Source organism: Pseudomonas sp. MG-9 (genome assembly GCF_018729515.1).
Classification (GTDB): Bacteria; Pseudomonadota; Gammaproteobacteria; order Pseudomonadales; family Pseudomonadaceae; genus Aquipseudomonas; species Aquipseudomonas serboccidentalis.
The window spans coordinates 1-56,899 of the sequence record NZ_JAHHZH010000006.1; the positions used below are offsets into that span (position 1 = coordinate 1).

Annotated in this window: 52 protein-coding genes and 1 pseudogene (1 of these 53 cut by a window edge); 17 read left to right on the forward strand and 36 right to left on the reverse strand. The window is 61.4% G+C overall.

The features are described from left to right. Positions 1–296: 296 nt before the first annotated feature. From KKQ10_RS16590 to KKQ10_RS16600, 3 genes are all read right to left on the reverse strand, one after another. Positions 297–533: a hypothetical protein gene (locus KKQ10_RS16590; protein ID WP_215501934.1), complete on the reverse strand. Its 237-nt coding sequence runs from the start codon at positions 531–533 to the stop codon at positions 297–299. Positions 534–891: 358 nt separating this feature from the next. Beyond that, entirely contained in the window at positions 892–3,960 is a 3,069-nt protein-coding gene (locus tag KKQ10_RS16595) for an efflux RND transporter permease subunit (RefSeq protein WP_215501709.1), read from the reverse strand. Between the two features lie 6 nt (positions 3,961–3,966). Next, a complete protein-coding gene (locus KKQ10_RS16600) occupies positions 3,967–5,067 on the reverse strand; it encodes an efflux RND transporter periplasmic adaptor subunit (RefSeq protein WP_127650749.1) in 1,101 nt (366 codons plus the stop codon). Between the two features lie 94 nt (positions 5,068–5,161). Between KKQ10_RS16600 and KKQ10_RS16605 the strand changes: the two genes are divergently transcribed. After that, positions 5,162–5,797 (forward strand): TetR/AcrR family transcriptional regulator, encoded by a 636-nt coding sequence (locus tag KKQ10_RS16605; protein ID WP_127650751.1) that lies wholly within the window; start codon positions 5,162–5,164, stop codon positions 5,795–5,797. 105 nt (positions 5,798–5,902) lie between these two features. Here the strand turns inward: KKQ10_RS16605 and KKQ10_RS16610 are convergent, their stop codons facing one another. Next, on the reverse strand, positions 5,903–6,685 hold the full coding sequence (locus KKQ10_RS16610; RefSeq protein ID WP_127650753.1) for a class I SAM-dependent methyltransferase: 783 nt from the start codon (positions 6,683–6,685) through the stop codon (positions 5,903–5,905). A gap of 93 nt (positions 6,686–6,778) precedes the next feature. Here KKQ10_RS16610 and KKQ10_RS16615 point away from each other — a divergent pair, with 93 nt between their 5' ends. Next, positions 6,779–7,399, forward strand: coding sequence for an energy transducer TonB (locus tag KKQ10_RS16615; RefSeq protein ID WP_108589700.1), 621 nt, complete (start codon positions 6,779–6,781; stop codon positions 7,397–7,399). A gap of 3 nt (positions 7,400–7,402) precedes the next feature. Here KKQ10_RS16615 and KKQ10_RS16620 read toward each other — a convergent pair whose 3' ends face one another. The 7 genes from KKQ10_RS16620 to ppc all read right to left on the reverse strand — a co-directional run bounded on the left by KKQ10_RS16620 (position 7,403) and on the right by ppc (position 14,694). Continuing rightward, the gene (locus KKQ10_RS16620; protein ID WP_215501710.1) at positions 7,403–8,095 is read right to left on the reverse strand and encodes an extensin-like domain-containing protein; all 693 of its coding nucleotides are present in this window, start codon (positions 8,093–8,095) and stop codon (positions 7,403–7,405) included. A gap of 2 nt (positions 8,096–8,097) precedes the next feature. Continuing rightward, positions 8,098–8,934 (reverse strand): isocitrate lyase/PEP mutase family protein, encoded by an 837-nt coding sequence (locus tag KKQ10_RS16625; protein WP_127650757.1) that lies wholly within the window; start codon positions 8,932–8,934, stop codon positions 8,098–8,100. A 33-nt stretch (positions 8,935–8,967) separates the two neighbouring features. Beyond that, positions 8,968–9,828 (reverse strand): DUF72 domain-containing protein, encoded by an 861-nt coding sequence (locus KKQ10_RS16630; RefSeq protein ID WP_215501711.1) that lies wholly within the window; start codon positions 9,826–9,828, stop codon positions 8,968–8,970. Next, the gene (locus KKQ10_RS16635; protein WP_003222071.1) at positions 9,828–10,136 is read right to left on the reverse strand and encodes a hypothetical protein; all 309 of its coding nucleotides are present in this window, start codon (positions 10,134–10,136) and stop codon (positions 9,828–9,830) included. Before KKQ10_RS16635 ends, KKQ10_RS16630 begins: the two co-directional genes overlap by 1 nt. Before the next feature lie 221 nt (positions 10,137–10,357). Next, positions 10,358–11,032, reverse strand: a complete 675-nt coding sequence (tsaB, locus tag KKQ10_RS16640; RefSeq protein WP_215501712.1) for a tRNA (adenosine(37)-N6)-threonylcarbamoyltransferase complex dimerization subunit type 1 TsaB — start codon at positions 11,030–11,032, stop codon at positions 10,358–10,360. Positions 11,033–11,125: 93 nt separating this feature from the next. After that, positions 11,126–11,773, reverse strand: coding sequence for an adenylate kinase (gene adk, locus KKQ10_RS16645; protein ID WP_127650765.1), 648 nt, complete (start codon positions 11,771–11,773; stop codon positions 11,126–11,128). A gap of 290 nt (positions 11,774–12,063) precedes the next feature. Beyond that, positions 12,064–14,694: a phosphoenolpyruvate carboxylase gene (gene ppc / locus KKQ10_RS16650; protein ID WP_215501713.1), complete on the reverse strand. Its 2,631-nt coding sequence runs from the start codon at positions 14,692–14,694 to the stop codon at positions 12,064–12,066. 212 nt (positions 14,695–14,906) lie between these two features. Between ppc and KKQ10_RS16655 the strand changes: the two genes are divergently transcribed. The 3 genes from KKQ10_RS16655 (at position 14,907) to lptF (ending at position 16,879) form a co-directional block, all read left to right on the forward strand. After that, a complete protein-coding gene (locus tag KKQ10_RS16655) occupies positions 14,907–15,251 on the forward strand; it encodes a hypothetical protein (RefSeq protein WP_003222064.1) in 345 nt (114 codons plus the stop codon). 378 nt (positions 15,252–15,629) lie between these two features. Next, a complete protein-coding gene (locus KKQ10_RS16660) occupies positions 15,630–16,034 on the forward strand; it encodes a DUF4398 domain-containing protein (RefSeq protein ID WP_007964219.1) in 405 nt (134 codons plus the stop codon). 56 nt (positions 16,035–16,090) lie between these two features. After that, positions 16,091–16,879, forward strand: coding sequence for a lipotoxin F family OmpA-related lipoprotein LptF (lptF, locus tag KKQ10_RS16665; protein ID WP_127650769.1), 789 nt, complete (start codon positions 16,091–16,093; stop codon positions 16,877–16,879). A gap of 156 nt (positions 16,880–17,035) precedes the next feature. Here the strand turns inward: lptF and KKQ10_RS16670 are convergent, their stop codons facing one another. The 15 genes from KKQ10_RS16670 to KKQ10_RS16740 form a co-directional block, all read right to left on the reverse strand. Continuing rightward, positions 17,036–17,365, reverse strand: a complete 330-nt coding sequence (locus KKQ10_RS16670) for a PA3694 family proteiin (RefSeq protein ID WP_127650771.1) — start codon at positions 17,363–17,365, stop codon at positions 17,036–17,038. After that, positions 17,362–18,267 (reverse strand): alpha/beta hydrolase, encoded by a 906-nt coding sequence (locus KKQ10_RS16675; protein WP_127650773.1) that lies wholly within the window; start codon positions 18,265–18,267, stop codon positions 17,362–17,364. Before KKQ10_RS16675 ends, KKQ10_RS16670 begins: the two co-directional genes overlap by 4 nt. Positions 18,268–18,419: 152 nt before the next feature. After that, positions 18,420–19,697 carry a flavohemoglobin expression-modulating QEGLA motif protein gene (locus KKQ10_RS16680; RefSeq protein WP_003222055.1) on the reverse strand — a complete coding sequence of 426 codons (1,278 nt, stop codon included), beginning with the start codon at positions 19,695–19,697 and terminating at the stop codon, positions 18,420–18,422. A 24-nt stretch (positions 19,698–19,721) separates the two neighbouring features. Continuing rightward, entirely contained in the window at positions 19,722–20,279 is a 558-nt protein-coding gene (locus KKQ10_RS16685; protein ID WP_127650775.1) for a hypothetical protein, read from the reverse strand. 149 nt (positions 20,280–20,428) lie between these two features. Next, entirely contained in the window at positions 20,429–21,142 is a 714-nt protein-coding gene (locus KKQ10_RS16690) for a TetR/AcrR family transcriptional regulator (RefSeq protein ID WP_007964212.1), read from the reverse strand. Positions 21,143–21,247: 105 nt separating this feature from the next. Then, complete coding sequence (gene lysS, locus KKQ10_RS16695) at positions 21,248–22,750, reverse strand: lysine--tRNA ligase (protein WP_127650777.1); 1,503 nt, start codon at positions 22,748–22,750, stop codon at positions 21,248–21,250. A gap of 113 nt (positions 22,751–22,863) precedes the next feature. Then, positions 22,864–23,959, reverse strand: a protein-coding gene (gene prfB / locus KKQ10_RS16700; protein WP_127650779.1) for a peptide chain release factor 2 whose coding sequence is annotated in 2 segments (ribosomal slippage) — positions 22,864–23,886 and positions 23,888–23,959 — 1,095 coding nt in all. Because the reading frame shifts where the segments join, the coding sequence is not laid out codon by codon here. 218 nt (positions 23,960–24,177) lie between these two features. Further along, positions 24,178–25,179 carry a response regulator gene (locus KKQ10_RS16705; protein ID WP_215501714.1) on the reverse strand — a complete coding sequence of 334 codons (1,002 nt, stop codon included), beginning with the start codon at positions 25,177–25,179 and terminating at the stop codon, positions 24,178–24,180. Positions 25,180–25,227: 48 nt separating this feature from the next. Further along, positions 25,228–26,238 carry a chemotaxis response regulator protein-glutamate methylesterase gene (locus KKQ10_RS16710; protein ID WP_215501715.1) on the reverse strand — a complete coding sequence of 337 codons (1,011 nt, stop codon included), beginning with the start codon at positions 26,236–26,238 and terminating at the stop codon, positions 25,228–25,230. Beyond that, positions 26,235–28,529, reverse strand: a complete 2,295-nt coding sequence (locus tag KKQ10_RS16715; RefSeq protein WP_215501716.1) for a hybrid sensor histidine kinase/response regulator — start codon at positions 28,527–28,529, stop codon at positions 26,235–26,237. Before KKQ10_RS16715 ends, KKQ10_RS16710 begins: the two co-directional genes overlap by 4 nt. Further along, the gene (locus KKQ10_RS16720) at positions 28,526–29,221 is read right to left on the reverse strand and encodes a chemotaxis protein CheW (protein ID WP_127650787.1); all 696 of its coding nucleotides are present in this window, start codon (positions 29,219–29,221) and stop codon (positions 28,526–28,528) included. Before KKQ10_RS16720 ends, KKQ10_RS16715 begins: the two co-directional genes overlap by 4 nt. Beyond that, a complete protein-coding gene (locus KKQ10_RS16725) occupies positions 29,218–30,492 on the reverse strand; it encodes a CheR family methyltransferase (protein ID WP_215501717.1) in 1,275 nt (424 codons plus the stop codon). Before KKQ10_RS16725 ends, KKQ10_RS16720 begins: the two co-directional genes overlap by 4 nt. Next, positions 30,489–31,007, reverse strand: coding sequence for a chemotaxis protein CheW (locus KKQ10_RS16730; RefSeq protein WP_215501718.1), 519 nt, complete (start codon positions 31,005–31,007; stop codon positions 30,489–30,491). Before KKQ10_RS16730 ends, KKQ10_RS16725 begins: the two co-directional genes overlap by 4 nt. Next, positions 31,007–32,629, reverse strand: coding sequence for a methyl-accepting chemotaxis protein (locus KKQ10_RS16735; protein WP_215501719.1), 1,623 nt, complete (start codon positions 32,627–32,629; stop codon positions 31,007–31,009). Before KKQ10_RS16735 ends, KKQ10_RS16730 begins: the two co-directional genes overlap by 1 nt. 370 nt (positions 32,630–32,999) lie before the next feature. Next, positions 33,000–33,722, reverse strand: a complete 723-nt coding sequence (locus KKQ10_RS16740) for a tellurite resistance TerB family protein (RefSeq protein ID WP_215501720.1) — start codon at positions 33,720–33,722, stop codon at positions 33,000–33,002. 177 nt (positions 33,723–33,899) lie between these two features. On the opposite strand from KKQ10_RS16740, the gene KKQ10_RS16745 reads away from it, so the two are divergent. The 8 genes from KKQ10_RS16745 to KKQ10_RS16780 all read left to right on the forward strand — a co-directional run bounded on the left by KKQ10_RS16745 (position 33,900) and on the right by KKQ10_RS16780 (position 43,922). Next, positions 33,900–34,814, forward strand: coding sequence for a LysR family transcriptional regulator (locus tag KKQ10_RS16745; RefSeq protein ID WP_007967749.1), 915 nt, complete (start codon positions 33,900–33,902; stop codon positions 34,812–34,814). A 100-nt stretch (positions 34,815–34,914) separates the two neighbouring features. After that, complete coding sequence (locus KKQ10_RS16750; protein ID WP_215501721.1) at positions 34,915–36,402, forward strand: gamma-aminobutyraldehyde dehydrogenase; 1,488 nt, start codon at positions 34,915–34,917, stop codon at positions 36,400–36,402. A gap of 112 nt (positions 36,403–36,514) precedes the next feature. Beyond that, positions 36,515–37,666 carry a putative ABC transporter substrate-binding protein YdcS gene (gene ydcS, locus KKQ10_RS16755; RefSeq protein WP_215501722.1) on the forward strand — a complete coding sequence of 384 codons (1,152 nt, stop codon included), beginning with the start codon at positions 36,515–36,517 and terminating at the stop codon, positions 37,664–37,666. A 168-nt stretch (positions 37,667–37,834) separates the two neighbouring features. Further along, positions 37,835–38,872 (forward strand): ABC transporter ATP-binding protein, encoded by a 1,038-nt coding sequence (locus KKQ10_RS16760; RefSeq protein ID WP_215501723.1) that lies wholly within the window; start codon positions 37,835–37,837, stop codon positions 38,870–38,872. 1 nt (position 38,873) lies between these two features. Further along, on the forward strand, positions 38,874–39,809 hold the full coding sequence (locus KKQ10_RS16765; RefSeq protein WP_045122310.1) for an ABC transporter permease: 936 nt from the start codon (positions 38,874–38,876) through the stop codon (positions 39,807–39,809). Further along, a complete protein-coding gene (locus KKQ10_RS16770; protein WP_127650803.1) occupies positions 39,799–40,626 on the forward strand; it encodes an ABC transporter permease in 828 nt (275 codons plus the stop codon). The genes KKQ10_RS16765 and KKQ10_RS16770 overlap by 11 nt, the downstream gene beginning before the upstream one ends. A gap of 161 nt (positions 40,627–40,787) precedes the next feature. After that, positions 40,788–42,212, forward strand: a complete 1,425-nt coding sequence (locus tag KKQ10_RS16775; protein WP_215501724.1) for a gamma-aminobutyraldehyde dehydrogenase — start codon at positions 40,788–40,790, stop codon at positions 42,210–42,212. Positions 42,213–42,437: 225 nt separating this feature from the next. After that, a complete protein-coding gene (locus KKQ10_RS16780) occupies positions 42,438–43,922 on the forward strand; it encodes an APC family permease (RefSeq protein WP_215501725.1) in 1,485 nt (494 codons plus the stop codon). 58 nt (positions 43,923–43,980) lie between these two features. On the opposite strand, the gene KKQ10_RS16785 is transcribed toward KKQ10_RS16780, so the two are convergent. Together KKQ10_RS16785 and KKQ10_RS16790 are read right to left on the reverse strand one after the other, a co-directional pair. Then, positions 43,981–44,538 carry a hypothetical protein gene (locus KKQ10_RS16785; RefSeq protein ID WP_215501726.1) on the reverse strand — a complete coding sequence of 186 codons (558 nt, stop codon included), beginning with the start codon at positions 44,536–44,538 and terminating at the stop codon, positions 43,981–43,983. Between the two features lie 5 nt (positions 44,539–44,543). Beyond that, on the reverse strand, positions 44,544–44,783 hold the full coding sequence (locus KKQ10_RS16790) for a phosphoribosyltransferase (protein ID WP_252191652.1): 240 nt from the start codon (positions 44,781–44,783) through the stop codon (positions 44,544–44,546). A 20-nt stretch (positions 44,784–44,803) separates the two neighbouring features. Here KKQ10_RS16790 and KKQ10_RS28440 point away from each other — a divergent pair. After that, a pseudogene (locus KKQ10_RS28440) lies at positions 44,804–44,938 on the forward strand (phage antirepressor protein); the annotation flags it as partial. Between the two features lie 111 nt (positions 44,939–45,049). Here the strand turns inward: KKQ10_RS28440 and KKQ10_RS16795 are convergent. Continuing rightward, positions 45,050–45,235 carry a hypothetical protein gene (locus KKQ10_RS16795; protein ID WP_127650809.1) on the reverse strand — a complete coding sequence of 62 codons (186 nt, stop codon included), beginning with the start codon at positions 45,233–45,235 and terminating at the stop codon, positions 45,050–45,052. 394 nt (positions 45,236–45,629) lie between these two features. On the opposite strand from KKQ10_RS16795, the gene KKQ10_RS16800 reads away from it, so the two are divergent. After that, positions 45,630–47,258 (forward strand): glucan biosynthesis protein D, encoded by a 1,629-nt coding sequence (locus KKQ10_RS16800; RefSeq protein WP_215501727.1) that lies wholly within the window; start codon positions 45,630–45,632, stop codon positions 47,256–47,258. Positions 47,259–47,464: 206 nt separating this feature from the next. On the opposite strand, the gene KKQ10_RS16805 is transcribed toward KKQ10_RS16800, so the two are convergent. The 3 genes from KKQ10_RS16805 to KKQ10_RS16815 form a co-directional block, all read right to left on the reverse strand. After that, entirely contained in the window at positions 47,465–48,571 is a 1,107-nt protein-coding gene (locus KKQ10_RS16805; protein ID WP_215501728.1) for an NADH:flavin oxidoreductase/NADH oxidase, read from the reverse strand. A gap of 332 nt (positions 48,572–48,903) precedes the next feature. After that, positions 48,904–50,613, reverse strand: a complete 1,710-nt coding sequence (recJ, locus tag KKQ10_RS16810; protein ID WP_215501729.1) for a single-stranded-DNA-specific exonuclease RecJ — start codon at positions 50,611–50,613, stop codon at positions 48,904–48,906. 54 nt (positions 50,614–50,667) lie between these two features. After that, positions 50,668–51,210, reverse strand: a complete 543-nt coding sequence (locus tag KKQ10_RS16815; RefSeq protein ID WP_003222001.1) for a YaeQ family protein — start codon at positions 51,208–51,210, stop codon at positions 50,668–50,670. A gap of 146 nt (positions 51,211–51,356) precedes the next feature. Here KKQ10_RS16815 and KKQ10_RS16820 point away from each other — a divergent pair, with 146 nt between their 5' ends. Together KKQ10_RS16820 and KKQ10_RS16825 are read left to right on the forward strand one after the other, a co-directional pair. Then, the gene (locus KKQ10_RS16820) at positions 51,357–52,556 is read left to right on the forward strand and encodes a CaiB/BaiF CoA transferase family protein (protein WP_215501730.1); all 1,200 of its coding nucleotides are present in this window, start codon (positions 51,357–51,359) and stop codon (positions 52,554–52,556) included. Continuing rightward, entirely contained in the window at positions 52,510–53,463 is a 954-nt protein-coding gene (locus KKQ10_RS16825) for a TIGR02285 family protein (RefSeq protein WP_215501731.1), read from the forward strand. The genes KKQ10_RS16820 and KKQ10_RS16825 overlap by 47 nt, the downstream gene beginning before the upstream one ends. Before the next feature lie 175 nt (positions 53,464–53,638). On the opposite strand, the gene KKQ10_RS16830 is transcribed toward KKQ10_RS16825, so the two are convergent. From KKQ10_RS16830 to thrC, 4 genes are all read right to left on the reverse strand, one after another. Next, on the reverse strand, positions 53,639–53,920 hold the full coding sequence (locus KKQ10_RS16830) for a DUF3509 domain-containing protein (protein WP_041063178.1): 282 nt from the start codon (positions 53,918–53,920) through the stop codon (positions 53,639–53,641). A gap of 163 nt (positions 53,921–54,083) precedes the next feature. Then, positions 54,084–54,491 (reverse strand): response regulator, encoded by a 408-nt coding sequence (locus KKQ10_RS16835; protein WP_215501732.1) that lies wholly within the window; start codon positions 54,489–54,491, stop codon positions 54,084–54,086. Between the two features lie 117 nt (positions 54,492–54,608). Then, positions 54,609–55,982 (reverse strand): transporter substrate-binding domain-containing protein, encoded by a 1,374-nt coding sequence (locus KKQ10_RS16840; RefSeq protein WP_215501733.1) that lies wholly within the window; start codon positions 55,980–55,982, stop codon positions 54,609–54,611. A gap of 119 nt (positions 55,983–56,101) precedes the next feature. After that, positions 56,102–56,899 carry the 3' portion of a threonine synthase gene (gene thrC, locus KKQ10_RS16845; RefSeq protein WP_127650825.1) on the reverse strand. It continues 612 nt past the right edge of the window, so the window shows 798 of its 1,410 coding nt (coding positions 613–1,410); its start codon lies beyond the right edge, outside the window; its stop codon occupies positions 56,102–56,104.

The following is a 56,899-nucleotide window of genomic DNA, read 5'->3' on the forward strand; positions in this document are numbered from 1 at the left end:
ATTGGGTGCATTCAGTGGAGACTGGTCGGCTGGCAGGCCGCCATCGCGAGCAGGCTCACTCCTACAGTGGGATTGGGTGCATTCAGTTGGAGACTGGTCGGCTGGCAGGCCGCCATCGCGAGCAGGCTCACTCCTACAGTGGGATTGGGTGCATTCAGTGGAGATTGGTCGGCTGGCAGGCCGCCATCGCGAGCAGGCTCACTCCTACAGTGGGATTGGGTGCATTCAGTGGAGATTGGTCGGCTGGCAGGCCGCCATCGCGAGCAGGCTCACTCCTACAGTGGGATTGGGTGCATTCAGTGGAGATTGGTCGGCTGGCAGGCCGCCATCGCGAGCAGGCTCACTCCTACAGTGGGATTGGGTGCATTCAGTTGGAGACTGGTCGGCTGGCAGGCCGCCATCGCGAGCAGGCCATTTCCCACAATGGGATTGGGTGTGGTCAGTTGGAGACTGGTCGGCTGGCAGGCCGCCATCGCGAGCAGGCTCACTCCTACAGAAAAGCAAAAGCCGACCGCATGCTCTTCACCACTCAACAGGATGAGCGTTAGCTCGGCTGCAGCTCTTGATCTGCCGGCCCCTTCGGCAGGCTGAGTGGAGGGGTTTATCCGGGGGTGGGAGCGCAGCGACCGTTTGGCGAAGCCAAACACATCGAGAGGAGGTGCAGCGAAGCAAACCGTAGACGATGCCCCCGGATGAATCCTGCAACGAAGGAACCCGAGCCACGGCGAGGGCCGAACGCCGGGGCCCAGACCTTTGGTTCCTTTGGGGCGTTTGCCAAAGGGACTCGCTGTAAGAGCGAAACCGCCAGCCGCAACCCCCGAAGCAACGGATATACACCCAAAACCCCAAGAACCTGGTCGGCCCAAAGGCCGCCAAGTCCAACAAAGCCAATCAACCCTCGCGACGAACCCGGAACCAAGCCGCATACAAAGCAGGCAAAAACAACAGCGTCAAAGCCGTAGCCACAATCAACCCCCCCATGATCGCCACCGCCATCGGCCCAAAAAATACACTCCGAGACAAAGGAATCATCGCCAGCACCGCCGCCAACGCCGTCAACACGATCGGCCGAAACCGCCGCACCGTCGCCTCGATAATCGCCTGCCAAGGCTTAAGCCCCGAAGCAATATCCTGCTCGATCTGATCAACCAGAATCACCGAGTTGCGCATGATCATCCCCGACAGCGCAATCGTCCCCAGCATCGCCACAAACCCGAACGGCTGGCGGAACACCATCAGAAACAACACCACCCCGATCAACCCCAGCGGCGCCGTCATAAACACCATCGCCGTGCGCGAGAAACTGCGCAATTGCACCATCAGCAACGTCAGCACCACCACGATGAACATCGGCACCCCGGCGTTCACCGACTTCTGCCCACGCTCCGAATCCTCCACCGTACCGCCCACATCCAGCAGATACCCGTCAGGCAATTCGGCACGGATCGGATCGAGCGTCGGCTGAATCTGCTGCACCAGCGTCGCCGGCTGCTCCTTGCCGTAAATGTCCGCCCGCACGGTCACCGTCGGCAGACGATTGCGGTGCCAGATGACCCCTTCCTCAAAGCCATATTCCAAGGTGGCAATCTGCGACAACGCCACGCTGCGACCGTTATCGGTCGGCACAGCCAGGCTCGGCAGCAACGACAACTCGGTGCGCTCGTGCACCGTGCCGCGCAGCAGAATCTCGATCAATTCGTTGTCTTCGCGGTACTGGCTGACGCTGGAACCGGTGAGCGAACTCTGCAGGAATTTCGCCAGGTTGGCGGTGCTCACACCCAACGCGCGGGCGCGATCCTGATCGATGTTCAGGTACACCACCTTGCTCGGCTCCTCCCAGTCCAGGTGCACGTTGACCACGTGCGGGTTCTCGCGCACCTTGGCCGCCACTTTGCGTGCCAGCGCGCGGACTTCCTCGATGTGCTCACCGGTAACGCGGAACTGCACCGGATAGCCAACCGGCGGGCCGTTTTCCAGACGCGTGACCCGCGAGCGCAAGGCCGGGAATTGCTCGTTCAGCGTGTCGATCAACCAACTGCGCAGGTTCTCGCGCTCTTCGATGTTTTTCGCCAGCACCACAAACTGGGCGAAGCTCGCCGCCGGCAGTTGTTGATCCAGCGGCAGGTAGAAACGCGGCGAACCGGTACCGACATACGCCACATAGTTGTCGATGCCGGCGTGGTCCTTGAGCATCGCTTCCAGGCGTTTGACCTCGGCCGTGGTGTTGGCCAGCGAGGCGCCTTCGGCCAGTTTCAGATCGACCATCAATTCCAGTCGATTGGAGGCCGGGAAGAACTGCTGCGGCACGAAACGAAACAGCATCACTGACGCGATGAACAGCCCCACCGTCAGCACGATCACGGTCTTGCGGTGCGCCACGCACCACTCCACCAGACGCCGCACCCGCTGATAGAACGGCGTGCCATACGGGTCCGCCTGCCCGTCAGTCGTGCCGTGTTTGGCGGCGTGAATCTTCGCCAGATCCGGCAGGAGTTTTTCCCCCAGATACGGCACGAACATCACCGCCGCCACCCACGAAGCGAGCAGCGCGATGGTCACCACCTGGAAGATCGAACGGGTGTATTCGCCGGTGCCGGACTGCGCCGTGGCGATCGGCAGAAAGCCCGCTGCAGTGATCAGCGTACCGGTGAGCATCGGGAATGCGGTGCTGGTCCAGGCGTAGCTCGCAGCCCGGATCCGGTCGAAGCCCTGCTCCATTTTGATCGCCATCATTTCCACGGCGATGATCGCATCGTCCACCAGCAACCCCAGCGCCAGCACCAGCGCGCCGAGGGAAATCTTGTGCAGGCCGATGCCGAGGTAATACATACAGGCGAAGGTCATCGCCAGCACCAGCGGAATGGTCAGCGCGACCACCATGCCGGTGCGCACACCGAGGGAGAAGAAGCTCACCAGCAACACGATCGCCAGCGCCTCGACCAACACCTGGACGAACTCGCCAACACCGGTTTTCACTGCTGCCGGTTGGTCGGACACCTTGCGCAATTGCATGCCGGCCGGGAGGCCTTTCTGCAAGCGCGAGAATTCGCCTTCCAGTGCCGTGCCCAGCACCAGAATGTCACCGCCGTCCTTCATTGCCACCGCAAGGCCGATGGCGTCTTCGCCCATGAAACGCATGCGCGGTGCCGGTGGATCATTGAAACCGCGATGTACATCGGCGACATCGGAGATGCGGAACGTCCGATCACCAACCCGGATCGGGAAGTTCTTGATCTCGTCGACGGTCTGAAAATTCCCCGAGACCCGCAGCTGTACACGCTCGCTGCCGGTTTCGAAGAAGCCGGCGGTAGACACCGCGTTCTGCTCTTCCAGCGCCTGCTGCACGGCCGCCAGTGGCAAGCCAAGGGTGGCGAGTTTGACGTTGGACAGCTCGACCCAGATCTTCTCGTCCTGCAAACCGAGTAGATCGACCTTGGCCACATCCTTCACCCGCTGCAGCTGGATCTGGATGCGGTCGGCGTAATCCTTGAGCACGGCGTAGTCGAAACCGTCGCCGCTCAGTGCGTAGATATTGCCGAACGTGGTGCCGAATTCATCGTTGAAAAATGGCCCCTGAATCCCCGGCGGCAAGGTCTGGCGAATGTCGCTGACCTTCTTGCGCACCTGATACCAGAGGTCGGGAATGTCCACTGAATGCATGGAGTCGCGAGCCATGAAGGTGACCTGCGACTCGCCCGGGCGGGAGAACGACACGATGCGTTCGTACTCACCGGTTTCCATGAGTTTCTTTTCGATGCGTTCGGTGACCTGACGCGAGACTTCCTGCGCGGTAGCCCCCGGCCAGCGGGTCTGGATCACCATGGCCTTGAAGGTAAACGGCGGGTCTTCGCTCTGGCCCAGCTTGGTGTAGGACAAGGCGCCGACGATGGCCAGTAAAAGCATCAGGAACAGGACGATCTGGCGATTACGCAGCGCCCATTCGGAAAGGTTGAAGCGCATCGGGACTTACTCCTTGTCCGCCAGATTGACCACACGGTTGGAGCGATCCACAGGACGCACCTGCTGCCCCTCGAGCAACACGTGAACACCGGCGGCGACCACCCAGTCGCTGGCGCTCAGGCCTTCGAGCACCGGCACGCTTTTCTCGCCGAACGGGCCGACGCGCACCGGGGTCTTTTTCAAGGTGTTGTTGGCGCTGACGACCCAGACGTAGGTCGCGCCGTTTTCCGCGGTCAGCGCCGAGAGCGGCACCGACAACGGCACCGCATCGGCCGACTGCACAAACACCCGCGCGCTCTGGCCCAGCTCGGCCGGTACTTTGCCGCTGGTGAACGAGATGCGCGCAGCGAAGGTACGGGATTTCGGATCGGCTGCCGGCGACAGCTCGCGAATCTGCCCGGCGAAACGCTGGTTCTGCTGAGTCCACAATTCAACGGTCACGGGCTGGCCGACCTTGAAACGGCCGAAGCTCTGCTCCGGCAAACTGATCGACACTTCGCGCTCGCCATCGGTGGCGAGGGTGAACACGGTTTGCCCGGCGGCAACCACCTGCCCGACTTCCACCGAACGCTTGGCCACCACGCCGTCCTGCGGCGCACGCAACACGGCGTAACTGGCCTGGTTGGTCGAGACGTTAAATTCGGCTTTGATCTGCTTGAGACGGGCTTCGCCGGAGCGGTAAAGGTTTTCCGCGTTGTCGTAGGCGGAACGGCTGACCATCTGCCGCTCCATCAAGGTCTTGTAGCGGTCACGCTCGGCGCGTACCAGATTCAGATTGGCTTCGGCGGCGGCGACCTGCGCGCGGGTCGCTTCGAGTTGCAGGCGCACGTCCTGCGGATCGAGCTCGGCGAGTGGCTGATCGGCCTTCACGCGCTGGCCTTCTTCGACCAGTCGTCGGCTGACTTTGCCGCCGATGCGGAACGCCAGATCGGGTTCGTAGCGCGCCCGAACCTCGCCCGGATAACTTTCCATCGCCTGCGCCGAAGGCACTGGCTGCACCACCATGGCCGGTCGAATGCTGACTTGCGCCGCCTCTTCCTGACCGCATGCGGACAATAAAAACGCCAGGCTGACTGGCACGGCAAAGGACAACGCATGGCGGAACATGGTGACGGACCTTTCGCTAATGGTGCTTGGAATATTTATACTGGCCGGTATGGTATTAATAGCAAACTCACCAGTCCAGTATTAAAAGCGAAGAATGTCGAACAATCTTGCAGCTCCAAACGGCCCGGGCCGTCCGAAGGATCCAGCCAAGCGCCGGGCGATCCTCAATGCGGCGAAAACCCTGTTTCTGAGTCACGGCTACGCCAACACCAGCATGGACGCGGTCGCCGCCGAGGCTGGCGTGTCGAAGTTGACGGTTTACAGCCACTTCAACGACAAGGAAACGCTGTTCTCCTCCGCCGTGATGGCCAAATGCGAAGAGCAATTACCGCCGCTGTTCTTCGAATTGCCCGCCGGCATCGCCGTGGAAAATGTGTTGCTGAACATTGCACGAGGCTTTCACCAACTGATCAACAGCGATGAGTCGGTGAATTTGCACCGCTTGATGATGGCGCTGGGGACGCAGGATCCGAAGCTGTCGCTGATCTTCTTCGAAGCCGGCCCCGAGCGCATGGTGCAAGGCATGGAGCGGCTGCTCAAACGCATCCACGAGACCGGCGCGTTGAACATCGACCAGCCACGTAATGCGGCCGAGCATTTCTTCTGCCTGATCAAGGGCGCGGGGAATTTTCGCTTGTTGTATGGCTGCGGTGAGCCGCTGAGCGAGGCAGCGGCAGAGAGTCATGTGCAGGAAGTGGTGGGGTTGTTCATGCGGGCGTATCGGCCCTGATTTTGCGGAGTATTGACTGCCCCCTTCGCGAGCAGGCCCACTCCTACAGTTGATCGCGGTACTTCTGTGGGAGCGAGCCTGCTCGCGAAGGGGGCGATTCGGGTCTCAGGGCTTGAGCGCTTTCTTCGGGTAGATGTCATACCGGCTCGACTTGCCATCCAGCGCATGGCTCGGCTTTGGCCCCTCGATGCACGGCGCCTTGCGCGGACGCTTGACCACCACGCGGTGCGTCGCCAGGGCCAACGCCGCTTCGAGCAGTGCCGGCGCATCCGGGTCATCCCCGACCAGCGGCCGGAACAGGCGCATCTCTTTCTTCACCAGCGCCGTCTTCTCGCGATGCGGAAACATCGGGTCGAGGTAGATCACCTGTGGCGGCTCGCCTTCCCAGTTGCGCATGACCTCGATCGAGTTGCCCTTGAGCAGTTTCATCCGCGCGACGATGGGTGCCACGTCGAAATCTTCCGCCGCCCGCGCCAGCCCGTCCTCCAGCAGCGCACCGATCAGCGGTTGGCGCTCGATCAGGCTCATCTCGCAGCCCAGGCTCGCCAGCACGAACGCGTCCTTGCCCAGCCCCGCCGTGGCGTCCAGCACCCGTGGGCGCACGCCCTGGGCGATGCCGACGGCCTTGGCGATCATCTGTCCACTGCCGCCACCGTACAACCGCCGGTGCGCCGCGCCACCCTCGACGAAATCCACCCGCACAGGCCCCGGTGCATCCGGGCCGAGTTGCTGCAGCTGTAAACCCTGCTCGCCCAGTTGCAAGGCGAACTCGCCGTCGGCCACCTGCATCGGCAGGCCCAGACGCTCGGCCCACTGCTCGGCCTGCGCTTCAAACGTCGGGCTCAAGGCCTGGACATGGATGCGGCAGGCCGCGGGTTGCTCAATCATGAAAACACGCTCAAAAAAGTTAAGGATCGGCAAAAGGTGGCCGATAAACCAATCAACGCGCATTTTGCCAGAGCTGAGCGTCAACCGAAAAAAATGTCAGGCATTCTTCCCACATCGATTGGCTACATCTCGCCCCATGGCGACTTTAGCCGTCATAACACTCAAGCACTGAGCGGCGTCAGTCACCTGTGGCAGGATTTCTTTGCCCAGGCCCTGGCCGAACAGACGAGTGATGTGGTGCCGGCCTGTGGCACGTTTCCACCGGTTGACCTGAACAGCCCTGAAGAGCCGACCCTGGGCAGCGAGCTGCACGCGCACATCGTCGAGCAGCGTCAGTGCGACGTGGTCGAGACCGAAGTGCGTCCGCCAGAGCCACTGTTCCTGCCGATCGCCGAGTTCGAAACCGATTTGCTGGACAAGCCGTTCCCACCGTTCCCGCCGGAAGAACTCAAGGCTCAGCAAGAGCAGCAGGATTTCGACAGCAGTTGGGTCCGCCCGATCGTGATCAACAATGGTCAGCCTGTGCCAGAGCCTGGCCCGGCACCACAGAAAAAGCCGCTGTACCTGCCGATTGCCGAATTCGACCTCGACCTGCTGCAAAAACCTTATCCACCGTTCCCGCCGGAAGAAATCGTCGAGCAGCAGAAGGCGCTGGACTTCGATAACGGCTGGGCTCGCCCGATCGTCCTGCAGAACCTGCGCCTCGCCGCCTGACCGTCAGCGACACACGCTCCAGCGCCCGACATCGACATGAAAATGGTTGCGATGGGCGGCGTTGTAATCCGGACTCAACACCACACTGAACACCTCGCAGGCGCCATCGCGCACTTGACGCAGAAACTGCGCGTCCTGATTGTGTTTCGGCCAGTCCCTGAGCACGCTGACGCTGCGCCCGTCCGCCAGACGAACACCGGCGATGTCCAGCGCATCGGCACTGGCATGCCGGCTGAGCGCCCCGCTCTCGCGGTTATAGACATTGCGGCAGGCAAAGCTGCCAAGGTGATCGACACGCGCCACAGGCTGGCCGTAAAGCGCTTGCGCGGCGGGTTGCAGGGTATGTCGTTCGAACATCGCGTAAGCCACCGCCAGCGGACAACTGGCAAGGAAGCTACTGCTCAGCGCCACCTCGCCGCCCTGCACACGCACGGCGCCGATCAGCGGGCACTTGGCGTCAGGGCTGTCGGCCTGGGGCGTGACGCGCAGGTCCGAGCGGCTCAGCGCTTGGGCGCATAACTCGGGATCAGTGCGCAAGCGCATCAGCTTGAAACCGGTCAGCCAGTTGGGCACAACTTTCACGTCCAATGGCGCCCACGGGTTCCACTGCGCCGGCACGTCCAGCCAGCCGCGCCAGACGCTGACCACGGCGCCCGCGATGATCAGCAGCAACGACAGCGCGATCCAGCGCCCCATGCTCAGCCTTTGAAGAACTGATTGGCCTTGGCGTACGGCATCGATTGCGCAGTGAAGCCGAAGGTGCCGCTGTGCTGGATTTCTTCAGCGGCGCGGAAAAACTCGCCGAACGCTGCCAGCGCCAATGCCGAACCGGTACTGATGCGCCGCACGCCCATTTCTTCCAGCTCCTGCACCGTCAGTTTCAAACCGCCGGACATCAATACATTGACCGGTTTCGGTGCCACCGCGCGCACCACCGCCAGCACTTCTTCGGCATTGCGCAAACCCGGGGCGTACAGCACATCGGCGCCCGCCTCGGCGAAAGCCTGCAAGCGGCGAATGGTGTCGTGAATATCGGGATTGCCGTGCAGGTAGTTTTCCGCGCGGGCGGTCAGGGTGAAGGGAAATGGCAGCGTGCGCACGGCAGCGACGGCGGCTTCGATGCGCGCCACGGCGTGTTCGAAGCAATAGATCGGCGCGTCGGCGCGGCCCGTGGCGTCCTCGATCGAACCACCCACCGCGCCCGCCTCGGCGGCGCGCAACAGGCTTTTGGCGCACTCGGCCGGATCATCGGCGAAACCGTTTTCCAGGTCCACCGCCACCGGCAGATCGGTCGCCGCGACAATCGCCCGAACATTGTCCAGGGTCTCATCGAGACTCAAGGCGCCGTCGGCCTTGCCTTGGGAAAACGCGTAGCCGGCACTGGTGGTCGCCAGCGCCTGATAGCCCAGACTGGCGAGCATTTTCGCCGAACCTGCATCCCATGGATTGGGCATGACGAAAATCCCCGGACGCTCATGCAGGGCTTTGAAGGCTTGGGCTTTGCGGGCTTGTTCGTTACGGGCTTGGGCATCCATCGGCAGGCTCCTGGGCAGGCATGAAAATGCGCCTCAGAGCAGGCCAAGTTGCTCGGCGGCGGGTTCTCTGTATAGCTCAGGCAGGGATGGCAGGCCAGGCAAACGTTGCATCAATTGTGCGTGGAAACGTTGCGCCAGCTTCGCCGCCATGATGTTGTCGGCGGTGTGCAGGAAGATGTACGGCGTGCGGCCCTCTTCGATCCACTCGGCGATTTTCGCCACCCACGGCACAAGGAACGGATCATTGGCCTCAAGCTCGGGATGGCCGATGAAACGCACCTGCGGGCACTGGGTGAATGCCGCCGGACGCGTCGGCACCCGGGGCTTTTTCGATTGCGCGTGGATCACCGAAGACTCGGTCGACAGGCAACTGAACAGCGCGCGCGGATCGAGACAGATGCGCTCCACCCCACGGTCCAGCAGCAGACGATTGAGCAGACGCTCGCTCTCGCCCTTGGCGAAGAACTGCTCGTGGCGCACTTCCACCGCGAGTGGCCGGTCCAACGCATCGATGAACGCGGTCAGCTCGGGCAGTCGATGCGGGGTAAAACTTTTCGACAGTTGCAGCCACAGCGGCGAGACACGTTCGCCGAGCGGGCGGAGGAGTTTTACGAAGGTTTCGGCGGCAGTCAGTTGATCGCGCAGGTCACCGCTGTGGCTGATGTCGCCGGGGAATTTGGCGGTGAAGCGAAAGTGTTCGGGCATGGTCTCGGCCCAACGCTGCACGGTGGCCGGCGACGGGCTGGCGTAGAAGGTCGTGTTGCCTTCCACGGCGTTGAACACTTGGGAGTAGAGACTGAGGAAATCGGAGGTCTTGGCGTCCTCGGGGTACAGATACTCGCGCCAGGCGTTTTCGCTCCAGGACGGGCAACCGAGGTAGTAAGGCAGCGCCATCAGATGTACAGGTCGAGGCCCAGCACATCCGCATCCCAATCGACAAAACCGGCGGTGCTCAGGTAGCTGGCCAGGGCCATCGCTACACTTTTGCTCATGGCGCGGTGATAAATCATGTCTTGCTGACGGGCAGGCAGATTGGCCAGGCGTTGTGCGGAGGCTTTGGCAGCGCGGGCGGCCAGTTGCTCTTCAGTCGGGAATTCCAGCTCGCCGTCGATATCGTCGACAGACTCATCCAGCGCCACATTGCCTTTACGAGGCTTGCGCTTGATCGGGTAGGACTGAGAGGAAAGGCCGTCTATACGCATAATTTCATGCTCGGTATCAATGATGGCAATTTAGCGGCACCTGACCGACTTAGCAAACTGCCGAGTGATAACTAGAACACATAAAGCGCAAAAGGTTTAAAACGCGGGGTTGGAAACTGACGATTGGCAGCTGTAGAAGTAAAAGATCGCAGCCTTCGGCAGCTCCTACAGAAGCGTGCAATCCCTGTAGGAGCTGCCGCAGGCTGCGATCTTTTAAAGGCTTAGCGAGCCTTCGGAGTGGCGACTTTATCGCGCAGGTAAACCGGTTGCGCATCATCCGCCGGGATCGCCTCACCGCGTTCCCAGGCAAAGCGCGCCAGGGTCAGCAGGTCTTCAGCGTGAGGCAGCATGCCGGCATCCTGACCGGACAGACTGACCGCGATCCGCTCGCCATACCCCCAACCGGTGCCCGCACCGAACCACTCGCCGCAGGCATCGGTGGGTAACGCTGCGACTTCTGGCGGCAGTACCGCTTCGGCCCCGACCAGACGCATTTCGCCAGCCGTCTCGCGGTAGCAGCCCCAATACACTTCATCCATCCGCGCATCGATGGCCGCCGCGACCTGGCTCACGCCATGTTCGCGATGCGCACGCTGTGCCAGCACCGCCAGATTCGACACCGGCAGCACCGGACGATCCAGTGCGAACGCCAGCCCCTGCACCACACCGATAGCAATCCGCACACCGGTAAACGCGCCCGGGCCACGTCCGAACGCAATCGCGTCCACCGCTTGCAACGTGGTGCCGGCGTCGGCCAGCAATTGCTGGATCATCGGCAGCAGCTTCTGCGCATGCAGACGCGGGATCACCTCGTAATGGCTCGTGACCTTGCCGTCATGCAGCAAGGCAACGGAGCAAGCTTCGGTCGCGGTGTCCAGGGCCAGCAAGGTGCTCATCGATGTATCCAAAACAGGTGGGAGAAAAAGTGCGTCAGTATAAACAACTACGGCCCGCAAGCGGGCCGTGGATGATGCAGCGGATCAGCTTTTTCAGCTCAGCGCTTCGAGCACCTTGGCGGTGATCGCTTCAACCGAACCAACGCCCGGAATGTGGCTGTACTTCGGCTTGCCGTTGGCAGCGGAGAGCTCCTTGTAGAAGTTCACCAGTGGCTTGGTCTGCGCATGATAGACCGACAGGCGATGACGCACGGTTTCTTCGGTGTCGTCCTTGCGCTGCACCAGATCGTCGCCGGTGACGTCGTCTTTGCCTGCCACTTTCGGCGGGTTGTAGATGACGTGGTAAACGCGGCCGCTGGCCTCGTGAACGCGACGACCGGCAATACGCTGCACGATTTCTTCGTCTTCAACAGCGATTTCAACCACAGCGTCCAGCTCGACACCGGCAGTCACCAACGCTTCGGCCTGCGGAATGGTGCGCGGGAAGCCGTCGAACAGGAAGCCATTGACGCAGTCTGGTTGAGCGATGCGATCCTGCACCAGCGCGATGATCAGGTCATCCGACACCAGGCCGCCGGCATCCATGATGCTCTTGGCTTGAACGCCCAGTGGAGTGCCAGCCTTGACCGCGGCACGCAGCATGTCGCCGGTGGAGATTTGCGGAATGCCGAATTTCTCGGTGATGAACTTAGCCTGAGTACCTTTACCGGCCCCGGGAGCTCCCAGCAGAATGACGCGCATCGATGTGCTCCTCAATTTTTTATATAGAAAACAACGGGATTCGCCTCTTTGGGCCAATCTTAAAAAAACGGGTCGTGGCCGCACAAACGGCCAAAGGCTGATCAAGATACACAGCAGGCTGCGCCCACACAAGACGCCAAAAGTCGGAGAAACCGGTGCCTGCCGCGACCTTGCGACGCGGTAACCCAAGTCGCAACCCCATCATTAACTGTCGCCTGCCCGCACTTTCTGCCTGTGTACAAAGCGGCACCCGGCCTGTGCACCGGGCGCCCGACGCCAGCGCTAAAACCTTAGCCGGTATTGCGCAAACCGGCGGCAATCCCCGCCACAGACACCAGCAGCGCCTGCTCCACCGGGCTGCCCTGCTCGACATTCTGCTGCCGCGAACGGGCCAACAGTTCGGCCTGCAATAGATGAAGCGGGTCGAGGTAAGTGTTGCGCAGACGGATGAATTCCAGCGTGTCGGGGCTATGTGCCAGCAGTTGCGACTGGCCAGTCAGCCCGAGCACCACCGCGCACGCCTGCGACAATAGGTCGCGTAACTGCGCGCCCAACGGCAGCAAGTCCGGCTCGACCAGACGCTGATCGTAAGACAGCGCAATGTCCGCGTCAGCCTTGGCCAGGACCATTTCCAGCATGTCGATGCGCGTGCGGAAGAACGGCCACTGTTCGCGCATCTGCCCGAGCAACTCGCCTTCGCCACGCTCCAGCGCCTTGCTCAACGCGCTTTCCCAACCGAGCCAGGCCGGCAGCATCAGGCGGGTCTGGGTCCAGCCGAAAATCCACGGAATCGCCCGCAGGCTTTCGATGCCGCCGGCGCGGCGCTTGGCCGGACGGCTGCCGAGGGGCAAGCGTCCCAGTTCCTGCTCCGGCGTGGACTGGCGGAAGTACTCGACGAACTGCGGATTCTCGCGCACCACGGCGCGATACGCGGCAACCCCATCCGCCGCCAACTCGTCCATCAGGTGCCGCCACTCGGGCGTCGGTGGCGGTGGTGGCAACAGCGTCGCTTCAAGCACAGCGGCCAGATACAGATTGAGGTTCTGCTCGGCGATGTCCGGCAGGCCGAATTTGAATCGAATCATTTCGCCCTGCTCGGTGGTGCGGAAACGCCCCGCCACCGACCCCGGTGGTTGCGACAGGATCGCCGCGTGTGCCGGACCGCCACCACGGCCGACGGTGCCGCCGCGACCGTGGAACAGCAGCAGTTCGACTTGCTGTTCGCGACAGATTTCCACCAGACGCTCCTGCGCCCGGTATTGCGCCCACGCCGCAGCGGTGGTGCCGGCATCCTTGGCCGAGTCGGAATAACCGATCATCACTTCCTGCGGGCCCTGCAACCTGGCGCGATACCCCGGCAGCAGCAACAGACGCTCCATGACCGGCCCGGCGTTGTCGAGGTCGGCGAGGGTTTCGAACAGCGGCACCACGCGCATCGGCCGCAGCACGCCGGACTCTTTGAGCAGCAGTTGCACGGCCAGAACGTCGGAGGCCGCGCCCGCCATCGAGATCACGTAGGAGCCCAGCGACGCGCCCGGTGCGGCAGCGATTTCCCTGCAGGTGGCGAGCACTTCGGCGGTGTCGGCGGACGGTTTGAAATGCGCCGGGAGCAATGGCCGGCGATTGTTCAGTTCGCGGGTGAGAAAGCTGATGCGTTGTTCTTCGTCCCAGTCTTCGTAGCGACCGAGGCCGAGGTAATCGGTGATTTCGGTCATCGCCGAGCTGTGCCGCGTCGAATCCTGCCGCACATCGAGGCGCACCAGGAACAGGCCAAAGGTCACCGCCCGGCGCAAGCAATCGAGCAACGGCCCGTCGGCGATCACGCCCATGCCGCACTCGTGCAGCGAGTTGAAGCACAGCTCCAGCGGATCGAGCAGGTCGCGGTTGTTGTGCAACACGTCGGCCGGGGCCGGCGTGCTCGCAGTCAACGACGCATGTGCCCAGTTGCGCGTGGCGCGCAGGCGTTCGCGCAATTGCTTGAGCACCGCACGGTAAGGTTCGGCGCTGTCACCGGCCGGGGCCTTGAGCGCGTCGCTGGCCTGCTGCATCGACAGCTCGGCAGCCAAGTGATCGACATCGCGCAGGTACAGGTCGGCGGCCATCCAGCGCGCCAGCAACAGCACTTCACGGGTCACGGCAGCGGTGACGTTCGGGTTGCCGTCGCGGTCGCCGCCCATCCACGAGGCAAAGCGAATCGGCGCCGCCTCCAGCGGCAAACGCAGGCCAGTGGCGGCAAACAACGCCTGATCGGCCTTGCGCATGTGGTTGGGAATTGCCTGCCACAGCGAATGCTCGATCACCGCGAAACCCCACTTGGCTTCGTCGACCGGGGTCGGCCGGGTGCGGCGGATTTCTTCGGTGTGCCAGGCTTCGGCGATCAATCGTTGCAGGGTGTTCTGGATCTGTTCGCGCTCGGCGCTGGTCAGATCGCGATGATCCTGCGCAGCCAGTTGCGCGGCGATCGCATCGTACTTCTGGATCAGCGTACGCCGCGCCACTTCGGTCGGGTGCGCAGTCAGCACCAGTTCGATTTCCAGACGCGCCAGTTGCCGGGCCAGCGATTCGGCGCTGTGACCTTCATTGCGCAGGCGGGCGAGCAGTTCCGGGAGCACGCGGGACTCGAACGGCGCCGGCTGGGACTCTTCGCGGCGATGAATCAGCTGATATTGCTCGGCGATGTTCGCCAAATTGAGGAACTGGTTGAACGCCCGCGCCACCGGGAGCAATTCGTCTTCACTCAACTGATTGAGGCTGGCGCTCAGCTCGGCGTCCATCGAACCGCGCCGGTCAGCCTTGGCGCCCTTGCGAATCTGCTCGATCTTGTCGAGAAACTCCTCGCCGTACTGGTCACGTATGGTATTGCCCAACAGCTCACCGAGCAGGTGAACGTCCTCGCGCAAGCGTGCATCAATATCAGTCATCAGCAGTTCTCCAGCGGTAATCGGGACGGCTCAGAAACGAATGCTTTGCCCAGAGAGTGCCGCTCTACGGCGCTTCTTACAAGCAGACGACGAAGGGACTTTAAACCTTGTGGCTTGAAGCTAGTCTCAACAGTAAGCCGTACAACGGCTTGCCGCCGGCCTTGCCGGACACTCACCCAGGCCTGCCACGAGCAGGCGCTAATGAGGTCATCATGAAAATCCGTGAACTCGCCCAGCATTGGGAAGAAAACGCCAAGGGTCGCCTGACCGACACCGGCTACACGATTCATCTGGACGTCGAAGCCGCTGCACGGCTGGCGGCGATTGCCGAGATGTACCCCAAACGCCACCCCGAAGAACTGCTCGGCGAGCTGATCGGCGCCGCACTTGAAGAGTTCGAGGCGAGCCTGCCGTATGTGAAGGGTTCGACCGTGGTTGCCACCGATGAGGAAGGTGATCCGCTGTACGAAGACGTCGGCCCGACGCCGCGTTTTCTGGCGCTGTCGAGGCGGCATCTGCAGGATCTGTCGGCGGCTGCCGGTAAACAGAAACACTGATACAACTCCGTTAAACCTGTAGGAGTGAGCCTGCTCGCGATAGCGGTCTTACATTCAACATTTTCGGTGTTTGACACACCGCTATCGCGAGCAGGCTCACTCCTACAGAGATCGCATTCTTCCCTCCGAATCAGCGTGTTTTCGGGCTGAAATACACCCACGCGTACCACTCCCCGCCTCCAAAATTCCCGGTTTAGAGCCTTGTCCGTTTGGTCAAATTTTTTTTGGGCGATGGGCCATCTTTTCTGAACTTTTGAAAAACGCCTCCGGTCGGAACCTGTAACCACGCCTGGAACGAGCGTTTCAAAAACGCGCTTTCACACGACGCTTGCGGCTCCTCGACCAGGATGGATTTTCGGTTTTATCAGGAGTTAAACAATGGAGTTGAAGACCATGAAGACCCAAACCTCGTTCTCCCACCTGCGCGGTCTGAAACTGGCTGCTCTGGCCATCGGCACCAGCTTCGTGCTGGCCGGTTGCGCCGGTAACCCACCGACCGAGCAGTACGCCGTGACCCAATCGGCAGTCAACAGCGCCGTGAGCGCCGGTGGTACCGAGTTCGCTGCAGTGGAAATGAAGCAAGCGCAGGACAAGCTCAAACAAGCCGAAATCGCCATGCACGACAAGAAGTATGAACAAGCCCGTACTCTCGCCGAGCAGGCCGAATGGGACGCTCGCGTAGCAGAGCGCAAGGCTCAGGCCGCCAAGGCCGAACAGGCTGTGAAGGATTCCCAGAAAGGTGTTCAGGAACTGCGTCAGGAAAGTCAGCGCACCGTGCAGTAAGCGCGCATCCCGAATCGCAAAGCTGAAACTTTTATCGATAGAAAGGACGACAAATTATGCGTAAGCAACTGATGATCCCCGCTCTCCTGGCTGCAAGCGTTGCCCTGGCTGCTTGCTCCACCCCGCCTAACCCGAACCTGGAACAGGCGCGCACCAACTACGCCGGCCTGCAGGCCAACCCGCAAGCGAGCAAAGTCGCAGCCCTGGAAACCAAAGACGCCAGCGACTATCTGGACAAGGCCGACAAGGCTTACCTGGACAAACAAGACGCGGCCAAGGTTGACCAACTGGCCTACCTGACCAACCAGCGCGTGGAAGTGGCCAAGCAGACCATCGCCCTGCGCACCGCTGAAAACAACCTGAAGAACGCCGCAGCCCAACGTGCCCAAGCGCGTCTGGACGCTCGCGACCAGCAGATCAAACAACTGCAGCAGAGCCTGAACGCCAAGCAGACCGATCGCGGTACCCTGGTGACCTTCGGCGACGTGCTGTTCGCCACCAACAAGGCTGACCTGAAATCCAGCGGTCTGGTGAACATCAACAAACTGGCGCAATTCCTCCAGGAAAACCCTGATCGCAAAGTGATCGTCGAGGGTTACACCGACAGCACCGGTGCTGCTTCGTACAACCAGTCGCTGTCCGAGCGTCGTGCGACCTCGGTACAAGTCGCACTGATCAAGATGGGCGTCGACCCTTCGCGCATCGTGGTGCAGGGTTATGGCAAGGAATACCCGGTTGCCGACAACGGCAGCGTGTCCGGTCGTGCAATGAACCGTCGTGTGGAAGTGACCATTTCCAACGACAACCAGCCAGTGATGCCTCGTTCGGCGGTCAGCTCGAACTAAGCGTCACGCAGTAACGCAAAAGCCCCGCCTGACTGAGTCAGGCGGGGCTTTTTGTTGAAGATCAAAAGATCGCAGCCTTCGGCAGCTCCTACATCGGAACGCGATCCCTGTAGGAGCTGCCGCAGGCTCGGGCCACGTTCGGACGATCTTTTGCTTTTAAGGTTGAAGTTTTTGCGGGGTTTCCTGCCCCATGCAGCGCACAGCTTTTTTCTGCGCATTGATCAATACACCGGTCAAACCCTTCTGCTCGGTGTCGAATAACACCAGCACGCCATCGATGCACTGCGCCACTTGCGGTGCCGGGTCCAGCGAGACTTTGTAGTCTTCGCCCGGCACGGTCTTGAGCATGGTGAACTCGTTGAGCAGCAGCGCATCCTCGGGTTTGGCGAAGTGCAGGTAGCCGTAGTACCACAGCGCCCCGACGGTGCCGAGGATGCTGCAGATACCGGTGATGATCAGCGGGATGGCGTTACGTTCTTCACTCATTGCGGGCTCTCATCTTCAGAATTCGAGGGTTGCGGATAATTCGGGATCTCGCCGAGGCGGCGCAGGCCGTTGAAATGTTCGGGGTCTTCCAGATAGCGCAGCATCACCTGACGCCAGACCGGATCGCCGAAGGTCTGCACGTGACCACCCCGGGTCAACTGCAGCACCCGCGGTGGCGGCGCCGCTTGATACAGACGAATGCCATTGGACAGTGGCACGAGCGGGTCGTCGATGCTGTGAAAGATCAGTTTCGGTACACCCTTGAGCTGCGGCATCGAGTTGATTGCACTGTCGCTGTCCGGCACCAGCCACGACAGCGGCACCTGAAACGGCCAGGTCAGCCACGATGTGCTGAGGGCGTACTGGCCGACGCTGCGGTAACTGGCGGGGACGCCGTCGAGCACGAAGGCTTTGAGTTGTTTCTGCCGCTCCGGATGCTGCACCAGCCAATGCACCGCCATCGAGCCACCCAGGCTCTGGCCGAGCAGGATCAGCGGCTTGCCTTTGACCTCCGGCGCCTGATCCAGCCAGGCGAACGCGGCGTCGATGTCCTGATAGATCGCCGGCAGGCTTGGTTTGCCCTCGGACAAGCCATAACCGCGATAGTCCACCAGCAGCACTTGATAGCCGCTTTTCGGTAACCACCAACTGCCTCCCAGATGCAACGGCAGATTGCCGCCGTTGCCGTGCAGGTGCAGGACCGTACCTTTGACTTCAACGCCGGGCCTGGCCGGCAGCCACCAGGCATTCAGCTTCAGGCCGTCAGCAGTGGTCAGGGTGACGGTGCGGTACTCGAGTCTGGCTTTTTCCGGGGTGAAGATCTGGCCCGGCTCAGGGTAGAACAACAACGAACTGCAACCACCGAGGGCCAGGAGCAGGCAAAAGATGCCGAGGATTCTCATCCGGTGAAACCTCGCAAAAAATCCGGGTTGGAACAGGATTAAAAACTGTAGGAGTGAGCCTGCTCGCGATAGCGGTGTGTCAGTCGCTATTTTTGTTGATTGACACACCGCTATCGCGAGCAGGCTCACTCCTACGAGGGTTTTGTGTTGGTTCAAAGGATGTTGGAGTAATCCGCCTCGATCCGGTCCAGGCTCAAGTGATTGAGGAAGTTGGAGAAGCACATCCACGCCGACAGCGCGTTCATGTCGCGGAACTGTTCCGGCAGATATTTCGGTGGCACCACCAGACCTTCATCGACCAATTGACGCAAGGTGCGCATGTCCTCCAGCGTAGTCTTGCCGCAGAACAGCAGCGGCACCTGCTCAAGCTTGCCCTTACGCACGGCCAACTGAATGTAGTTGTAAACCATGATAAAGCCCTTGAGGTAGGACAAGTCTTTGGTAAATGGCAGGCCGGTCGGCGTCGAGCCACGGAACACCCGGCTGGCGTTGCCGTAGCTTTCGGCCATTTCAAAACCCTGCTCGCGGAAGAACTCGAACACCTGCAAAAAGTCCGCGCCCTCCTCGACCATGTGAATGGCGCGGGTGCGGTTGGTCAGTTTGCGCAAGCGACTCGGGTAGGAGGCGAAGGTGATAATTTCCATCAGGATCGCCAGGCCTTCCTGGGTCACCGTCGACGAGGGTGGGCCCTTGGACAGGAAGGTGCAGATCGGCTGGTTCAAGCCGTTGAGGGTAGTGCCCACGTGCACCAGGCCTTCGTGAACTTCCAGCGCGCGCACGTCGCGGTCGTTGAACAGCGCGTCGGTGCGGATCTTGATGTAGTCGGCGCCCGCCGCCGCGTCAGCCACGATGCCGTCGGACTCGAACACGCGGATGGTTTCCTCGGCCTCGCCAAACACCTTGTTCAAGCGCGTTTGCAGCAGGTGTACGGCGTCCTTGGCGGTGAGGATTTTCGGCTCGTCCTTCAGATCGCCACGGCCATCGATGTTGTTCAGGTAGTCGGACATCATCAGGCCGAGATCGGCCAGGGTCGGGTCACCGGCATGGAACGCATCGGAGGCAGCGCCGTACAGCTCTTGCGAGATCAGGCCGAAATCCTCGGTGCCGCGCGCTTCGAGCATGCGCACCACCATCCGGTATTCCTTGCACATGCGCCGCATGATCTGCCCGACCGGGTTGAACTGGCCGAGCTGGCGGGTGATGTCGCGTTCGATGTTCTGGAATTCCAGCTTGACCTTGCTCGAATCGAAACTCAGTGGCCGATTGAGGTAGTAGTCACGATCCACCGCCGGCATTTCCTTGCCCTTGGCCTTGAGAAAGCCCTTGCGGATGTTCTCGTCCCACTTGACCGCATCGAGGACGCGGATCGGTGTCTGCGCCAGCACAATGCGATCGGACAGCGTGCGTATCGTCTGCTGGTAATCGTCCACCCGAAACTCCTGTAGAAAACTGAATTATTTGGCGCGGGCCTGGCGCTGATAGCGCGCGGCTTCGACGAATACATCGGAATTGGCCGGATCGTCGAGGTAAGCAAAGACTTTGTCGAGGCGGCTGTCGACCTGCACGCCGTCGCCATCAGCGTCGGTCTGGAAAGACTGGCCGTCGAGGGCTTGCTGTTTGATCGCCTGATTGATCTGCTCGAGGTCGAGGTTGTACACCACCAGTTCGTGTTTGTCGGTGAGTTCGAAACCGGCGATGGTGTAGTGCCCGCCGTAACGCGCCGGCACCTTCGCCGACAGATACCAGCGGCTGCCATGGCGCGACACGGTGAATGGATACGCTTCACGCTCGTGGGGCTTGGCCTTGAAGTACGTGACGGCCTGATAACGATCATTGCCGACGCGGGTCAGCTCAAGGTTCATCGGCTCGCCCCAGGCATTGGTGCTCGACCACTTGCCCAGCAAGCCCTTGGGCGCCGGCTCACTGGCGGGCAGCGGATCCTTGAAGGTCACCAGACAACCGCTGAGCAGCAGGAACGACAAGGCGATCAGCACGCCACGCCAGGCTTTCATTCAATACTCCCTATGAACATTCGCCGCCCTCATGGTGATCGCTTTCCCCTGTAGGAGTGAGCCTGCTCGCGATAGCGGAGTGTCAGCCAACGGAGATGTTGAAGGTCAGACAGCTATCGCGAGCAGGCTCACTCCTACAAGGTATTGCGTCAGACCGACGCAAGCACCAGATGCATATACCGCGTCAGAATCCCGAGCATGTCCTGTTCGGCCAAAGGCTCGGCGTCGTTGAGCAGGCCCTGATATTCCATCCGTCCGATAATCGCCGTCAACACTTTGGCATCCTGCTGCGGTTCGCGCGAGCCCAGTACCTGGAATAACTGGCAGGTGCCCTGCAGCAGAATCTGCTGATGGGAACGTACCAGATCCGCCAGGCGCGGGTTGAGCAATGCTTCCTGACGGAACGCCTGCTCGGCCATCAGATGCTCGCGACGGTTGACCAGTTGCCGATGCACATAGTCGGCCATCAGCCGCGCGATATCGTCCGCCAGTTGCGAACGCGACTCGGGGCTGCCGTCGCCACTGACGACCATCTCGCGCAGCAGGCCTTCGTTGTTGATCCACAGCTTGGCCATGTAGGCCGCGCTGCGTTCGACGTATTGGGCGAAAGTATCGGTGAGCAGGTCATCGATATCCTTGAAGTAATAGGTGGTGGCCGACAGTGGCACTCCGGCCTCGGCCGCCACGGCCCGGTGGCGCACGGCACGCACGCCGTCACGCACGACAATGCGCATCGCCGCGTCGAGAATGTCCTGGCGACGCTGCTCACTGCCCTGTCGGCTGGCCTTGCGGCCCTGGTACTGAACACTTTCAGCGACCGCAGTGGCGATACCCGCTGCACCTTCTTGAGCGATTGCAACCATCACGACTGGACTTCCTCTGCTATTGCAAAATTAACCAATTGATACATTTGTACCAGACAGGCAATAAAAAGCCGCCTGTTTTAGGCGGCTTTTTCACTGAAACGTTTACGCTTGCGGTCGCATGTGCGGGAACAGGATCACATCGCGGATCGACGGCGAGTTGGTCAGCAACATCACCAGACGGTCGATGCCGATGCCTTCACCGGCCGTTGGCGGCATGCCGTACTCCAGCGCGCGCACGAAGTCGGCGTCGTAGTGCATGGCTTCGTCGTCGCCGGCGTCCTTGTCGGCCACTTGCGCCATGAAGCGCTCGGCCTGGTCTTCCGCGTCGTTCAACTCGGAGTAGGCGTTGGCGATTTCACGGCCACCGATGAACAGCTCGAAACGGTCGGTGACGTTCGGGTTCTCGTCGTTGCGACGGGCCAGCGGCGACACTTCGAACGGGTACTGAGTGATGAAGTGCGGCTGCTCCAGCTTGTGCTCGACCAGTTCTTCGAAAATCATCACCTGCAGCTTGCCCAGACCTTCGAAACCCAGCACCTTGGCGCCGGCCTTCTTGGCGATGGCGCGCGCCTTGTCGATGTCGTTCAGGTCATCGGCGGTCAGCTCAGGGTTGTACTTGAGGATCGAGTCGAACACCGACAGGCGCGCAAACGGCTCGCCGAAGTGGAACACCTTGTCGCCGTACGGCACGTCGGTGCTGCCCAGCACCAGCTGCGCCAGCTCACGGAACAGTTCTTCGGTCAGGTCCATGTTGTCTTCGTAGTCGGCGTAAGCCTGATAGAACTCCAACATGGTGAATTCAGGGTTGTGACGCGTCGAAACGCCTTCGTTACGGAAGTTGCGGTTGATCTCGAACACTTTCTCGAAACCACCGACCACCAGACGCTTGAGGTACAGCTCAGGGGCGATACGCAGGAACATTTCCATGTCCAGCGCGTTGTGGTGGGTTTCGAACGGCTTGGCCGCGGCGCCGCCAGGAATGGTCTGCAGCATCGGCGTTTCGACTTCAAGGAAGTCGCGCTTCATCAGGAAGCTGCGGATGTGCGCGATCACTTGCGAACGCACGCGGAAAGTCTGGCGCACGTCTTCGTTGACGATCAGGTCAACGTAACGCTGACGGTAGCGCTGCTCGGTGTCGGTCAGGCCGTGGTGCTTGTCCGGCAGCGGGCGCAGCGACTTGGTCAGCAGACGCACGTCAGTCATTTCGACGTACAGGTCGCCCTTGCCGGAACGCGCCAGGGTGCCTTCGGCGGCAATGATGTCGCCCATGTCCCAGGTCTTGACCGCGGCCAGGGTGTCTTCGGACAGGGTTTTACGGTTGACGTAGACCTGGATGCGACCGGTCATGTCCTGGATCACCATGAACGAGCCACGGTTGAGCATGATGCGACCGGCAACCTTGACCGGGATTGCAGCCTCGGCCAGCTCTTCCTTGGTCTTGTCCGCGTATTTCTTCTGCAGATCTTCGCAGTAGTTTTCGCGGCGGAAGTCGTTCGGGAAGGCGTTGCCCTTGGCGCGCTCGGCAGCCAGCTTTTCCTTGCGCAGGGCGATCAGGGAGTTTTCTTCCTGTTGCAGGGCTTGCGGGTCGAGTTGTTGGTCGCTCATGTCTTTAGATATTCCATCAGGTTCGTTGCCCCCGGGCCTTGGCCCCGGGGATCGCCAGCAGGCTGGCTCTTACAGGGATCGGGTTGAATCAGCCGATCCTGTGTTGCGTCTTTTTACAGCCCCGATTTCAGGCTGGCTTCCAGGTATTCGTCGATGTCGCCGTCGAGTACCTTGTCGCAGTCGCTGCGTTCGATGTTGGTGCGCAGATCCTTGATCCGCGACGCATCGAGCACGTAAGAGCGGATCTGGTGACCCCAGCCGATGTCCGACTTGGTGTCTTCCAGCGCTTGCGACGCGGCGTTGCGCTTCTGCATTTCCTGCTCGTACAACTTGGCCCGCAGCATTTTCATGGCGGTGTCCTTGTTGGCGTGCTGGGAACGTTCGTTCTGGCAGCTGACCACGGTGTTGGTCGGTACGTGGGTGATACGTACGGCCGAGTCGGTGGTGTTTACGTGCTGACCACCGGCACCGGAGGAACGATAGGTGTCGATCCGCAGGTCTGCCGGGTTGATCTCGATTTCCACCTTGTCATCGATCTCAGGCGAGACGAACACCGCAGAAAACGAGGTGTGGCGACGGTTGCCGGAGTCGAACGGGCTCTTGCGCACCAGACGGTGCACGCCGATCTCGGTGCGCAGCCAGCCAAAGGCGTATTCGCCCTTGATGTGCACGGTCGCGCCCTTGATACCGGCCACTTCACCGGCCGACAGCTCCATGATGGTCGCTTCGAAACCGCGTTTGTCCGCCCAGCGCAGGTACATGCGCAGCAGGATGTTGGCCCAGTCCTGGGCCTCGGTGCCACCGGAACCGGCCTGGATGTCCAGGTAGGCGTTGTTCGGGTCCATCTCGTGGCTGAACATGCGGCGGAATTCAAGCTTGGCCAGGCTTTCTTCGAGACGGGCCAGCTCGGCGACGACATCGCCCACTGCGCCTTCGTCGTTTTCTTCGACGGCCATGTCCAGCAGGTCGCGGCAATCGGCCAGACCGGCGTTCAGTTCATCGAGGGTGTCGACGATCTGCGCCAGCGCCGAGCGCTCGCGGCCCAGTTCCTGAGCGTATTCAGGTTTGTTCCAGACACTCGGATCTTCAAGCTCGCGATTGACTTCAGTCAGACGCTCATGCTTTTGATCGTAGTCAAAGATACCCCCGAATAGTTTCGGAGCGCTCGGACAGGTCCTTGATGGTGTTCAGGATCGGGTTGATTTCCATGACGGGCAGCACTCGTTGGCGAACTTTTGAAAGCCGGCGAGTATAACGTAATCACGCTGTCACGGCAGCCCGTCTGGCGGCTGTCGGGGCGAATCACTTGACACATTTCCCCTGTAGGAGCTGCCGAAGGCTCGGGCCGCGATCGGACGATCTTTTGATTTTGCTTTTTAAAGATCAGAAGATCGCAGCCTTCGGCAGCTCCTACAGGGATTAATGGGTTATTCGATACCGACCTGATTACGCCCGCTGTTCTTGGCCAGATACAGGCCACGATCCGCCGCCGATATCAGCAACCGGCAGTCGCTGCCCGCCTGCGGCACCATGGTCGCCAGGCCGATGCTGATGGTCAGACTCGCCCCCTCGCTTGGGGTGTTGTGCGGAATCTTCAGGGCGGCCACGGTCTGGCGCAGTTTCTCCGCCACCAGTCGCGCGCCGCCCGGCGAGGTGTTCGGCAGCACCAGGGCGAATTCTTCACCGCCGTAGCGCGCCGGCAGGTCCGACGGTCGGGCACTGGCGTCGCGAATCGCCGTAGCGACCTTGCGTAGCGCCTCGTCGCCTTCAACGTGGCCAAAACTGTCGTTGTAGGACTTGAAGTAATCGACATCGATCATCAGCAGCGACAACTGGCTCTGATCGCGCAGCGAGCGGCGCCATTCCAGTTCCAGGTATTCGTCGAAGTGCCGGCGGTTGGACAGCCCGGTCAGGCCATCGGAGTTCATCAGACGCTGCAGCACCAGATTGGTGTCGAGCAACTGCTGCTGGCTGACGCGCAACGCCCGGTACGCCGCGTCTCGTTGCAGCAGGGTCATGTAGGAGCGCGAGTGATAACGGATGCGCGCCACCAGTTCGATGGTGTCCGGCAGCTTCACCAGATAATCGTTGGCCCCGGCGGAAAACGCCGCGCTCTTGATCAGCGGGTCTTCCTTGGTCGAGAGCACGATGATCGGGATGTCCTTGGTCGCCGGGTGATTGCGGTATTCGCGCACCAGGCTCAGGCCATCGAGGCCGGGCATCACCAGGTCCTGCAAAATCACCGTCGGCTTGATCCGTACCGCCTGGGCGATGGCCTGATGCGGGTCGGAGCAGAAGTGGAAGTCGATGTTCTCTTCATTCGACAGCCCACGGCGCACGGCCTCGCCGATCATCGCCTGATCGTCCACCAACAACACCATGGCGGCGTTTTCGTCGGTTTTAATGCCATCGATCTGTAAATCATTCATGGGCGGTCACCTGAATACTGCGGGGGCCAGGATTGCGGATAAACCTGTTCATTTGGGGAAAACCTCCAGCAATCGTGGCGCTATCTTTTCCAGTGGACGGATTTCGACGGCAGCATCGATCGCCGCCGCTGCCTTGGGCATGCCGTACACCGCACTGCTTTGCTGATCCTGCGCGATGGTCAGATATCCTTGCTGGCGCATGAGCTTAAGCCCTTGCGCCCCGTCGCGTCCCATTCCGGTCAATAAAACCCCGACGGCATCGCCGCTCCAATAATTGGCGACACTTTCGAAAAACACGTCGATCGAAGGTCGGTAGATCTCGTTGACTGGCTCGGCGGTGTAGGCCAGCGTGCCGTTTTTCAATAAGCGAATATGGTGATTGGTGCCGGCCAGCAGCACCGCGCCGGCTTGCGGCGGCTCGCCTTCGCGGGCCAGGCGCACGTCCAGGCCGCTGGCGCTGGCAAGCCATTCGGCCATGCCGGCGGCGAACACTTGATCCACGTGCTGCACCAGCACGATGGCTGCCGAGAAATTGCGCGGCAGGCCCTTGAGCAGCACTTCCAGCGCCGCCGGCCCGCCCGCCGACGAACCGATCGCCACCAGCCGCTTGCACGAACCGGAGCTGCGCTGCGTGGCGGGTACCGGGCGGGTGCGGCTGGTCTTCTCGCCGATCAGCCAGCCGATGTTGAGGATCTTGCGCAGCAATGGCGCTGCCGCTTCCTGCGCGTTGCCGGCACCGAGCGCCGGGGTATCGACCACGTCCAGCGCGCCGTGGCCCATGGCTTCGAACACCCGGTGCACATTCTGTTGGCGGTCGACCGTGACGATGACGATAGCGCACGGGCTCTCGGCCATGATCCGCCGGGTGGCCTCGACGCCGTCCATCACCGGCATGATCAAGTCCATCAGGATCAGGTCCGGGGTATTTTCGGCGCACAGTTGCACCGCCTCGGCGCCATTTCTGGCGACCCAGACCACCTGATGCGCCGGTTCGAAGGCCAGCGCACGGCGCAGCGCCTCCACCGCCAGGGGCATGTCGTTGACGATTGCGATTTTCATGCCCGCGCTCCTCCAATGAGCTCAACCACTGCATCAAGCAGGGCGTCGTCATGAAAACTGGCCTTGGCTAAATAATAGTCTGCGCCGGCGTCCAGTCCACGACGGCGGTCCTCTTCACGATCCTTGTACGAGACCACCATCACCGGCAGCGATTGCAGGCGGTTGTCGCGGCGCAGCAGGGTGACCAGTTCGATGCCGTCCATGCGTGGCATGTCGATGTCGGTGATCAGCAAATCGAAGTCCTCCGAACGCAACGCGTTCCAGCCGTCCATGCCGTCCACCGCAACCGCCACGTCATAGCCGCGATTGAGCAGCAGCTTGCGTTGCAGCTCGCGCACGGTGAGCGAATCGTCGACCACCAGAATCCGTTTGCGCGCCACTTCGGCGGCCTGATTGCCGTGGCGCGCGATGCGTTCCAGACGCCCGGTATTGAGCAGTTTGTCCACCGAGCGCAGCATGTCTTCGACATCGACGATCAGCACCACCGAACCGTCGTCAAGCAACGCCCCGGCAGAAATGTCCTGAATCTTGCCCAGCCGCTCATCCAGCGGCAGCACCACCAGCGTGCGCTCGCCGACAAAACGCTCGACCGCCACGCCGTAGATCGCGTCGCGCTCGCGGATCACCACGACCTTGAGGGTTTCGTCGCTGCTCTGGCTGGCCGGGCGATTCAACAGCTGACTGGCCGCGACCAGTCCGACGTGCCGGCCTTCATGCCAGAAATGCTGGCGGCCCTCGACCTGCACGATGTCCTGCGGTTGCAGATCGCACATGCGCTCGATGTGCGCCAGCGGGAACGCATAGGCCTCGTCGCCGACTTCCACCACCAGACTGCGCACCACCGACAGAGTCAGCGGCACTTCAAGATGAAAGCGACTGCCCTCACCCGCCGTTTGCTCAAGCACCACCGCGCCGCGCAACTGCCGCACCATGTGCTGCACCGCATCGAGTCCGACGCCACGCCCGGACACTTCGGTGACCGTGTCGCGCAGGCTGAAGCCCGGCAGGAACAGGAATGTCAGCAGTTCTTCTTCGCTCAACTGAGCTGCGGTTTCGGCCGGCGACAGCTGACGCTCGACAATGCTGCGGCGGACCTTTTCCAGATCCACGCCATTGCCGTCATCACTCAGTTCCAGCACCAGCAAACCGGCCTGGTGCGAGGCGCGCAGGCGGATCAGGCCCTCTTCGGACTTGCCCTTGAGCAAGCGTTGCTCCGGGGTCTCGATACCGTGGTCGACCGCGTTGCGCAGCAGATGGGTCAGCGGCGCTTCGAGCTTTTCCAGCACATCGCGATCGACTTGAGTTTTTTCGCCTTCGATCTCCAGTCGCACCTGTTTGCCGAGGCTGCGCCCCAAATCCCGCACCATGCGCACCTGACCGGTGAGCACATCGGCGAACGGCCGCATGCGGCAGGCCAGCGCGGTGTCGTAGAGCACTTGCGCGCGTTGACTGGCTTGCCAGGCGAACTCGTCCAGTTCGGCGTTTTTCTCCGCGAGCAACTGCTGGGACTCGGCCAGCAGGCGTCGCGCATCTTCAAGGGCTTCCTGGGCTTCGAGGCTCAGCGCATGTTCCTTGAGATGCACATTGAGGCTTTCCAGCGCCCGCAGGCCGTTGTTCTGCATGCGCTTGAGGCGCTGCATGGTCGCCAGATGTGGCTTGAGGCGCTGGGTTTCGACCAGCGATTTGCTCGACAGGTCGAGCAGGCTGTTCAGGCGTTCGGCAGTGACCCGCAGCACGCGCTCGCCACCTTCGGTGGTGCGCTTGTTCTTGCGCGGTGCCGGGTCGGAGATTTCCAGCGGCATATCGACCGCCGGCACAGGCATTGGCGACGGGGTTTCAATCGGTGCAGGCGCCGGCATCTGCAACTCGGCCATGGGCGGCGGCGCCACAGCGGGGGGTGCCGAAGGATCGAGCAGACGCCCCATCAACGCCACATACGCCTCGATGTCCGTCGCTTGCGGGGCATTGGCCGGCGTGGCGATGCGCATCAGCAGATCGGTGCCTTGCAACAACGCATCGATGTGTTCGGGGCGCAGCAACAGCCGCCCTTCCTGGGCGCTGACCAGGCAATCCTCCATCACATGGGCGACGCTGACGCCGCTGTCGATGCCGACGATCCGCGCCGCGCCCTTGAGTGAGTGCGCCGCGCGCATGCACGACTCCAGTTGATCGGCCTGGGTCGGGTTGCGCTCCAGCGCCAGCAGCCCGCTGCTGAGCACCTGGGTCTGGGCCTCGGCTTCGAGGCTGAACAGCTCCAGCAGCGAGGCGTCGCGCATTTGCTCGGGGGTCATGTGAGGCTCCGGGTCACGGCGGACAACAACTGTTCTTCATCCAGCCAACGCAGGCTGCGTCCCCGGAACTGCAGGACGCCACGGGTGTATTTGGCGCTGGCCGTGCTGTTGTGCTCACCGCCGGCACGGGACGCGGCGTCGAGAATTCGTTCGTCAATGGCATGGATACCGTCGACCTCGTCCACCGGCACCACTACCGGTCCGCCGTGTGCGGCGATGATGAGCATGCGCGGCATGATCCGCGCGCCAGTGGCCGGTGCGGCGTTGCTATCGAGGTCGAGCAGTTCGACCAGCGACAGACACGCCACCAACGCCCCGCGCACGTTCGCCACGCCGAGCAAGGCCCGCGAGCGCTGGTGCGGCAACGAGTGAATCGCGTGCAGCGGCGCCACCTCCACCAGACTGCGGGTGGCCAGCCCCAGCCATTCTTCGCCGAGGCGGAACATCAGCAGCGAACGGGTTTTAACGTCACTTTCAACCGCCACGGCGACCGGATCGCGCTCGTCCTGCTGCAACGCATAACGGTCGAGCAGGCGCGTGGCAGCGGCGGAATACACCGCGCAGTTGCGGCAATGAATATGTTCGGCCAGCAATGGGCACGACTTGTCGCCGTGAATGCCGATGCGGTTCCAGCAATCATCGATGGCCCGGGCGTCTTCGCGGGTGACGTTCAAGGTGTCGGACGGGATCATCGTTTACGCTCACTGTCGGCGGTGCGCCCGCTGCGCGCGGCGCGTTCCTGCAATCGTCTGGCACCGGCGCTGTCACCCTGGGCCTGGAGCAACGCGGCCAGGTGCATCAACGCTTCGGGGTGTTGCGGTTCAAGGTACAAGGCCTTGCGGTAATAGCTCTGGGCTTCGAGCGCGGAGCCGGCAACATCGCTGAGCAGGCCGAGCCAGTAGAACACCTGAGCCACCGGTTCGTGGCTGCGCAGATACTGTTCGCACGCCGCGCGGGCCTCGGCGCTTTTGCCTTCGTTGGCCAGCGCAGCGATGTTGGCCAGTAGGGTGGCGGCGTCCGGGTTGGCGCTTTTGCTGCTGACAGGCAGCGGCGCAACGTTGGCGAACGGGCGCTGGCGCACCGGCGGTGGCGGTGGCGGACTGCGCAACGGCTGACGCACTGGCAAGGGGGTGGGCGTCGGCAGTGCCACGGGGTCGGGCAGCGGCTCAGCGTGTCGACTGAAGGCAAACGACTGCGGGATGCCGATCGAACGCATGCCCAAACGCCCGAGCAGACCGCCCTCCGCGGGGCCGATGAAAAGCACCCCGTCCATGTGGGTCAGGCGCTTGAGTACGGCGAAAACCTGCTGCTGAGTCGGCTGATCGAAATAGATCAGCAGGTTGCGGCAGAAGACAAAGTCGAACGGCGGCTCGCTGGCCAGCAGCGTCGGATCCAGCACGTTGCCGACTTGCAGGCGTACCTGTTCGCGCACCGTTTCATTGACGCGATGCCCATCCTGTTCCGCGCTGAAATGGCGCTCGCGAAAGTCCAGATCCTGACCACGGAACGAGTTCTTGCCGTACAGCGCCCGCCGCGCCTTGTCCACCGACAGCGGGCTGACGTCCATGCCGTCGACCTTGAACTGATGCGGTTTGAGCCCGGCATCGAGCAAGGCCATGGCAATCGAATAGGGTTCTTCACCGGTGGAGCACGGCAGGCTGAGGATGCGCAGCGCGCGCATGTTGTTCAGTTCGACCAGCCGCTTGCACGCCAGTTTACCCAGGGTGGCGAAGGATTCCGGGTAACGGAAAAACCAGGTTTCGGGAACGATCACCGCTTCGATCAGCGCCTGCTGCTCGTCCCGCGAGACTTGCAGCAATTGCCAGTATTCATCGCTGTGCGCCGCTTGCGACAGCGTCGTGCGCTGGCGCACCGCCCGCTCGATGATCGCCGGCCCGACCGAGGTGACATCCAGCCCGATGCGTTCCTTGAGGAAATCGAAAAAACGTTGGTCGCTGCTCATGGCTGCGCCTCAAGCGGCGCCGGGAACAGCAGGCTGCGCACGGCATCATCCAGCAGGTCGTTGACCCGCACCCACTGCACCAGCCCCTGGGCATCTTCACGCACCGGACCGAGGTACGGCGCCTGGCGATTGTCCAGGCCATAAGGCTGAAAATCTTCGGGGTTGCAGCGCAGGGTGTCGGTCGCCTGCTCAAGGATCAATCCCAGCCAGCGCGGCGGCTGCTGTTCATCCGGACGGTAATGCACCAGCACCAGCCGGGTGCTGGTGCGCGCCTCGGCCGGTTTGCCGAAGGTCAGCGCACTGAGGTCGATCGCCGGCACCACTGCTGCGCGATAGGCGAACACCCCGGCCACCCACTCGGGTGCCTGGGCGATCGGCTTCAACGGCAGGCGCGGCAAGACTTCGGCCACTTCGGTGGCGAGCAAGGCGTAGCGCTCGCTGCCGATGCGAAACAGCAGGAACAACGCCTGCTTCGCCACCGGCGCGGCGCTGCGTTTGGCGGTGATTTCGCTCATCAGACTTTGAATCGCGAAACGCCGCTGCGCAGCCCGACGGCCACCTGGCTCAGTTCGTCAATGGCGAAACTGGCCTGACGCAGCGACTCGACGGTCTGGCTGCTGGCGTCGCCCAACTGCACCAGCGCATGGTTGATCTGCTCGGCACCGGTGGCCTGGGCCTGCATGCCTTCGTTGACCATCAACACCCGCGGCGCCAGCGCCTGTACCTGATGGATGATCTGCGACAACTGCTCGCCGACCTGCTGCACCTCGGCCATGCCTCGGCGCACTTCTTCGGAGAACTTGTCCATGCCCATCACGCCGGCAGACACTGCCGACTGGATCTCGCGAACCATCTGCTCGATGTCGTAAGTGGCGACGGCGGTCTGGTCCGCCAGACGCCGCACTTCGGTCGCGACCACGGCAAAACCGCGGCCGTATTCACCGGCCTTCTCGGCCTCGATGGCGGCGTTGAGCGACAGCAGGTTGGTCTGGTCGGCAACCTTGACGATGGTCACCACCACCTGATTGATGTTGCCGGCCTTCTCGTTGAGGATCGCCAGTTTGGCGTTGACCAGATCGGCCGCGCCCATCACCGAGTGCATGGTGTCCTCCATGCGCGCCAGACCTTGCTGGCCGGAGCCGGCGAGCACCGAAGCCTGATCGGCAGCGGTGGACACTTCGGTCATGGTGCGCACCAGGTCCCGCGACGTGGCGGCGATTTCACGCGAGGTCGCACCGATTTCGGTGGTGGTGGCGGCGGTTTCGGTGGCGGTGGCCTGTTGCTGCTTGGAGGTGGCGGCGATCTCGGTCACCGAGGTGGTCACCTGCACCGACGAGCGCTGGGCCTGGGACACCAGCGAGGTCAGCTCGGTCATCATGTCGTTGAAGCCGGTTTCCACCGCACCGAACTCGTCCTTGCGGTCCAGATTCAGACGGCTGCTCAAGTCGCCGGTACGCATGATTTCGAGGATCTCCACGATGCGGTTCATCGGCGCCATGATTGCGCGCATCAGCAGCAAGCCACAGGCACCGGCCGCCAGCACGGCCACCAGCAGCGAGACGAACATACTGACTTTGGCCGCCGCGACCGCCTCGTCGATGTTGGCCATGGCCTGATCGGCCACCTTCTTGTTCTCACCGATGATGTCGTTGAGTTTCATACGACCTGCATACCAGGCCGGGGTCAGCTTCTCGGTGAACAGCTTGACCGCCTCGGCTTCCAGATTGCGCTTGTGCAGATCAAGTACCTGATCCTGAATCTGCATGTAGGTATCGTGATACTTCTCGAACGCAGCGAACTCGATTCGATCTTCGTCGGTGGTCACGGTGTTGCGATAGTTGGCCATCTGCTCTTGCAGACGGTTCTCGAACGCCTTGTAGTCCGCCGCATCTTCGCTGCTGATGCCCTGCCCTTCCTTCAGCCCGAGCAGTTCCTGAGTCTGCAGGTAGCTGTCGACCCAGGCACCGCGAATCATCGAGCTGTAATAGACGCCGGGAACCGCGTCGTCACGGACGCTGTTTTCACTGGTCTCGATCTTCAGCAAGCGTGAATACGAAACGACGACCATCAGCAGCATGATGGCGATAATCACCGCAAAGCTCGCCAAAATGCGTTGGCGCAACGTCCAGTTCTTCACAGTGAGTCCTCGTGCCTAAGTCGAAATGCGGGGGAGTATAGCCGAGGGAGGTGTCTCATTTATAAGACGCTTTTTAACCCTCGGGCCTGCCGAGCGCGCAAGGCCGGGAGGTTCTGAGGTGGGACTGTCCGTCAATCCGGGGTTGGCGTGCCAGTGATGAAATGGCAAAAAGGGGCGATGGATCGGTCATCGCTGTTGTTGCGAGGCTGAAAACGCAATCGCGAGCAGGCTCGTTCCTACAAATTTCGGCGTCTGGCCCAAAACCTTGTAGGCGCTGCGGCACGCTGCGATCTTTTTGATGTTGGCTTTAAAAATCAAAAGATCGCAGCGTGCCGCAGCGCTTACATAAGTACCGCGTGTTCAGGCGGTTCTATTGCGATGCCATGCGCACCTGTTTCTCCAGCTCCACCTTCAACCCCGGCTCCAGCTTCAACTGCTTCGCCAATTCCTCCAGATACGCCTTCTCCATAAAGCTCTCCTCATCCACCAGCATCACACTAGCGATGTACATCTCCGCCGCCATCTCCGGCGTACTCGCGGCGCGGGCGACGTCGGCAGGGTCGAGGGGCTTGTTGAGTTCGGCGTGCAGCCAGTGTTGCAGCTCCTGGTCGTTGTCGAGTTTGGTGAATTCGCCCTCGATCAACTGGCGCTCGCGATCATCGATGTGGCCGTCGGCCTTGGCGGCGGCGACCAGTGCCTTGAGAATCGCCTGGCTGTGCTGCTCGGCTTGCGCGGGCGGCAAACGGTCGAGTGTCTGCGGTTCGTTTTGCGGTGCCGTGCCCTTTTGCGCGTTCCAGTTGCCGTAGGCCTTGTAAGCCAACACACCGAGTGCAGCGAGGCCGCCGTAGACCGCGACTTTGCCGCCGACCCTGCGCGCCTTTTTACTGCCGAGCAGCAGGCCCATCGCCCCCGCAGCCAAAGCACCACCGCCCGCCCCCGAGAGCAGGCCACCCAGCGCACCGGAGCCTGAAGAGCCGCCGAGCAACCCGCCCAGCCCGCCAGCCGCCGATTTGTTCTGCGCCCCGCCAGCCTTGTTCTGCAACAGATCCTGGCCGGACTTGAGTAGTTGATCGAGCAATCCACGGGTGTTCATGTTCCGCCTCCAAAACAGGGGTTATCCGGATCTATCAGGCCCTCAGCCTAGTTCGAAAGTGCCCCGGTCCGGCCCGCGAGTGTGCTTCCAGATGTTGCTCAGTACGCGCGTGGCCTTCGTGAAAAGAGATATACACTCAGACCAATCGATAAAAACCGCCCACTGGGTACACCCCTCATGATGACCCTGCGTCAGATTCGTCACTTCATCGCCGTGGCCGAGACCGGCTCGATTTCCGCCGCCGCGCAAACCGCGTTCATTTCCCAATCGACCCTGACCCTGGCGATCCAGCAACTGGAAGAGGAAATCGGCGTCAGCCTGTTCAGCCGCCACGCCAAGGGCATGACTCTGACGCATCAGGGGCACCAATTCCTGCGCCAGGCGCACCTGATTCTGGCGACCGTGGACAACGCCAAACGCAGCCTGCAACAGAGCACCGATCAGGTTGCCGGGCAGTTGATCGTCGGCGTGACCAGTCTGGTCGCCGGTTATTACCTCGCCGATTTGCTCACACGATTCCAGCGCGCCTATCCCAACGTCGAGATCCGCGTGATGGAAGACGAACGGCCTTACATCGAGCATTTGCTGGTCAGCGGCGAGATCGATGTCGGTGTGTTGATCCTGTCCAACCTCGAAGACCGCCACGCCTTGCAGACCGAAGTACTGACCCACTCGCCGCACCGTTTGTGGCTGCCGGCCCAGCATCCGCTGCTGGAGCACGACAGCATCAACCTCGCCGATGTCGCCCGCGAACCGCTGATTCAACTGAACGTCGACGAAATGGATCGCAACGCCCAACGCCTGTGGCGCGGCGCCGGACTGCAGCCGAAGATCACGTTGCGCACTGCCTCAACCGAAGCGGTACGAAGCCTGGTCGCGGCGGGTCTGGGGGTGTCGATCCAGCCGGACATGACCTATCGCCCGTGGTCACTGGAGGGCGACATCATCGAAGCGCGGCCGATTGCCGACCTCAACCAGACCCTCGACGTCGGCCTGGCCTGGCGCCGTGGCACCGCGCGACCGGCACTGGTCGACCCGTTCCTGACCGTGGCCCGCGAGCAGCCGCACGGCGGACGCAAGCCATCTATTTAATCGAATGCCACCTTCAGTATTTAGAATTTGTCGACCTCGGAGCCGCGCACTAGTCTTGCTGCATCTATAAGACGGTCGGCTCCCGGGCACGGGAGCAACAATGACCACACAAGAAAAGAGATCGCGGAAAATGGCTGGCGTGCAGACCCCGATGTGTACCGCGTTGTTGATCGACGGCGAACTGGTCGCCGGGCAAGGTTTTGTCGAGCCGATCCTCAACCCGGCCACCGGCGAGATCCTCACGCACATCGCCGAGGCCAGTACCGAGCAGGTCGAAAGCGCGATCCTCGCCGCCCACCGCGCCTTTGCCGAATGGTCACGGACCACGCCGCAGCAACGCTCGAACCTGCTGCTGGACATCGCCAATGCTGTTGAAAAACACGCCGACCACCTCGCCCGCCTCGAAGCGCTTAACTGCGGCAAGCCACTGCACCTGGCGCGTCAGGACGATCTGAGCGCCACCGTCGACGTGTTCCGTTTCTTTGCCGGTGCCGTGCGCTGCCAGACCGGCCAGCTCAGTGGCGAATACCTGCCGGGCTACACCAGCATGGTGCGCCGCGATCCGATTGGTGTGGTGGCATCGATTGCGCCGTGGAACTACCCGATCATGATGGCCGCGTGGAAAATCGCCCCGGCCCTCGCCGCCGGCAACACGCTGGTGTTCAAACCTTCAGAGCACACGCCGCTGTCGATCCTCGCACTGGCGCCCGCACTGGCCGAGATCCTGCCACGCGGGGTGATCAACATCATCTGCGGCGGTGGCGAAGGCGTCGGCAGCCATCTGGTGGGCCACGCCAAGGTGCGTATGGTCTCGCTGACCGGCGATATCGTCACCGGGCAGAAGATCCTTCAGGCCGCAGCGAAAACCCTCAAACGTACGCACTTGGAACTCGGCGGCAAAGCCCCGGTGATCGTTTGCAACGACGCCGACCTTCAAGCGGTGGTTGAAGGCGTACGCACCTATGGTTACTACAACGCCGGGCAGGACTGCACCGCCGCGTGCCGGATCTACGCACAAGCCGGGATTCACGACAAGCTGGTTGCCGAACTCGGCGCCGCCGTCAGCAGCCTGCGCTTCGCCGGCAAACGCGACGCCGACAACGAGATCGGCCCACTGATCAGTACCCGCCAGCGCGACCGCGTTGCCAGTTTCGTCGAACGCGCCCTCGGCCAGCCGCACATCGAGCGGGTGACCGGCGCGGCGGTGCATTCCGGCGCTGGCTTCTTCTATCAACCGACGCTGCTGGCCGGTTGCAAACAGAGCGATGAAATCGTCCAGCGCGAAGTGTTCGGCCCGGTGGTGACCGTGACTCGCTTCGACGAACTCGCGCAAGCGGTGGACTGGGCCAACGACTCCGAATACGGCCTGGCCTCGTCGGTGTGGACGCAGAATCTGGACAAGGCGATGCAGGTCGCCGCCCGTTTGCAGTACGGCTGCACCTGGATCAACAGCCATTTCATGCTGGTCAGCGAAATGCCCCACGGCGGGCTGAAACGCTCCGGATACGGCAAAGACTTATCCAGTGATTCGCTGCAGGACTACAGCGTGGTGCGGCACATCATGGCCCGGCATAGCCGGGAGCTTTAAGCGGCGAGCTACAAGCCGCAAGTTAAAAGCAAATCCGCTGTGTCTTGCAGCTTGGAGCTTGGAGCTTGCGACTACTCTTAACAAAAACCTGATAAACAAAGAGGTGTGTCTCATGTTCGTGCACAAGACCGCACTGTTCAGTGCAATCACCACGGCCCTGCTGGCCAGCGCCAGTTTGCAAGCCGCCGAGCCGCTGAAAGCCGTCGGCGCCGGCGAGGGGCAGCTGGATATCGTGGCCTGGCCGGGCTACATCGAACGTGGCGAGAGCGACAAGGCCTACGACTGGGTGAGCGGTTTCGAGAAGGAAACCGGCTGCAAGGTCAACGTCAAGACGGCTGCCACCTCCGACGAAATGGTCAGTCTGATGGCCAAGGGCGGTTACGACCTGGTGACCGCGTCGGGCGATGCCTCGCTGCGGTTGATCGTCGGCAAGCGCGTGCAACCGATCAACACCGCATTGATCCCGAACTGGAACACCCTCGACCCGCGCCTGAAAGATGCGCCGTGGTACGTGGTCAACAAGCAGACCTACGGCACCCCGTACCAGTGGGGCCCGAACGTGTTGATGTACAACACCAACGTGTTCAAGACGCCGCCGACCAGCTGGAACGTGCTGTTCGACGCGCAGAACCTCCCCGACGGCAAGCCGAACAAGGGCCGCGTGCAGGCGTATGACGGGCCGATCTACATCGCCGATGCAGCGCTGTACCTGAAGAGCGCCAAGCCTGAGCTGGGGATCAAGGATCCGTACCAGCTCACCGAAGATCAGTACAAAGCCGTGCTTGAGCTGTTGCGCCAGCAGCAGCCGCTGATCCACCGCTACTGGCACGACACCACGGTGCAGATGAGCGACTTCAAGAACGAAGGCGTGGTCGCGTCCAGCGCCTGGCCGTATCAGGTCAACGGCCTGATCAACGAAAAGCAGCCGATCGCGTCGACCATTCCGAAAGAAGGCGCCACCGGCTGGGCCGACACCACCATGCTGCACGCCGAAGCCAAGCACCCGAACTGCGCGTACAAGTGGATGGACTGGTCGCTGAAACCGAAAGTCCAGGGCGATGTAGCCGCGTGGTTCGGCTCGTTGCCGGCCGTGCCGGCGGCGTGCAAGGAGAGCGAACTGCTCGGTGCCGAGGGCTGCAAGACCAACGGTTTCGACCAGTTCGACAAGATCGCCTTCTGGAAAACCCCGCAGGCTGAAGGCGGCAAGTTCGTGCCGTACAGCCGCTGGACCCAGGACTACATCGCGATCATGGGCGGCCGTTAAGCCCCTTCAAGATCAAAAGATCGCAGCCTTCGGCAGCTCCTACACCGACCGCGAGCACCGAAAATTCAGCGTCCGGCACACATCCTGTAGGAGCTGCCGCAGGCTGCGATCTTTTCGACGCAACACCTGATCATTCTTTGAAAGCCTGCTTTACCGGAGTACCGCACCATGACGCTTGCAGTCCAGTTCACCAACGTTTCCCGGCAGTTCGGCGAAGTGAAGGCCGTTGACCGGGTTTCCATCGATATCCAGGACGGCGAGTTCTTTTCCATGCTCGGCCCTTCCGGCTCGGGCAAAACCACCTGCCTGCGCCTGATCGCCGGGTTCGAACAACCAAGCGCCGGATCGATCCGCATCCACGGCGCCGAAGCGGCCGGCCTGCCGCCGTATCAACGCGATGTAAACACCGTATTCCAGGACTACGCGCTGTTCCCGCACATGAACGTGCTGGACAACGTCGCTTACGGCTTGAAGGTCAAAGGGGTGAGCAAAACCGAGCGCCACAAACGCGCCGAAGAGGCGTTGGACATGGTCGCCCTCGGCGGTTACGGCGCACGCAAACCGGTGCAGTTGTCCGGCGGTCAGCGCCAGCGCGTGGCTCTGGCCCGCGCCTTGGTCAATCGTCCGCGCGTGCTGTTGCTCGATGAACCGCTCGGCGCCCTCGACCTCAAGCTTCGCGAACAGATGCAAAGCGAACTGAAGAAGCTGCAACGCCAGCTCGGCATCACCTTCATCTTCGTCACCCACGATCAAACTGAAGCGCTGTCGATGTCCGACCGCGTGGCCGTATTCAACAAGGGCCGCATCGAACAAGTCGACACGCCACGCAATCTGTACATGAAACCGACCACCACCTTCGTCGCCGAATTCGTCGGCACCTCGAACGTGATCCGTGGCGATCTGGCGCGCCAGCTCAGCGGTCACCCGCAGCCGTTTTCGATCCGTCCGGAACACGTGCGTTTCGCCGAAGGCCCGCTGGCCAGCCACGAGATCGAGGTCAGCGGCCTGCTCCACGACATTCAATATCAGGGCAGCGCCACGCGTTATGAACTGAAGCTGGAAAACGGCCAGACCCTGAGCATCAGCCACGCCAACAATCAGTGGATCGACAGCAGCGCGCAGCACCAGACCGGCCAGCGCCTGAACGCACGCTGGGCGCGGGAAGCGATGATCGCGCTGCATGACACCGTTGCCGGCGGGGTGTGAGATGAGCACGCTCGCGATGACTCAAGCGCCGCCCTTGCGCCGGTTTTCCAACCTGCTCTACCGCAAACCGAACCTGTACCTGTCGCTGCTGCTGGTGCCGCCACTGCTGTGGTTTGGCGCGATCTATCTCGGCTCGTTGCTGGTGCTGTTGTGGCAGGGTTTCTACACCTTCGACGACTTCACCATGGCGGTCACCCCCGACCTGACCCTGGCCAACTTTGCCGCGCTGTTCCAACCGTCGAACTTCGACATCATCCTGCGCACGCTGAGCATGGCCATCGTTGTGTCCATCGCCAGCGCCATCGTCGCGTTCCCGATTGCCTACTACATGGCGCGCTACACCACAGGCAAGACCAAAGCGTTTTTCTACATCGCGGTGATGATGCCGATGTGGGCCAGTTACATCGTCAAGGCCTACGCGTGGACATTGCTGCTGGCCAAGGGCGGCGTGGCGCAGTGGTTCGTGCAGCATCTGGGGCTGGAGCCGGTGTTGCAGTTCATTCTGGGGATTCCCGGGGTCGGCGGCAGCACCTTGTCGACCTCGCATCTGGGCCGCTTCATGGTGTTCGTCTATATCTGGCTGCCGTTCATGATCCTGCCGATCCAGGCGTCGCTGGAACGCCTGCCGCCGTCACTGTTGCAGGCGTCCGCCGACTTGGGCGCGAAGCCGCGCCAGACCTTTATGCAGGTGATTCTGCCGCTGTCGATTCCCGGCATTGCGGCGGGCTCGATCTTCACTTTTTCGCTGACCCTGGGCGACTTCATCGTGCCGCAACTGGTCGGCCCGCCGGGCTACTTCGTCGGCAGCATGGTTTATGCGCAGCAAGGTGCGATCGGCAATATGCCAATGGCCGCAGCGTTTACGTTGGTGCCGATTGTGTTGATCGCGGTTTACCTGTCCATCGTCAAACGACTGGGGGCCTTCGATGCGCTCTAATTCAGAAAAGCAGGGGGAAAAAGCGTCCCTCGGATTAAAGATCGCAGCCTGGGGCGGGTTGGTGTTTCTGCACTTTCCGATCCTGATCATCTTCCTTTACGCCTTCAACACCGAGGAAGCGGCGTTCAGCTTTCCACCGAAAGGCTTCACGCTGCATTGGTTCAGCGTGGCGTTTTCGCGGCCGGACGTGCTGGAAGCGATCAAGCTGTCGCTGCAGATTGCCGCCATCGCCACGTTGATCGCGATGGTGCTCGGCACGCTGGCTTCGGCCGCGTTGTACCGCCGCGACTTCTTCGGCAAACAGGGTATTTCGCTGATGCTGATCCTGCCGATTGCGTTGCCGGGGATCATCACCGGGATCGCCCTGCTGGCGACGTTCAAGACGCTGGGGATCGAGCCGGGGATGTTCACCATCATTGTCGGCCACGCGACCTTCTGTGTGGTGATCGTCTACAACAACGTCATCGCCCGCCTGCGCCGCACGTCGCACAGCCTGATCGAGGCGTCGATGGACCTCGGCGCCGACGGCTGGCAGACCTTCCGCTACATCATCCTGCCGAACCTCGGGTCGGCCTTGCTCGCGGGCGGCATGCTGGCGTTTGCACTGTCGTTCGACGAGATCATCGTTACCACGTTCACCGCCGGGCATGAGCGCACGTTGCCGTTGTGGCTGCTCAATCAACTCAGCCGCCCACGGGATGTGCCGGTAACCAACGTCGTCGCCATGCTGGTGATGATGGTGACCATGCTGCCGATTCTCGGCGCGTATTACCTGACGCGCGGTGGCGAAAGTGTCGCGGGCAGCGGCGGCAAATAACCGAATAACCACTGAACAAACCGAATCCCTGTAGGAGCTGCCGAAGGCTGCGATCTTTTGATGTTGCTTTGAAGATCAAGATCAAAAGATCGCAGCCTTCGGCAGCTCCTACATGGCTTCGGTTTCGGCAGAACAATAAAAGTGTTAGTGAGGACAAAACCATGCAAACCAAACTCCTGATCAACGGCCAACTGGTCAACGGCGAAGGCCCGGCGCAACCGGTGCTCAACCCTTCGCTTGGCGAAGTGTTGGTGGAGATCAACGATGCCAGCGAAGCCCAGGTCGATGCCGCCGTGCGCGCCGCGGACAACGCCTTCGCTGCGTGGTCGCAAACCACGCCGAAAGACCGCTCGTTGCTGCTGCTCAAACTCGCCGACGCCATCGAAGCCCATGGCGAGGAGCTGGCCAAACTCGAATCCGCCAACTGCGGCAAACCCTACAGCGCCGCGCTCAACGACGAGATCCCGGCAATCGCCGACGTGTTCCGTTTCTTCGCCGGTGCCAGCCGTTGCATGAGCGGCTCGGCCGGTGGCGAATACCTGCCCGGCCACACCTCGATGATTCGCCGCGACCCGGTAGGCGTGATCGCTTCCATCGCGCCGTGGAACTACCCGCTGATGATGGTCGCCTGGAAAATCGCCCCGGCACTGGCCGCCGGTAATACCGTGGTGCTCAAGCCGTCGGAACAGACCCCGCTGACCGCGTTGCGTCTGGCCGAACTGGCGTCGGAAATCTTCCCGGCCGGCGTACTCAATCTGGTGTTTGGTCGCGGTCCTACCGTGGGCAGCCCGCTGGTCACGCATCCGAAAGTGCGCATGGTCTCGCTGACCGGCTCGATCGCCACCGGTTCGAACATCATTTCCAGCACCGCCGACAGCGTCAAACGCATGCACATGGAGCTGGGCGGCAAGGCGCCGGTGATCATCTTCGACGACGCCGATATCGATGCGGCGGTGGAAGGTATTCGCACCTTTGGTTTCTACAACGCCGGCCAGGACTGCACCGCCGCGTGCCGCATCTACGCGCAGCAAGGCATCTACGACACGTTCGTCGAGAAGCTCGGTGCGGCGGTCAGCAGCATCAAGTACGGCTTGCAGGATGATCCGTCCACCGAACTGGGGCCGCTGATTACGGCGCAGCACCGCGACCGTGTCGCCGGGTTCGTCGAGCGCGCCGTGGCCCAGCCGCACATCCGTTTGATCACCGGCGGCAAGGCTGTTGAAGGCAACGGTTTCTTCTTCGAACCGACGGTGCTGGCCGACGCGCAGCAGGACGACGAGATCGTCCGCCGCGAAGTGTTCGGGCCGGTGGTGTCGGTGACTCAATTCACCGATGAAGCGCAAGCACTGGAATGGGCCAACGATTCGGACTACGGGCTCGCCTCCTCGGTGTGGACGGCGGATGTAGGACGCGCCCATCGCCTGTCTGCCCGTTTGCAGTACGGCTGCACCTGGGTGAACACACACTTCATGCTCGTCAGCGAAATGCCCCATGGCGGTCAGAAATTGTCCGGCTACGGCAAGGACATGTCCATGTACGGGCTGGAGGACTACACCACGGTTCGGCATGTGATGTTCAAGCATTAACAGCGAAAAGATCGCAGCCTGCGGCAGCTCCTACAGGAGAGTGGCGTCCATCATGTAGGAGCTGCCGCAGGCTGCGATCTTTTCCGCGACACACGGATGATGTCGGCGATTCAGCACCAGGCGTCACCGAAACCAAAACAATAACTACCGACCCGGGCGGCGCCCGAAAAGCCCCGCCACGGCCTCGGCCATCCGAAATCTGCCGATTTCACGGAGCAACCACACATGAGTGCCTCACCCGATCTCTCCGCCGCTGTTGCCGACAGCGATGCCGAACAACTGCGCAAACTGGGCTACACCTCGAACTTCAACCGCAGTATGAGCCTGTGGGAAAACTTCGCCTTGGGCTTCACTTATCTGTCACCGGTCGTCGGGGTTTATACCCTGTTCGGCCTGTGCCTCGCCGCTGGCGGGCCACCGATGTTCTGGGCCTATTTACTGGTCGGTTGCGGCCAGTTGCTGGTGTGCCTGATCTTCGGCGAAGTGGTTTCGCAGTTCCCGATTTCCGGCGGCGTCTATCCGTGGGCGCGGCGTTTGGTGGGCAAGAAGTGGGCATGGATGGTCGGCTGGATCTACTCCATCGCCCTGTGCGTCACCATCGCGGCGGTGGCCGTCGGCGCCGGCCCGTACCTTGCGGCCATGATGGGCTTCGAGCCGAGCAACAACACCAACATCGTCATCGCCCTGGTGCTGACCCTGTTCGCCACGCTGGTCAATCTGAGCGGTACCCAAGTGCTGGCGCGCATTGCCATGTTCGGCTTCCTCTGCGAACTGGTCGGCGCGGTGATCGTCGGCGTTTACCTGCTGATCTTCGAACGTCACCAACCGCTGAGCGTGCTGTTCAACACCTTCGACATCAGCGTCGACGGCTCGTACCTGCCGGCGTTCCTCACCGCTTCGCTGGCGGGGATGTTCCTCTACTACGGCTTCGAGGCTTGCGGTGATGTCGCCGAAGAAACCCCGAACCCCAGCGCAAAAATCCCGGTGGCCATGCGCATGACCATCTACATCGGCGGCATTGCGGCGATGTTCGCCTGCCTGGCGCTGATCCTCGCCGTGCCGGACATGCAAGCGGTGATCAACGGCACCGACAAGGACCCGGTCACCACCATCCTCAACAACGCCTTCGGCCCGGTCGGTTCGAAAGTGGTGATGGGCGTGGTGATGATTTCCTTCATCTCCTGCGTCATCAGTCTACAGGCCGCAGCGAGCCGTCTGCTGTACTCCTATGCTCGCGACGAAATGGTCATCGGCAGCCGACTGCTGAAAAAGATTTCTCCTACCACCCAGGTGCCGGTTGCCGCACTGTTCGTCTCCGGCGTCCTGCCCGCGCTGATCATCGCCCTCGGCTTCTTCCTGCAGGACGCCGTGGCCACCATCGTCAGCTTCGCCGCCATCGGCATCTACCTCGCGTTCCAGATGATCGTCCTGGCCGCCCTCTACGCCCGCAGCAAAGGCTGGAAACCCAGCGGCAAGTTCACCCTCGGCGCGTGGGGCTGGCCGGTGAACATCGGCGCGCTGGTGTACGGCGTTGGCGCCATCATCAACATGGCCTGGCCGCGTACGCCGGATGCGGCGTGGTACGTGAACTATGCGATGGTGTTGAGCACCGCGATCGTGATTGGGTTGGGCTTGGTTTATATGTGGATTGGCAAGCCGTATGACCATGGCAAGGCGCCGGCTGGGGATGCGTGGAAGGTGAGTCGCTAAGCGTTTTTGACCCCGGCTCCGACAAGGTGCCGGGGTTCAGTAAAGTCGAACAAAATCATCAAAAAGAAAGCTCTGCCTGATCGTGCTTCAGCAAAGAGATACGATCGAACAACCTGATTTTTTCGTTGGCTTTTTGCTTGGCGTGATCGGACATGAATGCAATCAACTCTTCGAGCTGACTGACGTCTCCAACCACTTTGAATTCCTTTTCCTTGTTGACGAAAACAAGCGACTTCTTCTTTCTCGATAACAGTTCTATGACGTTGCTGAGCGTGCCGGTGCTCTTTGCATCCCAGATCATCAAGCCGTAGTCAGCCGCTTCAGCCATGACGACGTCTTTCTCAGTGAAGAAGGCTCTCGACCCTTTGGAATGCTTGGAGTCGACTGTTCTGGCGGGCCATTTCCCAAGATTATTCCGCGGCGTTGAACCACTGCAGAACACCGTGGTTCTGGATCGTTCGAGGCTCAACAGGTACTCCTGAATGGAGGTATCGGCCCCCCCTGCATCACCCACCACCACCTCAAAATCAGACGCAACGATATTATTGATACGCTCTTTAACCTTCGGATCAAGGTTCTTGATGTTGATAGAGCCGGCAATAAATACAGTCGTCATTGAGTTCACTTCCAAGTTAGCGCTGCTACGTAAATCTTCCCTACCTTTGGATATTTACGCAAAACAGCGCAGGCCGCGTCCATCGACGCCCCGCTATCAAACAAATCATCCACAACCAAAACATTCCAGCGCCCATCCGTGGTGATTTCATCATTGACGCTGAAACTGTCTCCAATCGCAGCAACCTTGTCTGCTTTCGAATGCAAATCCTTGAGCGACTTTCCCGTGGCCGCTTTTCGAAGCAAATCCGAGAAAACCGGCAGCCCAGGTCATTCCGATGTTGCGCGAAACCAACGCAATACCTGTCGAGCAGCGACCAAGCCTGAGTTCGGTGAACTGGGCTGGCGCCACCGTGCCCCTGCTGCATTGGCAACAGCAGGCGTGGGTCAACCTGTGGCGAGGGAGCTTGCTCCCGCAGGGTCGCGCAGCGGCCCCTGTGCAAAAAGCAGGGACAGCTGCGCAGTCCAGCGGGACGATTCGACAAGCTCCCTCGCCACAGTCTTTCGCGCCGTTAAAACCTGGAAACACTGCGCATCGCATCCACCAGATACCGCATCGCGATCCGGTCACTTTCCGACAACTCGCGATAGCGCTCCACCAGCTTCAATTCATCAGAGCTCAACCGACGCCTTCTGCGTCCGACGCTCAGGCAGGGGAAGATGCCGAGCATTTCGGTGATGCCTTGTACTTTTGCCATGGACGATGTCCTTCTCTAATACTTCAAAGAATTGCTTGATCACCACATCGCCCTGCCCCTTACAGCAGCGCCTGTGCCCTGCCGGTCGCGCCGGCCATGCCCATAGAATAGGAAGTTAATCGGCGCTGAAAAGCTGTTTTTAGAGTAATTAGTCGAGAAAAGCAGATATGCCCTGTAAATCAGAACGTGCCGTCGGAAAATTTACCGACATGTCTTGTTTCATTGACACTCTGTCACTGTGCTATCAACGAATTTTGCAACGCGAGCGAACCGTTTAAGCTAGCGGGCATCTGTTTATAGTCCGTTGCGTTTGGCCGAAGGCTTGTCCGAACCGTAATTTCTGATCCAGCACGTGCCAGGAAAGGCGCGGGATTGCTCACGACAGGTTGTATTTATGCACCGCAGAAATTTGCTCAAAGCGTCGATGGCCATTGCGGCTTACACCGGTCTCTCGGCTTCCGGCCTGCTGGCCGCCCGTGCCTGGGCAGCCAATGGTGGCGCCGCTGATGGCGAGGCCCAGGCCTTCGACTTCGAAGCGCTCAAGCGCCAGGCCAAGCAATTGGCCGGCTCGGCCTATCAGGACACCAAACAGGTGCTGCCGCCGACCCTGGCGACCATGACCCCGCAGAACTTCAATGCGATTCGCTACGACGGCGACCATTCGCTGTGGAAAGAGAACAAGGGGCAGCTGGACGTGCAGTTCTTCCACGTCGGCATGGGTTTCCGGCAGCCGGTGCGCATGTACAGCGTCGATCCCAAGACCCGTACCGCCCGCGAGGTGCATTTCCGCCCGACGCTGTTCAACTACGAAAACACCTCGGTCGACACCCAGCAGCTCAAGGGCGACCTGGGTTTTGCTGGCTTCAAGCTGTTCAAGGCACCGGAACTGGATCGTCATGACGTGGTGTCGTTCCTCGGCGCCAGCTACTTCCGCGCGGTGGACGCCACTGGCCAATATGGCCTCTCGGCCCGTGGTCTGGCGGTCGACACTTACGCGAAGAAGCGCGAAGAATTCCCTGACTTCACCAAATTCTGGTTCGAGACTCCGGAGCAGAACGCCACTCGTTTTGTGGTCTACGCCCTGCTCGACTCACCGAGCGCCACCGGCGCGTACCGCTTCGACATCGATTGCCAGGCCGAACGCGTGGTGATGGAGATCGACGCCCACATCAACGCGCGTACCGCCATTGAACAACTGGGCATCGCGCCGATGACCAGCATGTTCAGCTGCGGCACCCACGAACGCCGCATGTGCGACACCATCCACCCGCAGATCCACGACTCCGATCGCCTGGCGATGTGGCGTGGCAATGGCGAGTGGATCTGCCGTCCGCTGAACAACCCGGCGACCCTGCAGTTCAATGCGTTCGCCGACACTGATCCGAAGGGTTTCGGCCTGGTGCAGACCGACCACGAGTTCGCCAACTATCAGGACACCGTCGACTGGTACAGCAAGCGCCCGAGCCTGTGGGTCGAACCGACCACCGCGTGGGGCGAAGGCTCTATCGATCTGCTGGAAATTCCGACCACCGGCGAGACCCTCGATAACATCGTGGCGTTCTGGACCCCGAAAAAACCAGTGGCTGCCGGCGATTCGCTGAACTACGGCTACAAGCTTTATTGGAGCGCCCTGCCCCCCGTCGGCACGCCGCTGGCGCGAGTGCATGCGACCCGTTCAGGCATGGGTGGCTTCGTCGAAGGCTGGGCACCGGGCGAGCATTACCCGCCGGTCTGGGCCCGTCGTTTTGCCGTGGACTTCACCGGGGGCGGCCTGGATCGCCTGCCGCAGGGCACCGGGATCGAACCGGTGGTCACCTGCTCCAACGGCAAGGTGCAGGACTTCAGCGTGCTGGTGCTCGATGACATCAAGGGTTACCGGATCCTGTTCGACTGGTATCCGACCAACGACAGCGTCGATCCGGTGGAGCTGCGCTTGTTCATCCGCACCAATGACCGCACGTTGAGCGAGACCTGGTTGTACCAGTACTTCCCGCCGGCGCCGGACAAGCGCAAATACCCTTGATGATTCTCCAGCGTCTGATTGGGCCTCATCGCGAGCAGGCTCACTCCTACAGTTGATCGGTGTCGAACACTCATTTTGTGAACGACAGATACCCCTGTAGGAGTGAGCCTGCTCGCGATAGCGTCCGCCCAGTCAGCACAAAAACACCAACCAGAAAAAAAGCCCCAGCCATCACTGGCTGGGGCTTCTGCATTTCAAAGATTCACTCAATCGCGCAGATCAGACTCATGAATCGGTTGATCACGATGGGTCGCGCGCTGATATTGCGCTGGCCACACTGCTTTGCGCCCGCCCAGATCATCGTCGGCGTGCAGCGGCCAGTACGGGTCGCGCAGCAGCTCGCGGGCGAGGAAGATGATGTCAGCCTGACAGGTGCGCAGAATATGCTCAGCCTGTGCCGGCTCGGTAATCATGCCGACGGTGCCGGTGGCGATGCCTGACTCCTTGCGTACCCGTTCGGCGAACCGTGTCTGGTAGCCCGGCCCAACGGGAATCTCGGCGTTGGCGGCGGTGCCACCGGACGAGACGTCGATCAGATCCACCCCCAATGCCTTGAGGCGACGCGCCAGCTCCACGGTTTCATCCGGGTTCCAGCCGTCTTCAACCCAATCGGTTGCTGACACCCTGACGAACACCGGCAACTCTTGCGGCCAGACCTCGCGAACGGCCTCGGTGATTTGCAGCACCAGTCGAATACGGTTTTCGAACGAGCCACCGTATTGATCGCGGCGCTGGTTACTCAACGGTGACAGAAACTGATGCAGCAGATAGCCGTGGGCGGCATGCACCTCGACCACACTGAAACCTGCCGTCAGCGCACGCTTGGCTGCGGCGACGAAGGCTTGAATGACTTCGCCGATCTGCGCTTCATCGAGCTGTTTCGGTTGCGTGTGTTGCGGGTCGAAGGCAATCGGCGATGGCCCGACCGGGGTCCAGCCGCCATCCTCCGGTTTGACGCTGCCATGTTTGCCGAGCCACGGCCGATGGGTGCTGGCCTTGCGCCCGGCGTGGGCCAGCTGGATGCCGGCGACAGCGCCCTGGGCGGTGATGAAACGGGTGATGCGTTGCAGCGGTTCGATCTGTTCGTCGTTCCACAAACCGAGGTCTTCGGCGGTGATCCGCCCGTCGGCCGTGACCGCCGTGGCCTCTGTGAAAACCAGGCCGGCGCCGCCCACCGCACGGCTGCCCAGGTGCACCAGATGCCAGTCATTGGCCAGTCCGTCGACGCTGGAGTACTGGCACATCGGCGAGACGGCGATGCGGTTGGGCAGGGTCAGTTGGCGAAGGATAAAGGGTTCGAGCAGCAGACTCATGGGGCACCTCTCAAATCAGTGGGCAGGCTCCAGGGTTCTGTTTGAAAAGTCGACGAGTGACAGGAAACGGTGCAGCACCCGCCCCCGCGGGCAAAACATTCGACAAGACGTCACAAGGCCAATCAAGCAGTGCTTAGAGCCTAGTCGACAACCGGGGATGAGGGAGGGTTCAAGCAAACTTTGCTGGCCCGATAACCTGTGGCGAGGGGGCTTGCCCCCGTTGGGCTGCGAAGCGGCCCCGGCTTTTCAGAGAAGCAGGAACCCGCCAGGGCTGCGCACTGGAACGGGGGCAAGCCCCCTCGCCACAGAGTTGTTCGAAATGTTTTAACCGATCAACGCGGTTCGATGTGGGCAATCATCAACTGCACCGTCTCATTGCCCCGAAACTCGTTGACGTCGAGCTTATAAGCCAGTTCAACCCACTGAATGGTCGGGTTCGGCCAGACATCACGGTCGATGCCGAAGGCGATGCCGTCGAGTTTCACCGAGCCGCACTCGCTTTTCAGCACCACTTTCAGATGCCGCTCACCCACCACGCGCTGCTCGACCAACTGGAACACGCCATGGAACAGCGGCTCGGGGAAGTGCTGCCCCCACGGCCCGGCGTGACGCAGGGCGCGGGCCAGTTCGAGGTGGAATTCCTCGACCGCCAGCGTGCCGTCCGACAGCATGCGCCCGGTAAGGTCTTCCTCGCGAAGTTGCCGACGCACTTCGGCGTCGAATGCTTCGGCGAAAAGAGGAAAATTCTCCTGCGGCAAGGTCAGGCCGGCCGCCATGGCGTGTCCACCGTACTTGGCGATCAGATTCGGATGCTGCGCGGCCACCACACTCAGGGCATCACGAATGTGGAAGCCCTGCACCGAACGCCCCGAGCCCTTGAGCAGACCGTCACCGGCATCGGCGAAGGCAATGGTCGGGCGGAAATAACGCTCTTTCATCCGCGACGCAAGAATGCCGATCACGCCCTGGTGCCACTCGGGATCGAACAGGCACAGGCCGAACGGCATCGATTCCATCGGCAAGTCCTTGAGCTGGGCCAGCGCCTCACGCTGCATCCCCTGCTCGATGGATTTGCGATCCTGGTTCATGCCGTCCAGTTGCGCGGCCATTTCCCGCGCCAGATTGGCGTCGGCGGTCAGCAGGCATTCGATACCCAGGCTCATGTCGTCCAGGCGCCCCGCCGCATTCAGGCGCGGGCCGACAATAAAGCCCAGATCCGTGGAGGTGATACGCGCCGCATCACGCTTGGCGACTTCGAGAATCGCCTTGATCCCCGGCCGTGCACGCCCGGCGCGAATCCGCTCCAGCCCCTGATGCACCAGAATCCGGTTGTTGGCGTCCAGCGGCACCACGTCGGCGACGCTGCCCAACGCCACCAGATCCAGCAGTTCGCCAATGTTCGGTTGTGGCTTGCTCTCGTACCAGCCAAGGCTGCGCAGACGCGCGCGCAAGGCCATCAACACGTAGAAAATCACCCCGACCCCGGCCAGCGCCTTGCTCGGAAACTCACAGCCTGGCTGGTTCGGATTGACCAGCGCATCAGCCTGCGGCAGCTCATCGCCGGGCAAGTGGTGGTCGGTGATCAACACCTTGAGCCCGGCCTTTTTCGCAGCTGCCACGCCCTCGACGCTGGAGATGCCGTTGTCGACGGTGATCAGCAACTGCGGCTCGCGGCTCAGCGCGACTTCGACGATTTCCGGAGTCAGGCCGTAGCCGTATTCGAAGCGGTTCGGCACCAGATAATCGACATGTGCTGCGCCCAGCAGACGCAAGCCAAGCACGCCGACCGTACTGGCCGTCGCGCCATCGGCGTCGAAGTCACCGACGATCAGGATCCGCTGGCGCTGCTCCAGCGCCGTCACCAGCAGATCCACCGCCGCCTCGATGCCTTTGAGCTGCTGGAACGGAATCAGCCGCGCCAGGCTTTTATCCAGCTCCGCCTCGGACTGCACGCCCCGCGCCGCGTATAAACGGGTCAACAGCGGTGGCAGGTCACCGAGAAACGGCAGAGTGGCAGGCAACGGTCGAGGATCAATACGCATGGGGTAACGGAAACTTCTCTTGAATACGTGGGATTAATCAGTCGCGACGCGGGATCAGCCGCGTTCGCCTGCCAGCCATTCCAGTTGGACTTCGTGTTGACCACGGTCGTCGGTGACGAAGATCGTGCCTTCGCTGATCATCACGTCCCACTTGATGACGCGGGGCATGTCCTTGGCCAGGGTTTCCAGCACTTCTTGCGGCACGGCGGCGATGTTGACGTTTTTCAGGTTCTTCGCCACCGGCACCACTTTGCCTTCCCACACACGCAGGCTGCCGTAGGCCAGCAGGCTGGTGCGTTCGGTGCGACGCGAGCACCAGGTCAGACGATCGGCGTCCGGCTGGCCGACTTCGATCCAGTGCAGGACGCGGTCATCCAGGCTTTTTTCCCACAGCGCAGGTTCATCCACGTCCGACAGACCACGGCCAAACGACAGCAGTTCGTTGTACCAGAGGGCGTAGGCCAGCAGCCGCACGGTCATGCGCTCTTCGGTTTCCGAAGGGTGACGGGCGATGGTCTGCTTGACGCTCTCGTAGACGCTGCGGTCGAGGTCGGTGAGGTTCAGTTCGAATTTATAGGTAGTGGACGGCTGGGCCATGAACGGGCTTCTTGATACGAGGAAAGTCGGCAAGTCTAACCGATGCGGTAGGCAATCATCGAATTGATGGCGATCAACCTGCGGCGTCTGACAGTCGGCTATGTTAAAACGCTGTATCCGCACAGCCTTGTCCTACAGGATTCAGTATGCCGTTCGCCAACAAACCGCTCAGCGGTGTGAAAGTCATTGAATTGGGTACGTTGATTGCCGGGCCGTTTGCCTCGCGCATTTGCGGCGAGTTCGGTGCCGAAGTGATCAAGATCGAATCGCCCGACGGCGGCGACCCGCTGCGCAAGTGGCGCAAATTGTATGAAGGCACCTCGTTGTGGTGGTTCGTTCAGGCGCGCAACAAAAAGTCGCTGACGCTGAACCTCAAGCACCCCGATGGCCTGGCGATCCTGAAAAAACTCCTCGGCGAAGCCGACATCCTGATCGAGAACTTCCGTCCTGGCGTGCTGGAAAAACTCGGGCTGAGCTGGGAAACCCTGCACGCGCTGAACCCGAAACTGGTGATGGTGCGCCTCTCGGGCTTCGGCCAGACCGGCCCGATGAAAGATCAACCGGGCTTCGGTGCGGTCGGCGAGTCCATGGGCGGTTTGCGCTACATCACCGGTTTCGAAGACCGGCCACCGGTGCGCACCGGAATTTCCATCGGTGACTCGATTGCCGCGCTGTGGGGCGTGATCGGCGCGTTGATGGCGCTGCGTCATCGCGAAGTGAATGGCGGGCTCGGCCAAGTGGTCGATGTGGCGCTCTACGAAGCGATCTTCGCGATGATGGAAAGCATGGTCCCGGAGTTCGACGTGTTCGGCTTCATCCGCGAGCGCACCGGCAACATCATGCCGGGCATCACGCCGTCCTCGATCCACACCAGCGCCGACGGCAAGCATGTGCAGATCGGTGCCAATGGCGACGCGATTTTCAAGCGTTTCATGCTGATCATCGGCCGCGAGGATCTGGCCAATGACCCGGCGCTGGCGAGCAACGACGGGCGCGACAGTCGCCGTGACGAGTTGTATGGGGTGATTGATCGGTGGGTCAACTCGCTGCCGCTGCAAAGCGTGCTCGACCTGCTGAACCAGGCAGAAGTGCCGGCCAGCCGGATCTTCAGCGCCGAAGACATGTTCAGCGATCCGCAGTACCTGGCGCGGGAGATGTTCCTGCAGGCCAAACTGCCGGACGGCAAGCCCTTCAAGATGCCGGGCATCGTGCCGAAACTCTCTGAGACACCGGGTACGTCCGAATGGGTCGGGCCGCAGCTCGGTGAACACAATGCGCAGGTTCTAAGCGATCTTGGCTATGACGAACAGCAGATCGCCCACTTGCGCGCAGACGGAGCCATTTAAGCTGAAACCTCGGCAGACATCGGACGCCAACCGCGCCCACCACTGGTGGACGTGGCGGCTGTTCGGCTTATTGTTTCTGCTGACCCTGCCGGCCTGGGCCCAGGCCAAACCGACGTTGACCTGGTTACTGCGCGACCTGCCGCCCCTGACCATTTTCGAAGGCCCGAAAAAGGGTCAGGGCGTGATCGATCACCTGCTGCCGATGCTGATTGCCGGCATGCCGCAATACGAACACACGCTGATGCGGGTCAACCGCGCCCGGGGCATGCAGATGCTGCACGAGCCGTCCTTTACCTGCGATCCCTCGCTGATCTGGAGCAAGGAGCGCACGCAATGGATCGCGTTCTCCATCCCGGCGTTTCGCGCTGTCAGTAATGGACTGGTGGTGCGTCAGAAGGATCGCGACGTACTGGCACCGTACCTGATCGATGGCGAAGTCGATCTGACGGCATTTCTGGCCAACGGCGAAATCAAGGTCGGAGTCGTCGCAGAACGCAGTTACGGCGAGTTTCTCGACACTCTGCTCAAGCAGGCCCCCGTCGGTGCGTTAACGCCGCATTACGGCAACGATGCCCTGAGCAGCCTGCTGTCGATGCAGCGCCTGGGCCGTCTGCAGGTGGTTTTGGGCTATTGGCCCGAAATCCGCTACCAAGCCCATCAGGCGCAAATTGCCGAAGATGAATTGGTGTTCTATCCGATTCAGGGCACAGGCAAGTACCTGTCGGGATACGTCGGCTGCTCTGACACTGCCGAAGGTCGGCAAGCCATCAGCGAGATCAACCAACTGCTGCGCACCCTGCCCCATGAGCACCTGAACCGGCTCTACGCCGACTGGCTGGACCCGGGCATGCGTAGCGATTATCTCGAACAGGCACAGATATTTTTCGAGCAACAGACCGCGCCGTAAAACCTGCAGGCAAAAAGAAACCCCGAGAAGTGGGGAGACGACTCGGGGTTAAACGTGGCCTGTATAAAGACCCGTAGCAGCAAGCGACAAGCACCGGAGCACAATGCTTGATCCTGCTGTTATGGGGTCTGACTGACGGGGATGCAGGAAGGTTCCCACAAAAAATATTTCATCTTTACAGGGCCGCGCGCTTATCCAGCGCCGCATTGCGCAAGGCCGCGATGACACACGGCTCCAGTCGCCCTTCGGCGATCAGGACGTCGCGGTGCAAACCGTCAACGACGTCTGTCAGCAGGCGTTTGTCGGTCAACTGCGCCTGATTGAATTCGCGCTCCACCACGAGGGCGCCGTTGCTGTTCTTGAGGGTCACCAGGCATTCGCCGTGGGCACCACAAGGGGTCAACGTCACCTGATACGGGCTCAGAGCCTCACCGAGCAATAGACTGATACTTTCCATCTCGATCTCCACTCAATAGTCCGAAAACATTGTGCCTGGGGCGTGTTCACAATAAATGACCACCGGCCCGAGAAGAAAGTTCTGAATACCGGGCTCCTCCCTGAGCAGTTACCGGTCTGTCAGAGCATGCACGCTGAAGATGACAGAAAAATATCGGTGCTGTTCAGGCGATGAGCGGCGTACGCGTGGCCGCCAGATAGGCGTCCAGCAGGCCTCTCATCAATACTGCCGAGACCGGCGTATGCAGGCGCCCCAGCAACATCGGCTCACGTCCCTGCAGCAAGTGTTCAAGATCCGTCAGCAGGCCGGCGGCCACCGGCCCCAGCAGAATCAGCCCGCGAGCCTGGCGCTGTGCCGCCAGGTGGTGGATCAGCGCCATTCCATCGCCACCCTTGAGCTGCGGATCGCAGATCGCAATATCCACCGCACCGCGATGGCCCAGGGAAACCAGCGCCGAGGACCCTGTCGGCGCGGTGAGCACGTCGTAGATGCCGATGGCATTGAGCATCTGATGCAACGCCATCAGTTGGAACGGATTGGGTTCAAGAATCAGGACTTTTAGCGAGCGCATCGACGACCTCGGAAACGGCGGTGGCGGACTCTTGCCGCATGGGCCGTTCACTCTAGGGGAGCCGTCCTCAGCCTCCCATCGGAAAAGGCGTCGCGTCCTATAGGACATTTCCCATCTTCAGTGCGGACATTGGCAGCCGCTTTCCGTGCGGCGCTGGCTGATGTCGGTCCAGCCACCGAGCAGGCCACGCAATTGTCCGTCGGCGCTGTAAAACGGTACGGTCCACTGGTAGATCGCTTTGGGGCCGCTTTTGAACGCCAGCTGACGTTTGCTGAAACGGGCCTTGCGCGTGTGCATCTGCACCATGAACTCGTCGTGCAGCATCCGTGCAATGGCTTCGGGCAGCGCATCGACTTCGAACAGCAGCCGCCCCTGCACCTGCTCGAACCGGATCGAAAGCGCTTCTTCGTAGCTGCGATTACACATCACCAGGCGACCTTGCAGGTCGCGAACGAAGACCGGATCAGGCATCGCATCGATCAACGCGTGCTGAAAGGCCAGTTGGTCGCCCAAGTGTTTTTCCGCTTCGCACCGTTGCCGGATGACGGCGGTAAGCCGCCGGTTCCAGACCAGCGATAACAGCCCGAAGGCCCCCAGCCCCCCCATGCCCCAGCAGCCCCAACCGACGATTTCGTCCCACAGCGAAAGCGGCGCCGGCGGAGCAACACCGCCCAGCCACTTCACTCGGATGGCACGTAACTCTGCGGCGGGAAAGGCGGCCAGCGCCTTGTTCAGGATGCTCACCAGTTCCGGCAAGCCCTTGCGCACGGCCAAGTGATCGGCTTCCCAGCGCCCCTCCACCAAAGCGCCGACCTTGAGCAAGCCGGAAGGAAACAGCTGCGCACCGATTTCATTTTCAATGGTGGCATAGGCCTCACCGCTTTCAACCAGCGCCCGCGCCTCGGCATACGTCTTGACCGAAAGCACCTCGATTGACGGATATTCGCGCCGAACAGCGTCCTCCAGCGCGTGCCTTGCAGGCAATACCAATACCCGTTTGACCAGTTGTTCCAGAGACTGGATCGCCGGCTCGTCCTTGCGTCCGACGAACACCCAGCCTGCACCGCCAAACGCGTGACTGAAATCCAGGAACACTTTGCGCTGGTCATTCATCGCCAGGGTCGTACTCAGATCCGCCGCGCCACTTTGCAGGCGCTCCAGCATCTGATCGGTGGAAAACGATTCCTCGTGCACAAACTGCAAACCGGTCATGGCACTGATGCGTTTGAGCACATCAATGTTCAAGCCTGTCCAGTGACCGTGTTCGTCCTGGAACAGGTACAAGGGATATTGCACCGAAGCGACCGTCACGCTGGGGTTGTCACGTATCCAGCGCCGCTCTCGCTCGTCCAGCTCAATCAGCTCGATCTTCTGTGCCTGCACCTGTTCGTGCAGCACCATTTGTGCCGCCATGCCCCCGCGAACGAATCCACTCAGGCACAACAACAGGAACCAGCCCAGGGCCGGTTTAATTGCTCGTTCAAACAGCATTGCCACTTCCTTCGTGATCGACTCACCCGTCCTTCATGGGCGAAAACCCGAGCAGTGTGGCAGCAGAAACAAAAAAGCCCGTCAAGAGACGGGCTTCAAAATGTGACAGCTTTTTCGGCTTAGAGCGGCTTGCCGCGGTTGCCATGCTGGCTGACAAAGGCCTGTACGGCTTTGAGCTCATTTGGCAGAACGGTGCAGCGCTCGTTTCGCTCAAACAAATCAGAAAGATGTGCAGGCAGTTCGAGAGCTTTTCCTACACCCGCTTTCTCCACGGCATCCGGGAATTTCACCGGATGTGCGGTGCCCAGGATCACCATCGGGATGTCCAGGCTGCGTCGGCATTCGCGGGCAGCACGCACGCCGATGGCAGTGTGCGGATCCAGCACTTCACCGCACTGCTCGTAGACTTCGGCGATGGTTTCGCAGGTTTGCGCGTCATCCACGGCCAGTGAGTCGAACAGCTTGCGGGCTTCGGTCCAGCGCTCTTGTTCGACGCTGAAACCACCGCCCTGCTTGAACGAGTCCATCAGCCCGGCAATCGCGGCACCGTTGCGACCGTGCAGGTCGAACAGCAGGCGTTCGAAGTTCGACGAGACCATGATGTCCATCGACGGCGACAGCGTGGCGTGCAGGGTTTCCTTGACGTACTGGTTGCCGCTCATGAAGCGGTGCAGGATGTCGTTGCGGTTGGTGGCGACGATCAACTGGTTGATCGGCAGGCCCATGTTGCGCGCCAGGTAACCGGCGAAGATGTCACCGAAGTTGCCGGTCGGTACCGAGAACGCCACCGAACGCGCCGGGCCGCCCAACTGCAGGGCTGCGTGGAAGTAGTAGACGATCTGGGCCATGATCCGCGCCCAGTTGATCGAATTGACCGCGACCAGGCGCGTGCCCTTGAGGAAGCTCTGGTCGGCAAA

What these genes read in the sequence shown, in the direction of transcription:
- KKQ10_RS16820 (WP_215501730.1), top strand. Translation starts at nt 51,357, where the DNA reads ATGCCGTTCGCCAACAAACCGCTCAGCGGTGTGAAAGTCATTGAATTG.
- adk (WP_127650765.1), bottom strand. Translation starts at nt 11,773, where the DNA reads ATGCGCGTCATTCTGCTGGGAGCTCCCGGGGCCGGTAAAGGTACTCAG.
- ppc (WP_215501713.1), bottom strand. Translation starts at nt 14,694, where the DNA reads ATGACTGATATTGATGCACGCTTGCGCGAGGACGTTCACCTGCTCGGT.
- KKQ10_RS16720 (WP_127650787.1), bottom strand. Translation starts at nt 29,221, where the DNA reads ATGATCCCGTCCGACACCTTGAACGTCACCCGCGAAGACGCCCGGGCC.
- KKQ10_RS16730 (WP_215501718.1), bottom strand. Translation starts at nt 31,007, where the DNA reads ATGAGCGAAATCACCGCCAAACGCAGCGCCGCGCCGGTGGCGAAGCAG.
- KKQ10_RS16830 (WP_041063178.1), bottom strand. Translation starts at nt 53,920, where the DNA reads ATGGAAAGTATCAGTCTATTGCTCGGTGAGGCTCTGAGCCCGTATCAG.
- KKQ10_RS16615 (WP_108589700.1), top strand. Translation starts at nt 6,779, where the DNA reads ATGTCAGGCATTCTTCCCACATCGATTGGCTACATCTCGCCCCATGGC.
- KKQ10_RS16705 (WP_215501714.1), bottom strand. Translation starts at nt 25,179, where the DNA reads ATGAATGATTTACAGATCGATGGCATTAAAACCGACGAAAACGCCGCC.
- KKQ10_RS16780 (WP_215501725.1), top strand. Translation starts at nt 42,438, where the DNA reads ATGAGTGCCTCACCCGATCTCTCCGCCGCTGTTGCCGACAGCGATGCC.
- KKQ10_RS16620 (WP_215501710.1), bottom strand. Translation starts at nt 8,095, where the DNA reads ATGGGGCGCTGGATCGCGCTGTCGTTGCTGCTGATCATCGCGGGCGCC.
- ydcS (WP_215501722.1), top strand. Translation starts at nt 36,515, where the DNA reads ATGTTCGTGCACAAGACCGCACTGTTCAGTGCAATCACCACGGCCCTG.
- KKQ10_RS16835 (WP_215501732.1), bottom strand. Translation starts at nt 54,491, where the DNA reads ATGCGCTCGCTAAAAGTCCTGATTCTTGAACCCAATCCGTTCCAACTG.
- KKQ10_RS16760 (WP_215501723.1), top strand. Translation starts at nt 37,835, where the DNA reads ATGACGCTTGCAGTCCAGTTCACCAACGTTTCCCGGCAGTTCGGCGAA.
- KKQ10_RS16725 (WP_215501717.1), bottom strand. Translation starts at nt 30,492, where the DNA reads ATGAGCAGCGACCAACGTTTTTTCGATTTCCTCAAGGAACGCATCGGG.
- KKQ10_RS16670 (WP_127650771.1), bottom strand. Translation starts at nt 17,365, where the DNA reads ATGAGTGAAGAACGTAACGCCATCCCGCTGATCATCACCGGTATCTGC.
- KKQ10_RS16765 (WP_045122310.1), top strand. Translation starts at nt 38,874, where the DNA reads ATGAGCACGCTCGCGATGACTCAAGCGCCGCCCTTGCGCCGGTTTTCC.
- KKQ10_RS16770 (WP_127650803.1), top strand. Translation starts at nt 39,799, where the DNA reads ATGCGCTCTAATTCAGAAAAGCAGGGGGAAAAAGCGTCCCTCGGATTA.
- KKQ10_RS16690 (WP_007964212.1), bottom strand. Translation starts at nt 21,142, where the DNA reads ATGGTTGCAATCGCTCAAGAAGGTGCAGCGGGTATCGCCACTGCGGTC.
- KKQ10_RS16610 (WP_127650753.1), bottom strand. Translation starts at nt 6,685, where the DNA reads ATGATTGAGCAACCCGCGGCCTGCCGCATCCATGTCCAGGCCTTGAGC.
- KKQ10_RS16745 (WP_007967749.1), top strand. Translation starts at nt 33,900, where the DNA reads ATGATGACCCTGCGTCAGATTCGTCACTTCATCGCCGTGGCCGAGACC.
- KKQ10_RS16795 (WP_127650809.1), bottom strand. Translation starts at nt 45,235, where the DNA reads ATGGCAAAAGTACAAGGCATCACCGAAATGCTCGGCATCTTCCCCTGC.
- KKQ10_RS16625 (WP_127650757.1), bottom strand. Translation starts at nt 8,934, where the DNA reads ATGGATGCCCAAGCCCGTAACGAACAAGCCCGCAAAGCCCAAGCCTTC.
- lptF (WP_127650769.1), top strand. Translation starts at nt 16,091, where the DNA reads ATGCGTAAGCAACTGATGATCCCCGCTCTCCTGGCTGCAAGCGTTGCC.
- KKQ10_RS16675 (WP_127650773.1), bottom strand. Translation starts at nt 18,267, where the DNA reads ATGAGAATCCTCGGCATCTTTTGCCTGCTCCTGGCCCTCGGTGGTTGC.
- recJ (WP_215501729.1), bottom strand. Translation starts at nt 50,613, where the DNA reads ATGCGTATTGATCCTCGACCGTTGCCTGCCACTCTGCCGTTTCTCGGT.
- KKQ10_RS16595 (WP_215501709.1), bottom strand. Translation starts at nt 3,960, where the DNA reads ATGCGCTTCAACCTTTCCGAATGGGCGCTGCGTAATCGCCAGATCGTC.
- KKQ10_RS16605 (WP_127650751.1), top strand. Translation starts at nt 5,162, where the DNA reads ATGTCGAACAATCTTGCAGCTCCAAACGGCCCGGGCCGTCCGAAGGAT.
- KKQ10_RS16800 (WP_215501727.1), top strand. Translation starts at nt 45,630, where the DNA reads ATGCACCGCAGAAATTTGCTCAAAGCGTCGATGGCCATTGCGGCTTAC.
- KKQ10_RS16785 (WP_215501726.1), bottom strand. Translation starts at nt 44,538, where the DNA reads ATGACGACTGTATTTATTGCCGGCTCTATCAACATCAAGAACCTTGAT.
- KKQ10_RS16635 (WP_003222071.1), bottom strand. Translation starts at nt 10,136, where the DNA reads ATGCGTATAGACGGCCTTTCCTCTCAGTCCTACCCGATCAAGCGCAAG.
- KKQ10_RS16715 (WP_215501716.1), bottom strand. Translation starts at nt 28,529, where the DNA reads ATGACCCCCGAGCAAATGCGCGACGCCTCGCTGCTGGAGCTGTTCAGC.
- KKQ10_RS16825 (WP_215501731.1), top strand. Translation starts at nt 52,510, where the DNA reads ATGACGAACAGCAGATCGCCCACTTGCGCGCAGACGGAGCCATTTAAG.
- KKQ10_RS16815 (WP_003222001.1), bottom strand. Translation starts at nt 51,210, where the DNA reads ATGGCCCAGCCGTCCACTACCTATAAATTCGAACTGAACCTCACCGAC.
- KKQ10_RS16840 (WP_215501733.1), bottom strand. Translation starts at nt 55,982, where the DNA reads ATGCTGTTTGAACGAGCAATTAAACCGGCCCTGGGCTGGTTCCTGTTG.
- KKQ10_RS16740 (WP_215501720.1), bottom strand. Translation starts at nt 33,722, where the DNA reads ATGAACACCCGTGGATTGCTCGATCAACTACTCAAGTCCGGCCAGGAT.
- KKQ10_RS16660 (WP_007964219.1), top strand. Translation starts at nt 15,630, where the DNA reads ATGGAGTTGAAGACCATGAAGACCCAAACCTCGTTCTCCCACCTGCGC.
- KKQ10_RS16775 (WP_215501724.1), top strand. Translation starts at nt 40,788, where the DNA reads ATGCAAACCAAACTCCTGATCAACGGCCAACTGGTCAACGGCGAAGGC.
- KKQ10_RS16805 (WP_215501728.1), bottom strand. Translation starts at nt 48,571, where the DNA reads ATGAGTCTGCTGCTCGAACCCTTTATCCTTCGCCAACTGACCCTGCCC.
- KKQ10_RS16630 (WP_215501711.1), bottom strand. Translation starts at nt 9,828, where the DNA reads ATGGCGCTGCCTTACTACCTCGGTTGCCCGTCCTGGAGCGAAAACGCC.
- KKQ10_RS16750 (WP_215501721.1), top strand. Translation starts at nt 34,915, where the DNA reads ATGACCACACAAGAAAAGAGATCGCGGAAAATGGCTGGCGTGCAGACC.
- KKQ10_RS16710 (WP_215501715.1), bottom strand. Translation starts at nt 26,238, where the DNA reads ATGAAAATCGCAATCGTCAACGACATGCCCCTGGCGGTGGAGGCGCTG.
- KKQ10_RS16600 (WP_127650749.1), bottom strand. Translation starts at nt 5,067, where the DNA reads ATGTTCCGCCATGCGTTGTCCTTTGCCGTGCCAGTCAGCCTGGCGTTT.
- tsaB (WP_215501712.1), bottom strand. Translation starts at nt 11,032, where the DNA reads ATGAGCACCTTGCTGGCCCTGGACACCGCGACCGAAGCTTGCTCCGTT.
- KKQ10_RS16655 (WP_003222064.1), top strand. Translation starts at nt 14,907, where the DNA reads ATGAAAATCCGTGAACTCGCCCAGCATTGGGAAGAAAACGCCAAGGGT.
- lysS (WP_127650777.1), bottom strand. Translation starts at nt 22,750, where the DNA reads ATGAGCGACCAACAACTCGACCCGCAAGCCCTGCAACAGGAAGAAAAC.
- KKQ10_RS16685 (WP_127650775.1), bottom strand. Translation starts at nt 20,279, where the DNA reads ATGAAAGCCTGGCGTGGCGTGCTGATCGCCTTGTCGTTCCTGCTGCTC.